The sequence below is a fragment of the Roseateles sp. P5_E8 genome, assembly GCF_054177665.1.
This window is the reverse complement of the sequence record NZ_JBGCUM010000020.1, coordinates 57,672-100,472: the sequence shown is the minus strand read 5'-3', so window position 1 is coordinate 100,472 and position 42,801 is coordinate 57,672. Positions and strand designations below refer to the sequence as shown.

Annotated in this window: 36 protein-coding genes, 1 tRNA gene and 1 pseudogene (1 of these 38 cut by a window edge); 12 read left to right on the top strand and 26 right to left on the bottom strand. The window is 66.9% G+C overall.

What is annotated here, in order from left to right:
* Together ACXRVZ_RS14060 and ACXRVZ_RS14055 are read left to right on the top strand one after the other, a co-directional pair.
* Positions 1 to 778: TIM-barrel domain-containing protein (locus ACXRVZ_RS14060; protein WP_458232493.1), on the top strand; the 778-nt coding region annotated here is incomplete at its 5' end.
* On the top strand, positions 775 to 2,115 hold the full coding sequence (locus ACXRVZ_RS14055; protein ID WP_457426522.1) for a hypothetical protein: 1,341 nt from the start codon (positions 775 to 777) through the stop codon (positions 2,113 to 2,115). The genes ACXRVZ_RS14060 and ACXRVZ_RS14055, both read left to right, overlap by 4 nt.
* An 18-nt stretch (positions 2,116 to 2,133) precedes the next feature.
* Here the strand turns inward: ACXRVZ_RS14055 and ACXRVZ_RS14050 are convergent, their stop codons facing one another.
* From ACXRVZ_RS14050 to ACXRVZ_RS14035, 4 genes are all read right to left on the bottom strand, one after another.
* Positions 2,134 to 2,643 carry a hypothetical protein gene (locus ACXRVZ_RS14050; RefSeq protein ID WP_457426520.1) on the bottom strand — a complete coding sequence of 170 codons (510 nt, stop codon included), beginning with the start codon at positions 2,641 to 2,643 and terminating at the stop codon, positions 2,134 to 2,136.
* 93 nt (positions 2,644 to 2,736) lie between these two features.
* Complete coding sequence (locus ACXRVZ_RS14045) at positions 2,737 to 4,272, bottom strand: alpha-N-arabinofuranosidase (RefSeq protein ID WP_457426518.1); 1,536 nt, start codon at positions 4,270 to 4,272, stop codon at positions 2,737 to 2,739.
* A 58-nt stretch (positions 4,273 to 4,330) separates the two neighbouring features.
* A complete protein-coding gene (locus ACXRVZ_RS14040; protein ID WP_458232492.1) occupies positions 4,331 to 5,938 on the bottom strand; it encodes a glycoside hydrolase family 43 protein in 1,608 nt (535 codons plus the stop codon).
* Between the two features lie 149 nt (positions 5,939 to 6,087).
* Complete coding sequence (locus ACXRVZ_RS14035; RefSeq protein ID WP_458232491.1) at positions 6,088 to 7,680, bottom strand: glycoside hydrolase family 43 protein; 1,593 nt, start codon at positions 7,678 to 7,680, stop codon at positions 6,088 to 6,090.
* Between the two features lie 373 nt (positions 7,681 to 8,053).
* Here ACXRVZ_RS14035 and ACXRVZ_RS14030 point away from each other — a divergent pair, with 373 nt between their 5' ends.
* Positions 8,054 to 10,030: a family 43 glycosylhydrolase gene (locus ACXRVZ_RS14030; RefSeq protein ID WP_458232490.1), complete on the top strand. Its 1,977-nt coding sequence runs from the start codon at positions 8,054 to 8,056 to the stop codon at positions 10,028 to 10,030.
* A gap of 58 nt (positions 10,031 to 10,088) precedes the next feature.
* On the opposite strand, the gene ACXRVZ_RS14025 is transcribed toward ACXRVZ_RS14030, so the two are convergent.
* From ACXRVZ_RS14025 to ACXRVZ_RS14010, 4 genes are all read right to left on the bottom strand, one after another.
* Entirely contained in the window at positions 10,089 to 11,738 is a 1,650-nt protein-coding gene (locus ACXRVZ_RS14025; RefSeq protein ID WP_458232489.1) for a methyl-accepting chemotaxis protein, read from the bottom strand.
* 445 nt (positions 11,739 to 12,183) lie between these two features.
* Complete coding sequence (locus ACXRVZ_RS14020) at positions 12,184 to 14,223, bottom strand: glycoside hydrolase family 2 TIM barrel-domain containing protein (protein WP_457426508.1); 2,040 nt, start codon at positions 14,221 to 14,223, stop codon at positions 12,184 to 12,186.
* Positions 14,223 to 17,057 (bottom strand): beta-galactosidase GalA, encoded by a 2,835-nt coding sequence (galA, locus tag ACXRVZ_RS14015; RefSeq protein WP_457426506.1) that lies wholly within the window; start codon positions 17,055 to 17,057, stop codon positions 14,223 to 14,225. The genes ACXRVZ_RS14020 and galA overlap by 1 nt, the downstream gene beginning before the upstream one ends.
* Before the next feature lie 168 nt (positions 17,058 to 17,225).
* The gene (locus ACXRVZ_RS14010; protein ID WP_458232488.1) at positions 17,226 to 17,993 is read right to left on the bottom strand and encodes a PEP-CTERM sorting domain-containing protein; all 768 of its coding nucleotides are present in this window, start codon (positions 17,991 to 17,993) and stop codon (positions 17,226 to 17,228) included.
* Positions 17,994 to 18,306: 313 nt separating this feature from the next.
* Here ACXRVZ_RS14010 and ACXRVZ_RS14005 point away from each other — a divergent pair, with 313 nt between their 5' ends.
* Both ACXRVZ_RS14005 and ACXRVZ_RS14000 read left to right on the top strand, forming a co-directional pair.
* Positions 18,307 to 19,380 (top strand): LacI family DNA-binding transcriptional regulator, encoded by a 1,074-nt coding sequence (locus ACXRVZ_RS14005; RefSeq protein WP_457426502.1) that lies wholly within the window; start codon positions 18,307 to 18,309, stop codon positions 19,378 to 19,380.
* 115 nt (positions 19,381 to 19,495) lie between these two features.
* Positions 19,496 to 20,875, top strand: a complete 1,380-nt coding sequence (locus ACXRVZ_RS14000) for a hypothetical protein (protein ID WP_457426500.1) — start codon at positions 19,496 to 19,498, stop codon at positions 20,873 to 20,875.
* A 188-nt stretch (positions 20,876 to 21,063) separates the two neighbouring features.
* On the opposite strand, the gene ACXRVZ_RS13995 is transcribed toward ACXRVZ_RS14000, so the two are convergent.
* The 12 genes from ACXRVZ_RS13995 to ACXRVZ_RS13940 form a co-directional block, all read right to left on the bottom strand.
* Positions 21,064 to 22,122 carry a YeiH family protein gene (locus ACXRVZ_RS13995; protein WP_457426498.1) on the bottom strand — a complete coding sequence of 353 codons (1,059 nt, stop codon included), beginning with the start codon at positions 22,120 to 22,122 and terminating at the stop codon, positions 21,064 to 21,066.
* Positions 22,123 to 22,896 carry a ferredoxin--NADP reductase gene (locus ACXRVZ_RS13990; RefSeq protein WP_458232487.1) on the bottom strand — a complete coding sequence of 258 codons (774 nt, stop codon included), beginning with the start codon at positions 22,894 to 22,896 and terminating at the stop codon, positions 22,123 to 22,125.
* Entirely contained in the window at positions 22,893 to 23,204 is a 312-nt protein-coding gene (locus tag ACXRVZ_RS13985) for a gamma-butyrobetaine hydroxylase-like domain-containing protein (protein ID WP_457426492.1), read from the bottom strand. Before ACXRVZ_RS13985 ends, ACXRVZ_RS13990 begins: the two co-directional genes overlap by 4 nt.
* Positions 23,205 to 23,212: 8 nt before the next feature.
* Positions 23,213 to 24,073, bottom strand: coding sequence for an ABC transporter ATP-binding protein (locus ACXRVZ_RS13980; protein WP_394477013.1), 861 nt, complete (start codon positions 24,071 to 24,073; stop codon positions 23,213 to 23,215).
* A gap of 5 nt (positions 24,074 to 24,078) precedes the next feature.
* The gene (locus ACXRVZ_RS13975) at positions 24,079 to 25,002 is read right to left on the bottom strand and encodes an ABC transporter permease (RefSeq protein WP_457426490.1); all 924 of its coding nucleotides are present in this window, start codon (positions 25,000 to 25,002) and stop codon (positions 24,079 to 24,081) included.
* Positions 25,003 to 25,007: 5 nt separating this feature from the next.
* A complete protein-coding gene (locus tag ACXRVZ_RS13970) occupies positions 25,008 to 26,468 on the bottom strand; it encodes an ABC transporter substrate-binding protein (RefSeq protein ID WP_457426488.1) in 1,461 nt (486 codons plus the stop codon).
* 71 nt (positions 26,469 to 26,539) lie between these two features.
* Positions 26,540 to 26,878, bottom strand: a complete 339-nt coding sequence (gene fdxA / locus ACXRVZ_RS13965; RefSeq protein WP_457426486.1) for a ferredoxin FdxA — start codon at positions 26,876 to 26,878, stop codon at positions 26,540 to 26,542.
* Positions 26,875 to 27,825 carry a HEAT repeat domain-containing protein gene (locus ACXRVZ_RS13960; protein ID WP_458232486.1) on the bottom strand — a complete coding sequence of 317 codons (951 nt, stop codon included), beginning with the start codon at positions 27,823 to 27,825 and terminating at the stop codon, positions 26,875 to 26,877. The genes fdxA and ACXRVZ_RS13960 overlap by 4 nt, the downstream gene beginning before the upstream one ends.
* 5 nt (positions 27,826 to 27,830) lie before the next feature.
* A complete protein-coding gene (locus ACXRVZ_RS13955) occupies positions 27,831 to 28,064 on the bottom strand; it encodes a 4Fe-4S dicluster domain-containing protein (protein WP_201804485.1) in 234 nt (77 codons plus the stop codon).
* Positions 28,065 to 28,078: 14 nt separating this feature from the next.
* Positions 28,079 to 29,806, bottom strand: a complete 1,728-nt coding sequence (locus ACXRVZ_RS13950) for a fumarate reductase/succinate dehydrogenase flavoprotein subunit (protein ID WP_457426482.1) — start codon at positions 29,804 to 29,806, stop codon at positions 28,079 to 28,081.
* A 13-nt stretch (positions 29,807 to 29,819) separates the two neighbouring features.
* Positions 29,820 to 30,641, bottom strand: a complete 822-nt coding sequence (locus tag ACXRVZ_RS13945) for a GntR family transcriptional regulator (protein WP_457426480.1) — start codon at positions 30,639 to 30,641, stop codon at positions 29,820 to 29,822.
* 447 nt (positions 30,642 to 31,088) lie between these two features.
* Positions 31,089 to 31,173, bottom strand: a tRNA-Leu gene (locus ACXRVZ_RS13940).
* A 93-nt stretch (positions 31,174 to 31,266) separates the two neighbouring features.
* On the opposite strand from ACXRVZ_RS13940, the gene cysM reads away from it, so the two are divergent.
* The 3 genes from cysM to ACXRVZ_RS13925 are packed head-to-tail and all read left to right on the top strand — an operon-like array spanning position 31,267 to position 32,925.
* Entirely contained in the window at positions 31,267 to 32,163 is an 897-nt protein-coding gene (gene cysM / locus ACXRVZ_RS13935) for a cysteine synthase CysM (RefSeq protein ID WP_458232485.1), read from the top strand.
* The gene (locus tag ACXRVZ_RS13930; RefSeq protein WP_457426476.1) at positions 32,160 to 32,693 is read left to right on the top strand and encodes an NUDIX domain-containing protein; all 534 of its coding nucleotides are present in this window, start codon (positions 32,160 to 32,162) and stop codon (positions 32,691 to 32,693) included. Before cysM ends, ACXRVZ_RS13930 begins: the two co-directional genes overlap by 4 nt.
* Positions 32,694 to 32,697: 4 nt before the next feature.
* Positions 32,698 to 32,925 carry a sulfurtransferase TusA family protein gene (locus tag ACXRVZ_RS13925; RefSeq protein WP_457426474.1) on the top strand — a complete coding sequence of 76 codons (228 nt, stop codon included), beginning with the start codon at positions 32,698 to 32,700 and terminating at the stop codon, positions 32,923 to 32,925.
* A gap of 29 nt (positions 32,926 to 32,954) precedes the next feature.
* On the opposite strand, the gene galU is transcribed toward ACXRVZ_RS13925, so the two are convergent.
* The gene (gene galU, locus ACXRVZ_RS13920) at positions 32,955 to 33,848 is read right to left on the bottom strand and encodes a UTP--glucose-1-phosphate uridylyltransferase GalU (RefSeq protein WP_457426472.1); all 894 of its coding nucleotides are present in this window, start codon (positions 33,846 to 33,848) and stop codon (positions 32,955 to 32,957) included.
* Between the two features lie 86 nt (positions 33,849 to 33,934).
* On the opposite strand from galU, the gene ACXRVZ_RS13915 reads away from it, so the two are divergent.
* A complete protein-coding gene (locus tag ACXRVZ_RS13915; protein ID WP_458232484.1) occupies positions 33,935 to 34,879 on the top strand; it encodes an NAD(P)-dependent oxidoreductase in 945 nt (314 codons plus the stop codon).
* Here the strand turns inward: ACXRVZ_RS13915 and ACXRVZ_RS13910 are convergent.
* Complete coding sequence (locus ACXRVZ_RS13910) at positions 34,873 to 37,689, bottom strand: valine--tRNA ligase (protein ID WP_457426468.1); 2,817 nt, start codon at positions 37,687 to 37,689, stop codon at positions 34,873 to 34,875. The two genes, ACXRVZ_RS13915 and ACXRVZ_RS13910, sit on opposite strands and share 7 nt — an antisense overlap.
* Positions 37,690 to 37,733: 44 nt before the next feature.
* The gene (locus tag ACXRVZ_RS13905; RefSeq protein ID WP_458232483.1) at positions 37,734 to 38,285 is read right to left on the bottom strand and encodes a hypothetical protein; all 552 of its coding nucleotides are present in this window, start codon (positions 38,283 to 38,285) and stop codon (positions 37,734 to 37,736) included.
* Between the two features lie 17 nt (positions 38,286 to 38,302).
* Here ACXRVZ_RS13905 and ACXRVZ_RS13900 point away from each other — a divergent pair, with 17 nt between their 5' ends.
* Genes ACXRVZ_RS13900 through ACXRVZ_RS13890 form a run of 3 tightly spaced genes read left to right on the top strand, consistent with a single transcriptional unit; the run spans position 38,303 to position 40,390 of the window.
* Positions 38,303 to 38,596, top strand: coding sequence for an ATP-binding protein (locus ACXRVZ_RS13900; protein ID WP_457426464.1), 294 nt, complete (start codon positions 38,303 to 38,305; stop codon positions 38,594 to 38,596).
* Positions 38,597 to 38,603: 7 nt separating this feature from the next.
* Positions 38,604 to 39,317, top strand: coding sequence for a response regulator transcription factor (locus ACXRVZ_RS13895; protein ID WP_458232482.1), 714 nt, complete (start codon positions 38,604 to 38,606; stop codon positions 39,315 to 39,317).
* Entirely contained in the window at positions 39,314 to 40,390 is a 1,077-nt protein-coding gene (locus ACXRVZ_RS13890) for an ATP-binding protein (protein WP_457426757.1), read from the top strand. The genes ACXRVZ_RS13895 and ACXRVZ_RS13890 overlap by 4 nt, the downstream gene beginning before the upstream one ends.
* 154 nt (positions 40,391 to 40,544) lie before the next feature.
* Here the strand turns inward: ACXRVZ_RS13890 and ACXRVZ_RS13885 are convergent, their stop codons facing one another.
* From ACXRVZ_RS13885 to ACXRVZ_RS13875, 3 genes and pseudogenes are all read right to left on the bottom strand, one after another.
* Positions 40,545 to 41,522 (bottom strand): GMP reductase, encoded by a 978-nt coding sequence (locus ACXRVZ_RS13885; RefSeq protein ID WP_457426755.1) that lies wholly within the window; start codon positions 41,520 to 41,522, stop codon positions 40,545 to 40,547.
* A 544-nt stretch (positions 41,523 to 42,066) separates the two neighbouring features.
* Positions 42,067 to 42,669 (bottom strand): annotated as a pseudogene (locus ACXRVZ_RS13880) (NUDIX domain-containing protein); the annotation flags it as partial.
* Between the two features lie 41 nt (positions 42,670 to 42,710).
* A protein-coding gene (locus ACXRVZ_RS13875; RefSeq protein WP_457426753.1) for a DUF3422 family protein crosses the window boundary here: on the bottom strand, positions 42,711 to 42,801 show its 3' end. It continues 1,220 nt past the right edge of the window; 91 of the gene's 1,311 nt are visible here — the last part of the coding sequence; its start codon lies beyond the right edge, outside the window; it ends in the stop codon at positions 42,711 to 42,713.

The following is a 42,801-nucleotide window of genomic DNA, read 5'->3' as shown; positions in this document are numbered from 1 at the left end:
CACCTCCTGCGGCTTCGCCTTCTGGAGCCACGACATCGGTGGCTTCGAGGGCAACCCGCCGCCGGCCGTCTACAAGCGCTGGATCCAGTTCGGCCTGATGTCCTCGCACAGCCGCCTGCACGGCAGCAGCTCGTACCGGGTGCCATGGCTCATCGACGAAGAGAGCTGCGACGTGCTGCGCGCCTTCACGCGGCTTAAAGCTAGGCTCATGCCCTATCTCTACGCCAAGGCTCACGAGGCGACCGAGACGGGCGTGCCGCTGATGCGCGCGATGCTGCTGGAGCATCCGCAGGACCCGGCCTGCGCGCCGCTGGACCGGCAGTACCAGTTGGGCGAGAGCCTGCTCGTCGCGCCCGTCTTCACGGAGAGCGGCGAGGTGGACTTCTACCTCCCCGAAGGGACGTGGACCCACCTGCTCAGCGGCGAGAAGAAGCAGGGCGGCCGCTGGCACCGCGAGACGCATGGCTTCCTCAGCATGCCGCTGTACGCGGCACCGGGCAGCGTCATCGCCTGGGGCGCAGAGACCGAGAAGCCGGACTACGACTACGCCAGCGGCACCGTGCTGCGCGTGTTCGAGTTGGCCGACGGCGCCAGTGCGGCCTTCACGGTCGTGGGCCTGGACGGCAACGTCGCGGCACGCGGCACGGTCAGCCGCAGCGGCGGGCAGTACGCGGCCAAGGTGACCGAAGGCGCGCTGCGCGACTGGGGCCTGGACGTGGACGGCCAACGCAGCCCCGTGCTGGCCGAAGGCAAAACCTTGAACTGGGAGCGTTCATGAAAGCATCACACGTTGGGCGTTGCGGTGACGTCGCGCTGGGTTCTGGGCGGCGGTTTTCTCTGCGGCTGGTTGCGCTGGCGGCGCTCCTGCATGCGCCGGCGGCGGTGCTGGCTCAGGGCACCTTTCCCGGCATGGCGCCCGGTCGCGTTGGCGGCGTGGCGGCCGAGGGCCAGTTCCCAGACAAGGCGGCTGCGGAGGCCAAGAACAAGCAGATGGCGCAGGAGCTGATCGACCAGCAGCGTGACGAAGCTGCGCGCATCCAGATGGTCGAACAGCGGGCACAGCTGCGTGCGCGCCTGGAGCGCGATGCGGGGCTGCTGCGCCAGCCGGTGGAATTGCTGGCGGGCATGTTCCAGCTGCCTGCCGACCTGAAGCTTTCTCCCGAGCACCGCAGCGTGGCCGAGGGCGTGCTGCGTCAACAACGTGAGCGCGCCCAGGCCGGCTGGGCGGCATGGCTGGCCGAGGAAACCACTCAGGGCAAGGGCGAGCTGCGCGCCGAAGTGGCGGCACAGCGCTTGAGCAATCGCGTGCTCAACGAAGTGGCGCTCTGGCAGGCCGATGCGACACCGCAGCCCAGCGACACGATCTGGATCGAAGCGCTCAAGACCCCTGCCATTTGCCAGCGGCTGGATCAGTCACGGCCTGCGGCGCAGATGGCGCAATTGATCGAGGCGCTGCCGGCTGCGCAGCGCAACACCGCCTGGCAGGGCGAGGCGGAGCGCCTGGCTCGATGGGGGCAGGTGCCGCGGCAGGTGCCGCCCTCGCCGGACCGCGCGCTCGAGGACGAGTTGGTCGCCACCTTGCCCAAGCCGCCGGGCGACACCTCCAGCCTTGCCCCCGAGGTGCGAACCGCGCTTCAGGCGGCGGGCTGGACCTATGCCGGCCAATCACCGGCATCGCGCTGCGAGCTGCTGCGCTGGTGGAGCCAGGAGCAGGTGCGCAGCCGAAGGATGACGGCGCCGCGCGCGCTGCAAGCCTGGCGCAGCGCGCTGGCCGTGCGTTCGCAGGCCTACCTGCTGCCCGATGTGCCGCGCAGCGGGCCGAGCGCGACCGACGCGAACGGCTTTCCGCTGTTCGCGCGCCGCGCCGAGCTTGCCGGCACGGTCGTCGTGGAACAAGACCTCGATGCCGCCGGCAAGATCGTGCGCAGCTTCGTGCAGCGCCGCGAGATCACGGCGGCCGGCGTGCGCGGTGTGCCGGCCCTGGCCCTGGAGCACGAGCTCGACGCAGTGAGCCTGGCACGCGCCGCTGCCACCCCCACCGCCGCTCCGGAGCCGGCGCAAATGCGCGACGGAACGGCCACGCGCCGCGTCGGCATCGAGTGGGTGTTGCCCTAACGTCTTTAACCTACGCCATCAGGGCGTGGGGGGTTCTTTTTGGAGCCCTTGTTGGAACACGTCGCGTTCCGGGTGACCCAGCACGTCAATATCACCTTTAGCCTCGCCGATCGCACGTGTTTGCAGGCAACGACTCGTCCTTAACGCCCCGCCGACCTCGCCGATTGCATACACCAGGTAGATTCGACCGACACTGAAGTCCACACCACACGCAGTGACCTGAGAATCAGTTCGGACGATCAATTCGTTCGCGGCGGCCCCCTTCCATGACTTGAACACCCGGAAGCGGACCGCGACCTCCGCTTGCTCGCAAAGAGCGACTCGGGCCTCGTCGCCGGAAATCAGGGTCCGGCAATCGCTTGGTCGATCGGCCGATGAGTCAATCCACTTCGTTTCGAGTGTGACGGCGGTGACCAGCCCCGTAAACACCGCAGCCGCTGCGTCCCGCTCGCGTTCCGGCGAGGGCTCGCGCCATATGCATCTGCACGCGGAGGAAGTATCGGGCTGAGCCATAAGCGCGACGACCATCAGACCTGTAGCGATTGAACCTCGCATCTTTTTCCTCAGTCTTTCTAGACAAGATGGCTTCTTGAGCCGAGGCGGCGGGCAGCTCGCCAGGCGTTACTCCTCCAACGCGACCACCATCACAGCCTTGGCAGGCACCTTGATCGAAAGCTTGCCGCCCATAGCGCGCGCGCTGAACGCAGCCGGCTTGATGACCTGCGGATCCTGGAAGGTGTTGTGCGCGTCCATCGCGGCCGAGGTCAGCACCTTGCCGGCCGCACCGTTGACCTTCGTGCCTGTGACGTTGACGGCGACATCGACCGCCTTGGACGGATCGGTGTTGACCAGCGACAGGTACACCTTGCCGTCCTTGGCACGTGCCGCCGAAGCGCTCACGCCCGGAATGGTCGTCGCGCCCAAGGTGTAGCTGGTGTTGTCCTTGATGGCCAGCTGCAGCGACTTGGCATCCTGGAAAGGCGCATACATCTGGAACGCGTAGTAGGTCGGGGTCAGGACCATCTTCTCCTTGTCCGTCAGGATCATCGCCTGCAGCACGTTGACCATCTGGGCGATGGTGGTCAGGGTGACCCGCTCCGCATGCTCATGGAAGATGTGGAAGTTGAGCGCTGCCACGAGCGCGTCGCGCAGGGAGTTCTGCTGGAACAGCCCGCCTCTGGCGTTCACTTCGTCATACCAGGTGCCCCACTCGTCGACCATCAGTCCGATCTTCTTCTCGGGGTCGTTCTTGTCCAGCACGGCCACGTGATCCTTGACGAGCTGGTCCATCTTCAAGGTATTGGCCAGGGTCGAGATCCACTCACCTTCCTTGAAGCCGAGGTCCTTGCCCTTGACCTCCCAGTTGCCCGTCGGCACGGTGTACTGGTGGACGGTGATGCCGATCGTGCGGCCCTTCAGTTCCTTGCTCAGGACCTGGGTCCACGCGGTGTCGAAGCCGCTGCCGCCACTGGCGATCATCTTCGGCCGCGACTTCTCGGGTGCCCACAGGAAATGCTCGTAATTGCTGTACAGGCTCGCGTAGTGGTCGGGCTTCATGTTGCCGCCGCAACCCCACAACTCATTGCCGATACCGAAGAAGGCGACCTTGAACGGCTTTTCGCGCCCGTTCAGGGCTCGCAGCCTGGCCAGCGGCGAGCCGCCTTCCGCAGTCATGTATTGGATCCAGTCGGCCATTTCCTGCACGCTGCCGGTACCGACGTTGCCATTTACGTAGGCGTCGGCGCCCATCATCTCGATCAGGTCGAAGAACTCGTGCGTACCGACGGCGTTGATCTCTTCGATGTGGCTGCCGTAGACGTTGCTCGGGCGCTTGTCCTGCGGGCCAATGCCGTCGCGCCAGTGGTAGGTGTCGGCGAAGCAGCCGCCCGGCCAACGCACCAGCGGCACATGCAGCTCCTTGAGCGCGCCGACGACGTCATTGCGCCAGCCCCGGGTGTTCGGGATGTTCGACTTCGTGCCGACCCACATGCCTTCGTAGACGCCGGTGCCGAGGTGTTCGGCGAACTGGCCGTACACGTACTTGCTGATGACCGGGCCGGGCTTGCCGGCGTCGATGTTGATGCTGACCTCGTTGGCGGCAAAGGCCGGGGCCGCGATCAGGCCGAGAACGGCGAGGCCGTGTTTGATGGCGTTCACAGGGGTTGTTTTTCGGGTGGGGCGGAACTGGAGGGATGGGGAATGCGGTCGGGCCGTGTCAGCCCCCATCTTTCGTCCCGTGCCCGATCCGGTAGAAATCAAAATCCACGCGGCCGCCGACGGTCTTCGTCGAATAGAAGAAGAGGCCAAAGCGATAACCCATGAAGTGCGGCGCGGTGTAGGCAAGGCGCGAGTCACGACCGATGGGAGTCCAGGATTTGCCGTCGAGGCTGTAGGAGAAGCGGGCGACCTCGGGCGCGGGCTGAAATTCGCAGTCGACCCTGAGGTGAACGGTCTTGCCAGTGAGCGGAATGGAGGCGATCTCTTCGGGCTTGTCGGCGTCGGCGCTCACCATGACGAGAGACTTGGCGCCATTGGTCATCTTGACCCCGACAAAACCATAGTTCTTCTGGAAAGCGCTCAGGCCAGCCCAGTCGCCGTCCTTCATGCCGCTCACGTCGATGCTCGTGGTGGCGAAACTGCTGGGGCCAAAGGTGCGCTGGGTGAGGGTGTTCGTGGCCTCCGGCAAGGTGGAAACGACCCGGCTGGTGACGAGGCTCAGGTAACCCGGGCGCTTGGTGAGCGACCAGTCATGAGGCTTGGGGTTGTGATTCCATTGCCAGGCGAGGGGCAGTGCGGCGTCGCCGGGGCGGCGGTCGAATTCGTCCGAGGCGACGACGCCGGAGACGCCGGAAACGCCCTGCGCGCCGGCAGGGATGTCCAGCGTCATGGCCACCTTGCCGTCTTGGCCAAGCACGGGCCAGCCGTCCTTCCAGGTCACGGGCACGAGGTAGGGGATGCGACCGACGGCGCCGTTGTCCTTGAAGAGATAGGCGTACCACTTGCCTTGCGGCGTGTCGATGAGGCCACCCTGGGCGATGCCGCGGTCGTCGAGCACGATGCGACTCTCGTAGGGGCCATCGATGCTGTCGGCGCGGCTGACGATGACGGTGCGCGCCCAGCGGCTGCCAGGCGAGGCGATGTTGAAGAGGTAGTAGCGGCCATCGACCTTGAGAAGCTGAGAGCCCTCGCCATTGAGCCCGCCCAGGTCGGTGCCGAAGACGGTGTTGACGTTCTCAATGAGAACCTTGTTCACGCCGCCGGGCTTGATGCCGGAGAGGTCCGGTTTCAGCTCGATGAGCGTKATGCGACCACCCCCGTGGATCATGTAGACACGACCGTCGTCGTCGAAGAACAGGCTGTGGTCATGCAGCGCGGGCTCGAAGCTCGTCTCCTTCCACGRGCCGCGCTCCGGATCGCGCGTGGTGTAGATGTGGGTGCGTCCGCTGGTGTAGGCAAAGGTCGAGGCGTAGAACACGCCGTTGTGGTGCCGCAGGCTGCTGGCCCAGGAGCCTGCACCGTAGGCGTTCTTGCCGTTTTCGAGGCGCATGGCGTCGTTGTCGGCAAGGGTTTCATAGGCGTACGACGCCATGCTCCAGTTGACCAGGTCCGTCGACTTCATGATTGGCAGGCCCGGGCTCATGTGCATCGTCGTGCTGCTCATGTAGTAGGTCTTGCCTACCCGGATAACGGCGATGTCCGGGACGTCGGCCCAGATGAGCGGATTGCGGGCAGGAGCCGCCTGTGCCGTCTTTGCCGCTGGTGCTGTCTGCGCTGCCTCTGCCGCGGGAACGGCCTGAGACGCGACGGAGAGGACGAGGGCCATTAGGAGGGACAAGCTCGGGCGGGTCGTCAGGCGGGCGCGAGGGCGGCTCAGGCCGTGAGAGTGTTGGTTCATGTTTGTCTCCGGAATAGTTATTGCGAGTCAGGGCGGCGGCCGCCACGCACAGGCGGTCTGCGGCCGTCCCAGCCCACTTATCGCGCGTATAGCGCGAACGCGAAGTCCGCGGGGCGGCCGCTCTCCCGATCCTTCAGCGGCCGGTCGTCCAGGCTGGCCTCGCCGTCGGCATAGAGGTTGCTGCGGCTGGCGCGCAGATTGATCGTCAGCGCGTCCTTCTCGCCTTGCAGCGCCAGCGCGTAGCGGCGGCCGGACTTCAGCACGATGGGCGCATGGGCGCTGAAGTCGAAGCTCAGCAGCCCGGCCCCTTGCGGCCGGTAGGCGATGGCCAGGCCTTCGCCGGTGCCGAGCAGTTCGGTGCCGGCTTCCACATCGCGCAGCGACAGGCGCAAGGCGTGCGTGGCGTCCGTGCCGTGGCCGTCGCCTGCGTACAGGCTGAGCCGGCCTAGTGCGAGGTCGGCGCGCGGCACGAAGGTCTGCACCAGGCGGCTGGCGCCGCCGCCGTCGCGGTGAAAGCCCACGGGTTCAGGGGCTTCATCGAAAGGCCGGGTGACCGAGGCCAGCGCCGGGCGGCCCGGCCAGGTTTCGGGATAGCCCTGGGCGAACTGCTGGACGGCCACGCGGGGGTCGGAGCGGCCGGGGTCCGGCAGCGCGGGCACCTTGCCTGTGGGCGGCTTGGGCGGCGTGCTGATGCCCGCCTCGGTCTGCGTGACGGGCCACATGCGGCCGTCGGCGTCGTAGTGGAGGTACTCCATCGTCACGGAGCGGCGGGCGCCGGCGCCGGTCTCCCCATCTGGCAGGGTCAGCGCGCCGTTGTGATAGACCAGGTAGGACTGGCCTTTGAAGTCGTCGATGATGCCCGCGTGGATGGTGAAGCTGTTTTTCGTCGGGCCGGTCAGCACGCCCTGGTAGGTCCAGGGACCGCGCGGGCTGGGAGCCGTGGCATAGGACAGGTGCTCCCAGACGTTCTGGTGCGCCATGGAGGCGTAGGTCATGTAGTACAGCCCCTTGCGCTTGGACAACCACGGCCCCTCGGTGTAGTTGGGCAGCGCGATCTTCTCGATGGGGCCGTCCAGCTCGGTCATGTTGGCTTTGAGCTTGGCCAGGTAGAGCACCGGGTTGCCCCAGGCCAGCCAGGCGGTGCCGTCGTCGTCGATGAAGACGGTGGGGTCGATGTCGTTCCAGCCGTATGGGGCCGGCGTCGTGGCATCGGTGACCAGCGCCGAGCCGCGCGCGTCCTTGAACGGGCCCAGCGGGTTGTCGGCCACCGCCACGCCGATGGCCTTGCCTGCGTGGGTGTTGTCGTGCTGCACGGTGGCGTAGAAGTAGAAGCGGCCGTTGCGCTGCACCACCTGCGCGGCCCAGGCGTCGCCCACCGCCCACTTGAAGTCGGTGGGCTTCATGAAGGCGCCGTGCGAAGTCCAGTGGCGCAGGTCCTTGGACGAATAGGCCAGCCACTCCTTCATAAGGAAGAAGTCGTTGCCCTTGGCCTCGTCATGGCCGACGTAGAGGTAGACCGTGTCGCCCACGATCAGCGGCGCGGGGTCGGCGGTGAAGCGGTCGCGCAGCACCGGATTGGCGCCGGGCGCCGGTTCGGCGGCGAAAGCGGCCCCGCAGGCGAGGGTGGCCCAGCAGAGGGCGATGGGGGGCAACAGGTTGACGAGGCGCATGGCTAGGTATGGAGCCTTGATGGTGGTTGCAGGCGTTCACCCGAAGGGGTTCGCGAATGGGACTCGCCAAGCCCGCCGTTAAGGCAAACGGAGCCCGGATGACGACACGCAAACTGCGCCTTAAACGGGACTGACCAGTTTATGCGCAAACACAAATTTGGTCATACCAATTCAACGACAATTCCCCGCTGCGCGTCCGCTGGCGTCAGTTCGAATGGGTCACTCTGAAAGGTCAAGCGTCATGCACCATGGGTCGAGATCGCCCGCAGTTTTCATATCCGGGCTTGTGTCATGCATCGCCTTGCTGCTGCCCTTCGCGGCGCCGGCATCTGGGCTGAAGCAAGCGGTGCCGGTGGCAAGCGCGTCGAAGGGCTTGTCAACGGCGACCTGGACCCCGGACAACGGCAACGGCACCTTCACCAACCCCTTGTTCTATGACGAGTTCTCGGATCCGGACCTGATCCACGTGGGCGAGTGGTTCTACCTGACGGGCACCACGATGCACACCATGCCGGGCCTGCCGATCCTGCGTTCGAAGGACCTCGTCAACTGGGAGTTCGTCGCCTACGCGATGGACAAGCTCGACCTCGGTCCGGCTTTCCGACTGGAGGGCGGCAGCCACATCTATGGCCAGGGGATCTGGGCGCCGTCCTTCCGCTACCACAAGGGCAAGTTCTACATCTTCACGAACGTCAACGGCCAGGCGACCCAGGTGTTCACGGCCACCGATCCGAAGGGGCCGTGGACGCGCACGCAGATGAAGCGCAGCTTTCACGACCTGTCCGTGCTGTTCGACGACGACGGCAAGGCCTATGTCGTCTGGGATCACCAGACGATGCGCCTGGCCCAACTGACGGACGACCTGACCGACATCGTGCCGGGCACCGAGCGCGTGCTGTTCACCAAAGACGCCGGCATGGGCGAGGGCGCGCACTTCTACAAGATCGACGGCAAGTACTACATCATCAGCGCCAACTACGCGGGCGGCTTTCGCATGCCGGCGGCGCGGGCGGATCATGTGCTGGGGCCCTACGAGGTCCATCAAGCGATCAGCCTGCACGAAGACTTCGGCATGGCGTCCAGCAAGCGCCTGGGCACGGCAAAGCCACCGTTTGAGACCTGGGGGCCTGACCCCGCCGCCAACCACAGCCTGGCCTTGCACCAGGGCGGCATCGTCCAGACACCTGCGGGCGAATGGTGGGGCTTTTCGATGATGGATTTCAATTCCGTCGGGCGCCTGCTCAGCCTGTCGCCGATCACCTGGAAGGACGGCTGGCCCTACTTCGGCCTGCCGGGCAACCTGACGCGCACGCCGCGAACCTGGGTGAAACCCAAGACCGCCACGCCGCAGCCGGTGCGTGTGCCCTTCCAGCGCAGCGATGATTTTTCTGCGCCGCAGCTCCAGCCCCTGTGGCAGTGGAACCATGTGCCCATCGACGACAAGTGGTCGTTGACGGAGCGCCCGGGTTTCCTGCGGCTTCACGCGCTGCCGGCGACTTCGTTCTACGACGCGCGCAACACGTTGACGCAGCGGGCCATCGGGCCGATGTCCACGCCGACTGTCCTGCTCGATGTGTCGAAGCTGAAGTCAGGCGACACGGYCGGGCTGGGCCTGCTCAATCTCCCCTATGCGACGTTGGGCGTTGAGAAACTCGCCGACGAGCTCGAGGTCGTCTTCTACGACCAGCGCCTGGACCAGCGRGCGCGGGTSAAGATGAYCGGGMCGCGCATCTGGCTTCGGGCCGACTGCGAYTTCCTCACCGAACGGGCGCGCTTCAGTCATTCGTTCGACGGCACCACCTTCACCCCCATCGGCAACGAGGTCGTGCTGCTCTACCAAACGTTCACTTTCCAGGGCGTGCGCTACGGCTTGTTCAACTACAACACCGCCGGCGCCGAGGGTGGGTTTGCCGATTTCGACAGCATYGACGTCTACCAGCCGCATACCCGCGGCCTGATGCGGCCCATTCCTTATGGCCGATCAATCCGCCTGGCGTCGTTTCACGCAACGACCGGGCTGGCGGCCAGCGAGGGGCGCCTGACGTCGGGTGTCCCGACGCGGTTCGAGATCGTCGACCGCAAGCTGGGCCGCGTCGCCCTGCGATCGGGCCAACGCTACGTCACGGTCGGCGACGACGGTGGGGTGACGCTGCTGGCCGGCAAACCCGGCAAACCCGGCCCGGCGCAAAGCTTCCAGTGGATTGAAACGCCGACGGGTGAGCTGGTGCTGATGTCCTTGGCCACGAATCGCTTCCTGCGCATCGATCCGAAGACCGGGGACATCCGCGCCGACAGTCCTGGCCCCATGCCGGACGACAGCGACGGTGCGCGCTTCATCTGGTCGGAATAGGGCGGCCGCTGCGACATGGCGCCTCAGGGGCGGTGATGGGGCCGGTCCCGACCCATCCTCATCCGGGTCGTCCGCTCAGCTTGAACTCTCCGACGAGTTCGGTCAGGCGTTGTGCCTGGTGGTTGAGGCTGCCTGCCGCCGCGGCAGATTCTTCGACGAGCGTGGCGTTCTGCTGGGTCACCTGATCCAGCTGACTCACCGCCTTGCTCACTTCGCCGAGGCCAAGGCTTTGCTGCTCGGTGGCCGTGCCAATCTCGGCAATCAACTGGGCCACCTGTTGAACCTGCTGCACCATCTCGTCCATGGTGCCGCCGGCGCCCTCGACAAGCCGGGAGCCGGTTTCGACGCGGCCCACGCTTTCGCCGATCAAGACCTTGATCTCCTTGGCCGCCGTTGCCGCACGCTGTGCGAGCGTGCGCACCTCGCCCGCGACGACGGCGAAGCCGCGATCCTGCTCGCCGGCGCGCGCGGCCTCCACGGCCGCGTTCAGCGCCAGGATGTTGGTCTGGAACGCGATGCCGTCGATGACGCCCGTGATGTCGGCAATCCGGCGTGAACTGGCGCTGATTTCCCTCATGGTGGAGACCACCTCGGCCACGACGGTGCCTCCCTTGGCAGCGACCACGCTGGCCGATGCCGCCAGTGCCGCGGCGCTGCGTGCGGAGTCGGCACTGCGCTGGACGGTAGTCGTCAGTTCCTCCATGGCCGAAGCGGTTTCCTCCAAGCTGGCCGCCTGCTCCTCGGTGCGCTGCGACAGGTCGGCGCCGCCGGTCGCGATCTCATTGGAGCCAGTGACGATGGAGTCGCTGCTCAGCCGGACCTGATTGACGATGCGGACCAGGCTGTCGTTCATGGATCCGAGCGCGGTCAGCAGTTGTCCCGTCTCGTCCCGGCTGCGCACTTCGATGGACGAGGTCAGGTCGCCGGCGGCCACGGTCTGCGCGATGCGAACGGCCTCGGCAATCGGCTGGGTGATGGAGCGCGTCAGCAGATAGGCGATCACGGTGGCGAGCAGCACGGCGATCAGTGAGAGCACCTCCATCAGCAACTTGGCGCCGCTGGCCAGCTCCGCCGCCTCCTTGCCGAAATCCTCCATGCCGTCGGCCTGGGACTTCGCGAACTCCTCGATGGCCGTCAGGTAGGCGGTCTGAAGCGGCACGATGTCGGAGACCAGTTGGGTCCGTGCCTCCTCGATCCGGCCGGCTTTCACGGAGGCAACCAGTTGCTGCTCTTTGTCCTTGAACCTGGCTCGGCTGTCGACCAGCTCCTTGAGCGTCGCCTTGCCGCGTTCGCTGTGCACGCTCGCCATCAGCTTCTCGATGGCACTCGACACGACGGGCAGCGAGGCCTCCAGCTTGGCCAGCTCCTTCTCCACCAGCGCATGATCGGACACGATGAGCCCCGTGCGCAGCGCGCGAAGCTGCTTGTTCACCTCGTTCTCGACAGTCTGAGCCAACTGCACCTTGACGAAGCGGTCATGCAGGATGACTTCCGTGTCGGCGCGGATGGCGCTGATCTTGGTCACGCCGATCACCGCCAGCATGATCAACAGCGCGATGAGCGCTGCAAAGCCTATGGCCAGGCGGACACCAATCTTCAGGTTGGCGATTGCGCTCATGAAGGTCTCCAGTGGTTCGAGTTGGGGTGCGAGGTCGTTGCCATCGACGGCCCGGGTGACCGGGCATCCGTGCGCTTCAAGATACGCCACAACTTCTGCTTGCGCGCTGTTCCTAAGCCGCCCAGACCGGCATCGTCCCTGCGGTCCCGTGGACTCAAGTTCAGGGCGCGTCAGGCGACCCGCCAATACAAGTTGTAGTAGCCGTGCGCAATGCTGTGGAACGGCAGCAGTTCGTACCCGTCCGTCAGACCCGCCCCGCTCAGATGGAACGCCAGCGCGCCGGTACCGCGTCGCACTGAACCATCGAGGCCAGCGCCACCCAGATGCGGCTCGGTGAACTTCTTGTTAGGACACGTTGTGCGCAACCAGGTCGGCACCGGGCGGCATGGCGGAGCCGTCGATGCGCGCGGCCAGCACCAGGGGTCCATGCATCATCCGCCGGAAGCTCCCCGTCCCAGCCGTCGCCGGTGGTCGATCGCGTGCGGGAGAACTTCCGAACTTTCCTATTCATATCGGATGGCACGTCGCGCTGGGGTCAAGGTTGAATGGTCCAGTCGATGCTGTCGGTGTTGCCATGCTCGTCGCGCACGCGCAGCGTCGCGCGGCCCGGTGACAGTGCTACGTGCGGCCAGACGGCGATGCGGTCGATGACCTGGGCGCGGCCTACCGGTCGGCCGTTGACCTCCAGGCTCAGTTCACGCGCATTGCTGTAGGCCTTGACGAGGGCCGGGCCGGCGCGTCGCACACTGGCGCGGCGGTTGGCCAGGTGCACCACGGGTTCGCGCTGCCACCAGGCGCGCCATAGGTGGAAGGCGTCCTTGCGGAAGCGCCGGTCATAGGTGACGAGACCCTTGTCGTTGATGCCGGGTGCGTCGCCCTCGTTGCGGCCGGCAGAGGCGTGGTCGAAGCCCAGCCAGATGAAATGCCCCCACAGGAACGGCCGCTGGTTGATCTGCCGCGCATAGGACTCGTGGAAGAGCGCCTGGTACTGCTCCGGGTGCCAGCGCGCGCCGGGCCCGGGGCGCGCCGGTGGGTCTTCCTGCTGCAGAACGCTGGCGCCGGCGCCGTACTCGCCGAGGCCGATGGGCCGCGTCGGCAGCTTGGCATGGAGGCCGTCCGCCCACGGGCCGATGTTCGTGAACTCACCGTCGTACCAGCCCCAGTAGCGGTTGTAGGAGGCCAGGTCGGTCTGCAGGGCCATCGGATGATCGTCGGGCGCGCAGCAGTGGGCATAGGTGGTCGGCCGCGATGGGTCCTCCTGCTTGGCGAGCCGGTGCAGGTCGCCCAGCAGCGTCGTGATGGCCTCGTCGGAGCGGTAGACCTCGTTGCCGACACCCCAGACGCCGACCGATGCGTGGTGGCGGTTCTGCCGCACCAGTTCGCGCAGCTGCTGGAACAAGTTGTCGCGGAAGGCCGGTGTCTCGCTGATCAACGCGTTCAGCGGGATCTCGGTCCACAGCACCAGGCCCAGCTCGTCAGCGCGCTCGTAGACATGCGGCGGGTGCTGGTAGTGCACCAGCCGCAGGCCGGTGACGCCGAGGTCCATCAGGATGCGCAGGTCCTCGTCGATGTCGGCATCGCCCACCGCCACGCCGCGGCCCGGCCGGCCGGCGTGGAAGTAATTGACGCCGTGCAGCGGATAGGGCTTGCCATTGAGCAGGAAGCCGCGCTGCGCGTCGACCTCGATCTTGCGCAGGCCGAGGGGCAGCTGCACCGCGTCGGCGATGCGCGTGCCGTCCAGCAATTCGACGCTGAGGCGGTACAGGTAGGGATCGTGCACACCCTGCCAGAGATGCGGCTTGGGCACGACGAGGCTGGCGCTGACGGTGCCTGCCGTCGTGGCCGCGAGCTGCGCCGGCTGGCGCTGCGCGGCGGCGACGTGGCCCTGGGCATCGCGCAGCGTCACGCGCAGCTCGCGGGCCGCTGCCGTCGCACCGTCGTTGCGCAACTGCACCCGCACGGCCAGTTGCGCGCGTTCGCTGGTCAGCGCCTCGGTGTCGATCTGTACGCCGGGCCCGCCGTGGTCCAGCAGTTCGATGTGCGCGGCGTCGGTGTCTATCAGGCGCACCGGCCGCACGAGGCCGCCGAAGACGGTGAAGTCGCCGCCCAGTGGCGCCGTCTGCGGCAGCGTGCCGTTGTCCACCCGCACGGCCAGCAGATTGCGGCCGGGCTGAAGCAGCGGCGTGATGTCCAGCCGGAAGCGCGCATAGCCGCCATCGTGGCGGCCGGCGAGGCGGCCGTTGACCCAGACGTCGGCGGCCATCGTCGCGCCGTCGAACTCCAGGAACTGGCGGCGGCCGGCGTCGGCGCTAGCGGGCCTAACGGGCCGGTCGATGGCGCGGCGGTACCAGGCCGCGCCGCGGTAGTAGGCGCCGCCGGCCTCGCCGTCCACACCGTTGTAGGAGTGGGGCAGGGCGACCGTCGCCCAGGCGGCGTCGTCGAAGCCGGGGGCTTCGGCCCCGGCCACGTCGGCGCGCTGGAAGCGCCAGGCGCCGTCAACAACGGTCGTCAGGCGGGCGGCCTGGACTTGTAGCGCGAGCAGGCTCAGCGCCAGCGCAAGCGCGGCGCGCAGCATCAGCGTGCGCCAGGTTCGAGGACGACGCGGCCCCACAGGCCGGAAGGCTGGCCGGCCGTGGCTTCCACCAGCACGGTCACCTCGCGGCGCGGGCCGCCCTGAGGCAGCGTCACCGCGACCGGCGCCGGCTCAGCACCGGCCTTCTCGCCGAGCTTGACGCCGTCCACCCAGACCTCGGCCTTGCCGGCGATGCTGCCGAAGACGAGTTGCGCACGGCCGTCGTTGCGGTCGGCGCGCACCGGCACGCTGCTGCGGTACAGGCGGAAGGCCTGGGCTTCCGCGCCGCGGCGGATCGGCGGCTCGTCCCAGCCCCAGGAGTTCATGTCGGTCTCGGCCAGCACGACGTTCGGATCGGGCCGGGTGGCATGGGCCGGCGAGACGCGCCAGCTCAGCAGCGGCGTCGTCGGCTCGGCCGTCGGCACGCTCGGTGGCGCGGCGGCAGGCTGCAGTTGCAACACGACTTCCGTGGGTTGCAGGCCGTCCGCCAAGGCGCGCAGCTTCAGCTCGCCCCGGCCGTCTCGCCGGCTCTGCACGATGAGTTGAGCCAGCCCATTGAACAGGCTGCGCTCGCTGGCCTTGTCCGGCTCGTGGGAGTTCGGGTCGCCGTTGCCGACGCCGATAAGGTTCGCCTGGCCATCGATCTCGAAGCGCACCCGGGCGTCCGCCGTCGGCACCGGTCGGCCCTGGGCGTCCACGACGCTGACCGTCACCGGCATCGCGTCAAGCCCGTCACCGGCCAGGGCAGGGCGGTCCGGCGTCAGCACGAGGCGGGCGGGCGCGCCGCTCGTCTCGACCACGTCGCGCGCGATCTCCTTGCCATCCTTGAGCGCCACGGCCTCGATGCGGCCCTGCGCATAGGCGACGTTGAAGTGCGCCATCTCGTAGGGGTCGACATCCTGTTCGCCAACGGCCGTGCCATTGAGCAGCAGCCGCACGCGCGGCGCGTTGCTGGCGACCATCACGTGGACAGCCTGGCCCTCTCGGCCGGCCCAGTTCCAGTGCGGCACCAGCTTGACGACCGGACGGTCCTTCACCCATTGCGCCTGGTGGATCCAGAACGCCGTCTTGGCAAAGCCGGCCAGGTCCATCGCGCCGAAGAAGGAGCTGACGCTGGGCCACTCGTAGGGCGTGGGTTCGCCGCGGTAGTCGATGCCGGTCCAGATGAAGCTGCCGGCGATGAAGGGCCGCTCGCCGATGGCGCGCCAGGCCTGTCGATGCGTGTTGCCCCAGGAGGATGGCTCGTCGTCATAGCTGCCGAACACCTGGCCGGCGCGGTCGCTCTTGAACTCGCCGCGCGTCATGTAGGCCGCCGTGTCCTCGGTGCTCGTCATCGGGCGCTTCGGGTGCTTCTTGTGATAGGCGTCGTAGGAGCCGATCTGGTAGTTCACGCCGACGACGTCGAGCGCATCGGCCGCATTCCGGTCGGTGAACAGGCCGCCGTGCATGGCGCCCGTGACGGGCCGGGTCGGGTCAAGCTTCCTGATCGCGGCGACCATGCGGCTCGCCATCTCGTAGCCCGGCTCGGTACTTTGCAGCGGCTCCTCGTTGAAGATGGACCACAGGATCACGCTCGCGTGATTGCGGTCGCGCCGCACCATCCAGGTCAACTGCTTCAGATAGTCGGGCGAAGGGTTGAAGTTGCGGTTCTCGTCCATGACGAGCAGGCCCAGCCGGTCGGCAATGTCCAGCACCTCGGCCGCAGGCGCGTTGTGCGAGAAGCGGATCGCGTTGGTGCCCATCTCCTTCAGGCGACGCAGGCGGAACTCCCAGATCGCCTCGGGCACGGCGACGCCCACACCCGCATGGTCCTGGTGGACGCAGACGCCCTGCAGCTTGACCGCCTGCTCGTTCAGGAAGAAGCCGCGGTCCGCGTCGAAGTGGATGGTGCGAAATCCCGTCTGCACCTCGGTGCGGTCGAGCTCCTTCGTGCCGTCGCGCAGCATCGCGCGCACGCGGTAGAGGTGGGGCTGGGCCAGCGACCACAGCTTGGGTTCGCGCACGTCGAGCTTCATGCGGGCGACGGCCGACTCAAGCCCGCTTACCCGCGCGCGCGTGCTGCCCTTGGCGACTTCGCGGCCGGAGGGATCGATGACGACCACATCGACAACCCCGCTGCGCTCGGACTTGGCGCTGCTCTGCAACGTCACTTCGACGGGAAGGGTCCAGCGCCCGTTCTGCTTGACCGGGTTGGCGTGCAGGCCGTCGGTGGCGATGTGCAGCGCGTCGCGCTTGACCAGCCAGGTGTGGCGGTAGATGCCGGCGCCTTCGTACCACCAGCCTTCCTGCGCTTCGGCGTCGACGCGCACGGCGATGGTGTTGGCATCGGCGCCGTAGCGGACATAGGGCGTGATGTCGATGCTGCGGCCGTTGTAGCCCGACCAGTTGCGGTCGACGACGATGCCGTTGACCCAGACCGTGCTGTGCGTGGCAATGGCATCGAACTGCAACTCGATGTGGCGGCCGCGGTCGGATTCAGGCAGCGGCAGATAGCGCCGGTACCAGCCGAAGCCACGCTGGCGATAGCCCTGCGACGCGTTCTCCTTGCGGTCGAACGGGTTCTCGACCGCCCAGTCATGCGGCAGGTCCACGCGCCGCCAACTGGAGTCATCGAAATCGGCGGCGGCCGCGCCCCAGGCGCCGTTGGCCTTGCCGTTGTGATAGCTCATGCCATGGCCCCTGACCACGGGCATCGGCACGTCACCGCGATGGAAGAGCCAGCCGCCGTCGAGTGAGAGACGCTCGCGGCCAGCGGCCTGTACAGGGCCGGTCGAGAGTGCCAGCAGGGCGAGGATCGTGGCAATCAGCCAATACTGGATGCAAGACGCGCGGGACATGACTCAGCTCTCTTTGGATCAGGTGCTCAAACTGAAAAAGCCCCGGCGCTGCGGCGGTCCGGGCGGGAGCTCAATCGAGGAAAGAAAAAATAGGTCGCGCGGCCCCTTTTGAAGACCGCGCGACAAAACCAGGTCAACGTGTGCCTGGCAGACCCAGAGAAGAGCCCGTTAATCGTTGCGCTGACGGCGCAGTGCACTGATGCCCACGCCTGCCAGGCCGAGCAGCCAGAGGCCCATGGTGGCCGGTTCCGGGACGGCGGACACGGAGTCGGCGGAGGCGGTCAGACCGATGCGCATCTTTGCCCAGAGGTTTTCGGTGGCCGAGGGATTGGTCCAGCTCGCGGTCAGGATCGACGAGCCCGTGTAGGCGGGCGAGGTAGCGTCCACAAAAGCTTCGGCGTAGTTCGCAGGCTCACAGGTGTCTGTGGTGAAGTCGGTGCTGCAGAGCTCGATATAGGCGTTGGCCTGGGCTTGGCTGCCGCTCGCCTGCAGGCTGTCCAGCGTGAAGCTGACCGTGACAGTCGTGCCCTTGCTGACCAAGATCTGGCCGTCGAAAACCTTGGCGAAGGCCCAGCCAGCCTGCCCTCCGGCCACGTCCACCTTGGCCGAAGCGGTCGCGCCGTTCATCTCGGAATTGGAGTTTGTCTTGGCGGTCAATTGCGCCTGGGCGCTATAGGCGCCATCCATGACGGTGCTGCCAACGGCCCTCCCATGCCAACCGACGGCTGCATCAGCGAAGCTGGGATTCAGCAGCGCTGACATCGCGCCGGCACTGGGAGGTACCCAATCCACGTCGATCGGGACGTACACCCACCAATCGCCTCCCGATGTCGAGAATGTCAGGTTCGAAATCCTCACCTCGGCCACGTCGGCGGCGGCCAGTTGTGACCCAGCGATCAGCGCGGCAGCAAGGATGGTTTTGGATCGGCTCAGCATTCGTGTCTCCAGTGTTGTCATGCGATTCGGTGCACCGCCTTTTGGTATTACCAGTTTCGCAAATTAAATTATTGGTAATACCAGTGCAAACACCTACGCCCCCGTAATGAGGGGGCGCCGCTGCAGGCCGGTCGCCACTGCGCGCTGGTGGCACGGGGCCGCGAGCCGTCGCTGACGCTCTGATCGCGCGCAAGCACTGCCTTGCGCCGTTCGCGGGCGAGCGCGGTGCTAGAGTGCCTCGCCCCGTCTGCCACCCGCCGTGTCCGCATCGACCCCCAAGCCTTCCAAGCCACCGAATAGCCGTCGTCACAAGTTGCCCACGCTCGCCGATGTCGCGCGAGAAGCGGGCGTTTCGGACGTGGCAGCGTCCTGCGCGCTGAACGGTGCAAAGGGTTCGACGCGGGTGTCGGTCGAGACGCGTGAACGGGTCCTCGCAGCAGCGGCGCGCTTGAGCTACCGGCCCAACGCGACCGCGCGTGCGCTGACATATCAGCGCACAAATTCAATTGGCTTCGTCGCCAACATCGCCAACGAGCCACCCAACCTCTACTTCCTGGAAGTGTTCAACGGCGTCGTGCGGGGCGCGACGCAGGCGCACCAGACCACGTGCATCTTTCCGCTCAGTGGCTGGGAAGAGGCGCCGAAGCGCATCCCGGCCTTGTGCGACGGACGCGTCGACGGGCTTGTCGTGCTGGCGCCCTACCTGGAAGATGACAGCACGACCTGGTTGCCGCCGCATACGCCCATGGTCACGATCCACGCCGGCAGGCTGTTGCGGGCGCAGGTGAATGTCGAGGCGGACGATGAAGCGGGCGGCTATGACATCGCGCGCCACATGCTCGGGCTGGGATACCGTCGGATCCTCTGCGTAGGCGGACCCGTGAACGCCAAGGGAGCAGACCGGCGTGTCGATGGCTTTCTGCGCGCCCATGCGGGAGCCGGGGTGGAAGTCGCCTCCGACCATGTGATCCGCACGTGGTTCACCGCCGAAGGGGGTAGGCAGGCCATGCAGGAATGGTTGCAACGCCACCGCGGTCAGCCGTTGCCCGAGGCCGTCTGTTGTGGCAGCGACGACATCGCCTTCGGCTGCATCGAGGCATTGGAGGGCGTCGGGCTGAGCGTTCCTCGGGACATCTCGATTGCAGGCTTCGATGACACCTTGCTCGCCCGCACACTGCGCATGGCGACGGTGCGCCAGCCCCTGCTTGAGATGGGGCGTCACGCGGTTGAAGTCCTGATGCAGTTGATCGAGGCGCAGCGCCGTGGGGAGGCCTACCAGGGCCCTCGCGACATTGTTCTGCCCGTCGAGATTGTTCGCGGCCGAACCTTGCCCGGACCTCGAAGTGCGCCGCTGACCATCCCTGAGCGATTGCTAGGTTTTCCCTAGTTAGTTCTATCCCCGACCGAATTACGATGGCTGCGCGGCGCTGCCGCATCTATTTTGTTCCATTGATTCGGCGCCGAATCAACGGCGCGAGTCTTCCGAACCGTCACATGTCACCATGCAGTCGAACACCTTCTTCTTTCCGGTGGACTCAATGCCGATGACTACGCTCTGGCCCCGCCTGGGCTACCCGCATGACCGACGCGACGCCTTGAACGCTGGCGCGAGCGGCGGGGCGGTCACTGCCGGGAACCGCGAGCCTGGCTCCGAACCGAACCCAATGCCGCCAATGGGCTGGATGAGCGACTGCCTTGGCGCCCGTGGGACTGAAGCCGGATATCTGGCGAATGGCAGCATCCTGGCCGAGCGTTTCTTGCCGGTTGGCTACGACATCGCCATGGTCGGCCCCCAGTGGTATGCGGCGGAGGCGGCAACTTCGGGCTGCCGACCGTTTGCACCGTTGGAACTGGATGCCCACGGCCGACCGCAGCCTGCGGCGGACCGGTTCCCGAGTGCCATGGACGGTTACGGCTTCGCTCCGCTCGCTGCTCAGGTCCACCGCCTCGGTTTGCGCTTCGGTGTGCACGTTGTGCGTGGCATCCCCCGCCAGGCGGTCGAGCGAACTCTGCCGATCGCAGGCAGCCGATGGCGTTGCGATGAGATCGCCAACTTGGCCTCGACCGGCGCCTCGGGCACCGACATGTGCAGCGTCAACCCCGACCACCCTGGCGCCTTTGATTGGTATCGCGCTTGGTTCGCTCAGCTCGCAGCATGCGGTGTAGATGCGGTCACGGTCGACGACATCGCCTCGCCGCAGGGCCACTCGGGAGAACTTGGCTTGATCCGCCGTGCGATCGATGCCACCGGCCGTCGCATCGCATTGAGCTTGTCGCCAAGCCCGACGTTGCTGCATCAGGGCGCACAGTTGGAGTCGCATGCCAGCGAGCGGCGCAGCGGCAATGAAGCTCCGGTCGCTTGTCCGGCACTGCGCGCCGACATCGTGAACCTGCTGGAGTGCGTGCCGCAGGCGCGGCCGGAGGTCTGGCCGGCTGCCAGCGTGTTGCACGTGGGCGAAGGCGGTCAGGACAAGGAGGACGGCGGGCGGGGCGAACGCCCCACTCCCGACGAACAGATGTTCAGGCTGACGGCCTGGGCTTGCGCTCGCCGCCCCTTACTTCTTGCTGGCGACCTGCGCCTCATGGACGACAGGTCATTGCGCCTGCTCACCAACCCCGAGGTGCTGGCCTTGCTACGCGCGCCTGGAAGGCGGGAGTGGCACGCCGCTGCACAAGGGCATCGGTTCATGTGCAGCGGCGCGTACAGCACCTGGGTGGGCTGGCTCAACACCGGCGACGAGCCTTGGAGCGTGTCGCTGCCCGAATGGTTGCCCGGTGACGGCCGCGACTGTTGGGCTCGTACCGACCTTCCGGTTGGCACTCGCGCACTGACTGTTCCCGCGCGCGGCGCCCGGCTGATTCGTCTTGGAGCCAAAGCTTAGTATTTTTGGAGTTGCGAGGAGCTCACGCTTCCCTCCCGAAGAGGGGATCGAAAGCGTCCCTGAAGGGTGCATGTTGCCGAGATCCTGCTTCGCAAGTAGCCAAGCTACTGCGTAAGTTGCTGGCAGGGGGACTTCGCCAAATGCTGTTTCGGTACTTCGATCAGACGGGCCGTCGCCATCTGCACCTCTTAGTCGGGCCGCAATCCCCATGCGGCCGCGAGCGAGATGGCGGCGAGCCATAGGCTCGTTGCCACCATCAGCAGGAGCGGTCGCCAGCCGGCGCTGGCGAGATGTGAGAACGACGTTTTCATGCCCAGCCCAGCCACCCCAAGCATGAGACAGGCGCGGGAGGTGAGATTGAACTGATCCTGCACCGGCCGCAGATAGCCCAGGGAATTGAGCGTCGCCAGCGCGACGAACAGCCACAGAAAGCCCGGCACCAGCCCACTGAGTCGCATCATCAGCGACCGCGGCTTGCTTGCCGGCTCAGGCGTTGCCGCGCGGCAGGCGATGGAGACGCCCAGTACAACGATGAAGAGAAGACTCACGCGCAGGAGCTTGACGATGGAGGCCGTGTCACCGGCCGCAGGCGAGATCGAATAGCCGGCCACCACCACCTGGGCCACGTCATGGATACTCGCGCCGATGAAGAGCCCGGCGCCGGCCGGTGAAAGCTGCAGGTGCCGAGCGATCAGCGGGTAAGCCACCATGGCTGCTGTCGACAACAGCGTGGCCATGACTGCCACGACGAGTGCGTGACGTTCGTTCGGCGTTTCTCCCTCGCGGGCTCGCGGCAGCACCGCGCCAATTGCCAGTGCCGCTGATGCCCCGCAGATGGCCGTGGCTCCACCCGCCAGCACGCCGACGGCCCAGGGAAGACGCAGGGCTTTGGCCAGCCAACGACCGCACAGAAGCGTGCTGGCGACTGCAGCCAACACGAAGAGCAAGGTCGGCCAACCGAGGCTGGCGACCTGCTCGCCGCTGATGCGCGCGCCCAGCAGACCCACGCCCAGGCGCAGCAGCGTGCGGCTGCAGAAGTCCACGCCAGCGACCGTGCGGTCCTCTGTGCTCTGGCTGTGCAGCGCGGCGCCGAACAGCAGGGCATACAACATCGGCGGCCCTTGGTACAGGGCGGCAACGAACGAGGCGGCAAGTGCGATCAGTACACAGGTCGCCCACCCAGGCCAGACCCTTCGCAGTGCCTGGCCATGCGCGTTGAGAAACGCGGCCCGTGCCAGCATGTCCATTCACTTCTCGACGAAGGCCCGCTCGATGACAAAGTGGCCGGGGTGGCTCATGTTGCCCTCGGTCATGCCCATGACGTCGAAGAGCGCGCGCGTGTCTCGCAGCATCTCCGGGCTGCCGCACAGCATGAAGCGGTCGTCTTCCTTGCACAGCGGCGGCAGGCCGATGTCCTGGGCAAGCTTGCCGCTGTGCATCAGCGTCGGGATGCGGCCCTGGTTGCGGAAAGGCTCGCGCGTCACCGTGGGGTAGTAGATGAGCTTGTCGCGCACCTGGTCGCCGAAGAACTCGTTGTCGGGCAGTTCGCGGGTGATGACCTGCTCATAGGCCAGCTCGGCCACCTGGCGGCAGCCGTGCACGAGGATGACCTTCTCGTACTGCTCGTAGACCTCGGGGTCACGCACCATGGCCATGAAGGGCGCCAGGCCCGTGCCGGTGGACAGCAGGTAGAGGTGGCGCCCGGGCAGCAGGTTCTGCGTCAGCAACGTGCCCGAGGCCTTGCGGCCGATCTGCACGGTGTCGCCAGCGCGAATGTGCTGCAGGCGCGAGGTCAGCGGGCCATCGGGCACCTTGATGCTGAGGAACTCAAGCTTTTCCTCCCAATGCGGGCTGACGACGCTGTAGGCGCGCAGCAGCGGCTTGCCGTCGACTATCAGGCCCAGCATCGTGAACTGGCCGCTCTGGAAGCGGAAGGCCGGGTCGCGGGTGCAGGTGAAGGAGAACTGCCGGTCGGTCCAGTGGCGGACGTCCAGCACCTCGGCGTCGAAGAGAACGCTCATGTGCAAGCCTCCAGGGCAAGTTGGTGGAGATAGGGCCAGGGATAGATGCCGCGGTCGTGGCCGTCGCTGAACACCAGCTGTAGGCCGGACTCGCCGATGGGGTTGATGCCCGTGAGCGCCGTGTCGGCAGGCGCGGCCAGCGGATTGCCGTCGCGGCGGCGCTTCTCGCAGGCGGAGCATTTGCAGGCCGAGCGCAGCTGCGGCGCCGAGAAGCTCACCTCGCGCCCATCGGCCCAGCCAAGTTCGAGCATGCCGCTGGCCTGGTGCCACACCACCTGGGTGGGCACCTTGTCGATGAAGGAAGGCATGGCGGCTCCTAGACCAGGTGGCCGACGCCCTGCGGGCCGACCTCGGTGCTCAGGCCCACGAGGCCGCCGTCGCTCAGCTCGCCACCCATCGCGGCGATGCTTTCCTCGCGGATCAGGCCCTTGATCTGCTTGACCATGGCGGCGAACTCGGGCTCGGAGGTCATTGCGGCCGTGCGTGGGCGGGGCAATGGCACGTCCAGCTCGGCCTTGATGCGCCCGGGCCTTGCCGTCATCACATAGATGCGGTCGGACAGGAACACCGCCTCCTCGATGTCGTGCGTGATGAACAGCACCGAGATGCGCAGGCGCTGCCACATATTGGTCAGGATCTCCTGCATCACCACGCGGGTCTGCGAGTCCAGCGCGCCGAAGGGCTCGTCCATCAGCAGCACCTGCGGGCTGGTGGCCAGCGCACGGACGATGCCCACGCGCTGCTTCATGCCGCCGGAGAGCTGGTCGGGGTAGTGGTTCTCGAAGGCCAGCAGGCCGGCAAGGCCCAGCAGCGTGCGCGCCTGCGCCTGGCGCTCGTTGGCGGACGCGCCCTTCATGCGCAGGCCGAACTCCACGTTCGCACGCACCGTCATCCACGGGAACAGCGAGTACTGCTGGAACACCACGCCGCGGTCCGAGCCCGGGCCGGTGATGCGCTGGCCGTCCAGCAGCACCTGCCCGCCGGTGGGCTTGAGGAAGCCGGCCACCGCGTTCAGCAGCGTCGATTTGCCGCAGCCGGAAGGGCCGATCAGCGAAACGAACTCGCCTGGCCGCACATGCACGTTGGCGGAGCGAACGGCCTCGAAGTCCTGGCCCTTGCTTTGGAAGCGGATGTGGAGGTCGCGCACGTCAACGCGGCCATGGGATGCAACGCTCATGTCCATCACGGTGCTCCGGTTGAGTGGGCTTGCCAGGGCATGGCCAGCTTGGCGAGCAGGCGGATGGCACCGCTGCACAACAGGCCCAGCACGCCGATGGTGATCATGCCCAGCGCGATCTCGGCATAGCTGATCAGCGAGTAGGCCTCCCAGGTGAAGTAGCCGATGCCGAACTGCCCTGAGATCATCTCGGCGGCGATCAGCGACACCCAGGCCACGCCCATGCCCACCGCCAGGCCCGTGAAGATGTGCGGCAGCGCGCCGGGCAGCACGACATGGCGCAGCAGGCTGGCCTCGCCCGCGCCCAATGTGCGCGCCGCGCGCAGCAGCACCGGGTCGATGGCCTCGACGCCGTGCACGGTGTTGAGCAGGATGGGGAAGAAGGCGCCGAGGAAGGTGATGAAGACGATGCTCACCTCGTTGTCGGGCCACAGCATGATGGACATCGGCACCCAGGCGATGGCCGGGATGGGGCGGAACACCTCCAGCGCCGGCATGGCCAGCGCCCGCGCCCAGCGGTAGCGGCCTATCACCACCCCCAGGCCCACCCCCAGCGCTGTGGCCACCAGGAAGCCCAGCAGGATGCGCCGCACGCTGATGCCGATGTTGGTGACGAACTTCGGGCTGCTGTTGACCTCGATCACCTTCTCCATCACCTGCGCTGGCGTCGGGATGTTGTTGAAGCGGATGTAGGCGTCCAGCTTGTAGTGCGTGGCCAGCTGCCAGAACAGCAGCACGCTGGCGATGGAGATCGCCCCCATCAGGGCCGTGGCGCCGCGGCCCTGCCAGAAGCGTTGCCACAGGCTGGGCGCAGTGGCTACCGGCAGCGGCAGGGGCAGTGGCGTGACGCCCTGGCCCACATGGATGGGCGGGACTGCCTTGGGCGCCGCCGGCGGCTTGAAGTTGTCGATGCGGGGCAGGGCGCTCATGGCGGTCACTTCGTGCTGGCGACGACGATGGCCGAGGCCTGGCCCAGCGCTTCCGCAAAGGTGGCGAGCTTGCCGTTGCTCTTGGCGGCGTAGGCCTCGGCGTCCTTCTTGAGCAGGAAAGGCACGGCCACCGGGGCCTTGGGGTTGCTGGTGTCGAGCGCGTAGAAGGCCTTGTCGGCCACCACCTTGATGCCCAGCGCCTTGTCGTAGAGGTAGGCCACGTTGACCTTCTTGCCGGCCGCCTCGTACTGCTTCACGCCGGCCAGCAGGCAGGCGGGCGAACTGACCGCGACGATGTCACCCGTGGCCAGCCAGATCTCACCGGCCTCCTTGGGCCGCGTGACCGGCACCTTGCAGATGGGGTCGGTGCCGGCGATGTCGTAGTTGGCGAGGGTCTGCTTCTGCGCTTCGTAGTCCTGGCCGCGCTGCTTGAAGGCTTCGCGCAGATAGCTCTCGTTGACCCAGGCCGCCGCATCGAACTCCTTCACGCGGCCCAGCTTGGACAGCACGCCGTGCGCGATCTTGATCGTCTCGACCCAGCGCGGCTTGATGCTCGGGTCCAGCGTGTGGATGCCACCCGGGCCGAGGAAGAGGTAGACCACCTCCTTCTCGATCTTGGTCCATTCCTGGATCTTGGCGGCGGCGAGCTTGGGGTCTTTGCGCACCCAGTCGTTGGCCTCCATCAAGGCCTTGATGTAGGCGACCACGGCCTCGGGATATTTGTCGGCGAACTCCTTGCGCACGACGACGCCATGGAAGGTCGGGATCTTGGTCTGCGCGCCGTCGAAGATCTTGCGGGCGAAGCCACGGTGCGGCAGCAGGTCGGCGAAGGGCACGAAGTCGCCATGCGCGTCGATCTTCTTTTCCTGCAGGTTGGTCGTGCCCACCTCGGGGCTCTGGCTGACGAGGTTCCAGTAGTCCGCCGGCCAGCCGCGCTCCTGCATGGCCTGCAGCATCATGCCGTGCGCCGCCGAGCCGAAAGGCACCGAGACTGTCTTGCCCTTGAGGTCGGCCAGCTCGTAGTAGGGGCTGTCCTTGTGCACCACCACGCCGTTGCCCGAGCCGAAGGCGTTGTAGGCGATGACGGCCACCAGCTGCGTCTCGTTGCCTTTGTTCTGCTGGCCGGTGGCGCCGTTCACCAGCAGCGGGTAGTCGCCCATCATGCCGATCTGCAACTTGCCAGCGACCATGCCATTGGTGATGGGCGGGCCGGACGTGAAGTTCTGCCAGTCGAGCTTCCACTCGATGTTGGCGTATTTGCCGGTCTTGGGCAGGTGCTTCTCCAGCAGCTTCATCTCCTTGAGCACGACGCCGCCGGTGACGGTGTTGGTGGTGGTGTTCTGCGTGCCGATGCCGATGGTCACCTCCTCCTTGGCGGCGTGGGCCTGCGGAGCCAGGAAGGCCGCGCAGAGCGCGAGGCACTTCGCGAGCGCGGAAGGGATTTGCGAGAGCTGGGGCAACTTCATCTCAATCTCCTGGCAGTCGGGTAGGTTCAAGAGCAGCGGCGCAAGATCGGTGCCTGCGCCGCGCCGGGGTCTCAGGCGGGCGCGGCGGTCTCCGTCAGCAGCGCGCGCTTGTGCGTCTGGCTGGCCCAGTGCTCGGCGTCGGGCAGCGGCTCCTGCGCGGCGGTGATGAGCGGCCATTGCGCGGCGAGGCGCCGGTTCAGCTCGACGTATTCGCGCTGTTCGGCGGGCAAGTCCTTCTCGTCGAAGATCGCCTCGACGGGGCACTCGGGCACGCAGACGCCGCAGTCGATGCAAGCTTCGGGATCGATGACGAGGAAGTCGGGGCCTTCGTGGAAACACTCCACCGGGCAGGCGGCGACGCAGTCGGTGTACTTGCAGCGGATGCAAGCCTCGGTCACAACAAAGCTCATGCCGCGCTCCCGTTCATCTGGATGGTGGTGAGGGCCAGTTTTGACAGCTTGCGCACGTCCGGGTCGGGGTCGCGCAGCGTGCGCTCCAACGGCGTGATGGCGCGCGGGTCGCCGATCTCGCCGAGCGCGATGACGGCTTCCTTGCGCAGGTTGCTGACCGGGTGGATCAGTGCCTCCACCAGTGCCATCACGCCGTCGCGCGCCTTCAGCTTGCCCAGGCTGCGCGCGGCCTTCACGCGCACCTGCCAGTACTCGTCGTCCATGGCGCGCACGAGGTTGGGCACGCCGAGCGCCGAGCCGGTCTTGGCGAAGGTCGTGGCGGCTTCCTCGCGCACCTGCCACACCGGGTCGTTGAGAGCCCGGCTGAGGGCGGGATGCACGCTGACCTCGGCATCGTTGGCAAAGCTGAGCGCGCCTACCGCGACGCGGCGCACCTCGGCGTCGTCGTCATGCGCGGCAACCTCGGTCAGCGCGGAGATGGCCTGCGGCTTCTTCAGATAGCCCAGCACGCTGACGGCGGCGCGGCGCACCCTGGCCTCGGCATGCGCGAGCGCCGCCAGGGCCGGGTCGAAGGCGGCGTCCACGCGCAGCGCCTTCACGGCCTGCAGCGCGGCGGCCTGCACTTCGGGGTCGGCGTCGCCCAGATAGGGCAGCAGAGCGGTGGCGGAGGCCGGGTCCTTCAGCTCGGCCAGCGTGTAGGCGACGGCGGCGCGCACATAGGCGTCCTCGTCCTTCAGCAGCGGCGCAATGGCCGCCAGCACCTCGGGCTCCTCAAAGCCTTCCAGCGCCTTGGCTGCTTCGAGCCGCACGGTGGCGTCGGCATCCGACAGCGCGGCGATCAGCAGCGGCGCAATGTCGTCTTCCTCGTCGGTGTAGGGCAGGTCGATGACGGCGATGCGGCGCACGCCTGCATCGCTGTTGCGGAGTCGGTCGTGGATGGTGGCCATCATGATCAGCGCACCAGGTAGGGGATGTCGACGCGCACCGCGCCGGTGGGGCAGTCCTTCTCGCAGGGCATGCAGTACCAGCATTCATCGAACTTCATGAACGCCTTGTTCTTGGTCAGGTCGATGGCCAGCACGTCGAGCGGGCAGACGTCCACGCAGACGGTGCAGCCCTTGTCGGCGATGCACTTGTCCTCGTCGATGACGACGGGCGCTTGGGTTCGGGTCAGGGCGATGGTCATGGCGATCTCCGGGTTCAGGCGGCAGCAGGCGTGGCGACGCGCAGGCGCTGGTAGGCGGACTTCTCTTCCTCGTTGAGCTCCACGACGTAGGGCTCCACCTCGCGCTTGCGGAACACGGCGTTGCCGTTGGCATCGCTGGTCACGTTGGTGTGGCAGAACCAGTCGACGTCGTTCTTTTCGGGGTGGTCCACGCGCAGGTGGTACAGGCCCCAGCGGCTCTCTGTGCGGTACAGCGAGGCGCGCGCCGCCAGCTCGGCGCAGTCGCGGATGGTGTGGGCCTCCATGGCCCGCATCAGCTCGTGCGGGTCGGCTGCGCCCATGTGCTGCAGGTCCTCGCGGATCTCGTCGAAGCGTTGCAGGCCGATCTCCATCTTGCGGGTGACCTTGGGCGGCTGCAGGTAGTCGTTGACGATGCGGCGCGTCTTGTATTCGACCTGGAAGGGCGTGAGGCCATCGACCTTGCCCAGCGGCGCGTAGACGCGCGCCTTCTCCTTCTCCACCTGGCCGGCGTCGAAGGCGAGCTGTGAAACGCCGCTGACGTAGTCCGCCGCGTTCTCGCCGCAGAACTTGCCGTAGACGAAGGCGCCCAGCATGTAGTTGTGCGGGATGCTGGCGCAGTCGCCGGCCGCATAGAGCCCCGGGATGGAGCACTCGCCGCGCTCGTTGGTCCAGATGCCCGAGGCACTGTGGCCGCTGCAGAAGCCGATCTCCGAGATGTGCATCTCGATCATCTGCTTGCGGTAGTCGGTGCCGCGCCCTTCGTGGAAGCGGCCGCGGCTGGGGCGCTCGTTGGTGTGCAGGATGTGCTCGATCTCGCTGATCGTTTCTTCAGCCAGGTGGTCGAGCTTCAGGAACACCGGGCCTTTGCCGCCTTCGAGTTCGTTGAAGAACTCCATCATCATCTGGCCGCTCCAGTAGTCGCATTCGATGAAGCGCTGGCCGGCGTTGTTGGAGGTGTAGCCGCCGAACGGGCCGGTCACGTAGGCGCAGGCGGGGCCGTTGTAGTCCTTGATCAGCGGGTTGATCTGGAAGCACTCGAGGTTGGTCAGCTCTGCGCCTGCGTGATAGGCCATCACATGGCCTTCGCCACAGTTGGTGGGGTTCTCGTAGGTGCCGAACAGATAGCCGCTGGCGGGCAGGCCCAGCCGCCCGGCCGCGCCCGTGCAAATGACTACTGCCTTGGCCTTGATGACGTGAAAGTCGGCCGTGCGGCAGTCAAAGCCCATGACGCCGGCGATCTCGCCGTCAGGCCCGGTCAGCAGCCGGGTCGCGACGACGCGATTGGTGATCTCCACCCGCGCCCGCTTGAGCTGCCGGTACAGCACCCGCTTCATGTGGTGGCCCTCGGGCATGGGCAACACATAACTACCCAAGTGATGGACCTTGCGCACCGAGTAGTCGCCGGTCTCGTCCTTCTCGAACTTGATGCCCCAGCGGTCCAGCTCCTCGATCATCGGGAAGCTGTTGGCCGCGTAGGCATAGACACCCTTCTGGTCGACGATGCCGTCGTTGGCGACGGTGATTTCCTTGGTGTACTGCTCGGGTGTGGCGTGGCCGGGGATGACGGCGTTGTTCAGGCCGTCCATGCCCATGCTGATGGCACCGCTGCGCTTGACGTTGGCCTTATCCAGCAGCAACACGCGCAGCTTAGGGTTCTTCTCCTTGGCCTTGACTGCGGCCATCGGGCCGCCGGTACCGCCGCCAACGATGACGATGTCGTACTCGGTTTCGATCGTGTTCATGTGCAGGCTCTCCTCAAGAGGCTCGTTCTGAAACAGGCACGCGATCGACGCGTACCTTGTACTGGAAGGCGTCACCGCGGTAATAGAGGTGTTCGTAGTCGATGGGCGCGCCGTCGGCCGTGTGCGTGGTGCGCTCGATGAACAGCACCGGCGAGCCCGCCTCGACCTTGAGCTGCGCGGCCAGCGTCTCGTCGGCCAGCGTCGAGCCGATCTGCAGCTCGGCGTGGCCGAGGGCCAGGCCGTAGTCGTTCTCGAGGATGACGAAGATGTCGCGCGCGGCCAGGTCTTCCTTGGCCAGGCGCTGGCCGATGGCTGCGGGCACCCAGGTCACGTCCAGCGAGATGGGCTCGCGGTTCAGGAAGCGCAGGCGCTGCAGCTCCGTGACCTTGGCGCGCTTGGGCAACTGCAGCTTCTCGGCGACCTGGGGCGACGGCACCACCGTCTTGATGGACAGCACACGGGCGAAGGTCTCGTAGCCCATCTGCCGCATCGCTTCGCCGAAGCCCTGCAGCCGCCCGAGATCCTGGAAGGCCTTGGGCTTGGAAACGAAGCTGCCCTTGCCGTGGATGCGGAAGATCAGGCCTTCGTTCTGGAGGTCGTTGAGCGCCTGCCGCACCGTGATGCGGCTGACTGCGAACGCGGCCATCATCTCGCTCTCCGACGGCATCTGCTGATGCGGCTGGTAGCTGCCATCGAGGATGCGTGCACGCAGGATCTCCTTGATCTGCGTGTACAGCGGCTGTGGTGACGACAGCTTGATCCGATGCGCGCCGTCCGCCTCGGGTGCGGTGACCAGCGTCAGGGGTTTCCTAGCTGCAAGAGCGCCTTTGCTCATGGCCGTCCAACTCGTTATGACAAGTCAGTACGAGCATGAGCCGTGCCAGCTTTTTCGAGGTGGATTTGCACGCGTTCAGTGCTCTCGGCGGACGTTAGGCGAACGCTTGGTTTCGGCACCTGACGCCAGGAGCAATGACTTCAAGAGAGCTTCATCGAGCAGCTAGCCGTCGTTTGCTGCACATCGTTGGACGATGCACCGAAGCGGGTCAATGCCCCATCCGTAGGCGCGTTACGCGCTCGCTTCCAGTGCCGCGCCGAGGCGGCGAACCGCTGGACGTTTGTCGCTACGGCCGCTTTATCGGACCCCAGAAGATCAAGGCGACAACAGACCGCGTAGGCCTGGACACGGGGTTCTTGCGTTTCGACGCCTACACGCGGCAGCAAGCAGCGGAACAAATGCGGAACGCTTCCCGCGTCCGCCGTTAAAAACACAGCCGTTTACCTATGGTGCCCGGGGCCGGACTCGAACCGGCACACCTTGCGGCGGGGGATTTTGAGTCCCCTGCGTCTACCGATTTCGCCACCCGGGCCCGTCGGAAACAACTGCTCGCATGACTGCGAGAGGGGCGGATTATGCACTCGCAAAGCCTCGGGTCATCGACCCGCTGCCACAATCGCCGGCCATGAACTATCCGACCCTCGAAGACGTCATTGGCGCCACGCCGCTGGTGCGCCTGCAACGCCTGCCCGGGCGCGATGCGCGCGGCAATGTGATCCTGGCCAAGCTGGAGGGCAACAACCCGGCCGGCTCGGTGAAGGACCGCCCGGCCATCAGCATGATCAAGCGCGCCGAGGAGCGCGGCGAGATCAAGCCGGGCGACACGCTGATCGAGGCGACTTCGGGGAACACCGGCATCGCACTGGCCATGGCCGCCGCCATCCGCGGCTACCGCATGGTGCTGATCATGCCGGAGGACTTGTCCATCGAACGCGCGCAGACGATGAAGGCCTTCGGTGCCGAACTCGTGCTGACGCCCAAGACCGGCGGCATGGAATACGCCCGCGACCTGGCCGAGCAGATGGCCGGCGAGGGCAAGGGCCGGGTGCTGGACCAGTTCGCCAATGCCGACAACCCACGTGCCCACTACGAGACCACCGGCCCCGAGCTGTGGAAGGACACCGGCGGGCAGATCACGCACTTCGTCAGCGCCATGGRCACGACCGGCACCATCACCGGCGTGTCGCGCTTCCTGAAGGAGCAGAACCCGGCCGTGCGCATCGTCGGCGCCCAGCCGGCCGAGGGCTCGCGCATCCCCGGCATCCGCAAATGGCCCGAGGCTTACATGCCGAAGATCTACGACCCCAGCGGCATCGACGAGCTCGTGCTGGTGAGCCAGAGCGACGCCGAGGACATGGCGCGGCGGCTGGCGGCCGAGGAGGGCCTGTTCGCCGGCATCTCGGCGGCGGGCGCCTGCTGGGTGGCGCTGCAGATCGCGCGCCAGGTCGAGAACGCGACCATCGCCTTCATCGTCTGCGACCGCGGTGACCGCTACCTGTCGACCGGCGTGTTCCCTGCATGAAGCCTTATCGCTTCTGCCCGGACTGCGCCAGCGAGCTGGCGCTGATCACGCAAGCCGAGGACGGCGGCGACAAGGAGCGCCTGCGCTGCGCTGCCTGCGGCTTCACGCACTGGAACAACCCGACGCCGGTGCTGGCGGCGGTCATCGAATGCACGGACCGCGAAGGCCAGGTGCTGCTGGCGCGCAACGCCGCCTGGCCGGGGCGCTTCTTCGGGCTGATCACGGGCTTTCTGGAAGCCGGCGAGTCGCCCGAGGGCGGCATCCGCCGCGAGATTGCTGAGGAGACGTCGCTGGAGGTTCAGTCCCTGAGCCTGCTCGGCGTCTGGGATTTCCAGCGCATGAACCAGATCATCATTGCCTATCACGCGGCGGCGAGCGGCGAGATCAAGCTGTCGCCGGAACTGGCCGAGTACAAGCTGATCCCGCCCGAGAAGGTGCAATGCTGGCCGCAGGGCACGGGCCAGGCTTTGGCGACCTGGCTGCGGTCCAAGGGCATTGAGCCCAAATGGCTCGACCTGAAGCGAGAATGATTCGATGGACGTCCAACGCGAGATCGACACCCGGGGGCTGAACTGCCCCTTGCCCATCCTCAAGGCCAAGAAGGCGCTGGCCGACATGCTCAGCGGCGACCTGCTGCGCGTGGTCGCGACCGACCCTAGCTCAATGCGCGACTTCCAGGCCTTTGCGCGTCAGACGGGCAACGAGCTGGTTCAGCAGGAAATCGCAGGCACGGAATTCATCCACGTCCTGCGGCGGCGCTGATCAGACCTTGGTCTGTTGGGGACAGGCTCCTAGAGATTCAGGCCCTGCAGGAATTCTTTGAAGCCCGGGCCCAGTTGCGGGTGGCTCAGGGCCAGCTCGACGTTGGCCTGCAGGAAACCTTCCTTGCTGCCGCAGTCGTAGCGCTTGCCTTCGTAGCGGTAGGCGAACACCTTTTCGCGGCGCAGCAGGCCGGCGATGCCGTCGGTGAGCTGGATCTCGCCGCCCACGCCGCGCGGCTGGTTGGCGATCTCGTGGAAGACGCCCGGCGTCAGGATGTAGCGGCCGGCCACGCCCAGGCGCGACGGTGCGTCCTCGGGGGCGGGCTTCTCGACGATGCGGTTCACATCCATCAGGTTGTCGTTGACCTGCGTGCCGGCGACGATGCCGTAGCGGCGCGTGTGCTCGGCCGGCACTTCCTGCACGGCCAGGATGGAGGCCCGCCAGTCGGCGTACTGCTCGACCATCTGCTTCAGGATGCCGCGGCCGGGCGCGGGGCCGACCATCAAGTCATCGGCCAGCAGCACGGCGAAGGCCTCGTTGCCCACCAGGCGCTGGCCGCACAGCACGGCGTGACCGAGGCCCAGGGCCTGCGCCTGGCGCACATAGATGCACTGCATGTCGTCGGGCTTGACGCTGCGCACCACGTCCAGCAGGTCCTGCTTGCCGGAGTTCTCCAGCGCGACTTCCAGCTCGAAGGTCATGTCGAAATGGTCTTCGATGGGGCGCTTGTGGCGGCCTGTCACGAAAATCATCTCGCGCACGCCGGCCTCATAGGCTTCTTCGACCGCGTACTGGATCAGCGGCTTGTCGACGACAGGCAGCATTTCCTTGGGCTGGGCCTTGGTGGCCGGCAGGAAACGCGTGCCGAGACCGGCGACCGGGAAGATGGCTTTGGTGATCGGCGATTTGGTCGAAGAGGCCATGGGTACACTGGTTGAGAACAAGGGCGCGGCGATTGTGTCACGCGGGTTGTGACGGTTTTGACCCTTGAGTTGGCCACAAAGAGCGCATGTCCGTCCTGATACTGGAACCGTTGGAAGCCGATGTCGTGCAATGGCTTGCCGAGCGGCATGACGCACGTTTCGCGCCAGAACTGGTGGGCGATTTCCAGGGCCTGGTCGAGGCCTTGCAGGACGCCCGCGCGCTGGTCGCGCCGCCGGAAGTGCGCATCGATGCCCAACTGGTGCGCAGCGCACCGATGCTGCGTGCCATCGGCCGGGCCAGTGGCGGCATGGAAAACATCGATGTCGAGGCCTGCCGCAAGGCCGGCGTGGAGGTGGTGCGCTCGCAGGCGTCGACCGCCAGCGCCGAGGCTGAGTTCGCCGTCGGCGCGCTGCTCAGCCTGCTCCGGCGTGTGCCCGTGGCGGGCAGCGACGGCCTCAAGGTCGGGCGCGAGCTGGGTTGCTCGACCATCGGCGTGCTGGGCCTGACGCCCGCCGCCCAGGTGCTGACGCAACTCCTGCATGCCTTCGGCGCGCGCGTCATCGGCTACGACCCCGCCGTGCACCCGAGCGACGCGACCTGGGCGCGCTGGGGCATAGAGGCGGTGAGCCTGAGCCTGCTGATGGAGCAGAGCGACGGCCTGGCGCTGCTGCTGCCCTACTACGACCGCTACCGCGGCATCGTCGGCGAGCGGCAGCTGGAGGTCGCACGGCCGGGTCAGGTCGTCGTGGGACTGAGCCAATCGGGCCTGGTGCATGAAGTGGCGCTAGCGCAGGCGCTGCGCAGCGGCCGGCTGCGGGCGGCGTGGTTCGACAGCCTGGAGCCTGGTTGGCTGGAGTCGGGCCGGCCGCTGTACGGCATGGCCAACCTGCAGGTCACGCCGAGGCTGGCCGGCACGACGCGCGAGTCCCGCGTGCGCGCGGCCTGGGCCGTGGCGCGCGGCATCGACGTGCTGCTCAGCCCGCCGGCGGGTGGCGCCAAGGCCCCCGCCAAGGCGGTCGACTACTACTGAGCGGGCAGGCGAGCCAGCTGCTCGCGCAGCCGAACCACCGTCTCCTTGAAGCCCGCCACGCGGGCGCGCTCCTGCTCGACGACAGCGGCCGGCGCGCGGGCGACGAAGCTCTCGTTGCCCAGCTTGGCCTCGGCCTTGACGACCTCGCCCTCCAGGCGCGTGGCTTCCTTGGTCAGCCGGGCGCGCTCGGCCTCGACGTCGATTTCGACCTTCAGCGCCAGCTTGGCCGCGCCGTACAGGAGTACCGGTGACGTGGCGCTCTGCTTGGCGAACTCCGCCTCGTCGGCAATCAGCTCGACGGCGCTGAGCTTGGCCAGCACCTTCAGCACGGCAGCTGCTTCAGACAGGAAGGAAAGGTCGCCGCCCACCAGCAGCGGCACGCGGTCGCTCGGGCTGAGGTTCATCTCGCTGCGCAGGCTGCGCGTGACGCCGACGACTTCCTTGAGCTGGGCCATCCAGGCGTCGGCATTGGCGTCGATGCGCTCGGGCTGGGCGATGGGATAGCCGGCCTGGCCGATGAAGTCGGTCGTCTTGCGGCCGGCCACGGGCGCCACCGTCTGCCACAGCTCCTCGGTGATGAAAGGTGCGACCGGGTGCAGCAGGCGTAATGTGGTCTCCAGCACGCGGATCAGCGTGCGGCGGGTGGCGCGCTGCTGGCTCTCGTCGCCAGTCTGGATCTGCACCTTGGCGATTTCCAGGTACCAGTCGCAGTACTCGTCCCAGACGAAGCTGTAGACGGCGTTGGCGACGTTGTCGAGGCGGTACTCGGCAAAGCCTTGGGCCACGGCGGCTTCGACGCGCTGCAGCTCGCTGCTGATCCAGCGGTCCGCCTGGCTGAACTTGTTGTAGCCCGGGGGGCAGGCACCCTGGTCGTGCGCGAGGCCGCAGTCCTGGCCTTCGGTGTTCATCAGCACGAAGCGCGTCGCGTTCCAGAGCTTGTTGCAGAAGTTGCGATAGCCCTCGCAGCGCTTGGTGTCGAAGTTGATGTTGCGGCCGAGGCTGGCGTAGGACGCCATCGTGAAGCGCAGCGCGTCCGCGCCATAGGCCGGCATGCCTTCGGGGAACTCCTTCTTCACGCGCGCGGCCACCTTGGGCGCCGTCTCGGGCTTGCGCAGGCCCTGGGTGGACTTCTGGATCAGCGTGTCGAGGTCGACACCCTGGATCAGGTCCACCGGGTCCAGCACGTTGCCCTCGCTCTTGCTCATCTTCTGGCCCTGCGAGTCGCGCACCAGGCCATGGATGTAGACGTCCTTGAAGGGCACCTTGCCGGTGAAGTGCGTCGTCATCATGATCATCCGGGCGACCCAGAAGAAGATGATGTCGTAGCCGGTCACGAGCACGGAGGAGGGCAGGAACAGCTCCTGCTCCAGGGTCTTCTCGGGCCAGCCCAGCGTGGAGAAGGGCACCAGCGCCGACGAGTACCAGGTGTCCAGCACGTCGGGGTCGCGGGTCAGCTCGCCCAGGTAGCCGGCCGCCTTGGCGCGGGCCTGCGCTTCGTCCTCGCTGCGCGCGACGAAGAGTTCGCCGCCGGTGCCGTACCAGGCCGGGATCTGGTGGCCCCACCACAGCTGGCGCGAGATGCACCAGTCCTGCAGATTGCCCATCCAGTGGTTGTAGGTGTTGACCCACTGCTCGGGGTGGAACTTGACGGCGCCGGTCTCGACGGCCTCGATGGCCTTGGTGGCGATGCTCTTGCCGTCCGCGCCGGGCTTGGTGGTGGCGACGAACCACTGGTCCGTCAGCATCGGCTCGATGACCTGGCCGGTGCGCTCGCAGCGCGGCACCTGCAGCTTGTGCTTCTTGACCTCGACGAGCAGGCCCTGCGCCTCCAGGTCGGCGACGACGCGCTTGCGGGCGACGAAGCGGTCCAGGCCGCGGTAGGTCTCGGGGGCGTTGTCGTTGATGCGGGCCTGCAGGTCCAGCACCGCGATCATGGGCAGGCTGTGGCGCTGGCCGACGGCATAGTCGTTGGTGTCGTGCGCGGGCGTGACCTTGACGACGCCGGTGCCGAACTCGCGGTCCACGTAGTCGTCGGCGATGACCGGGATCTCGCGATCAGTCAGCGGCAGTTTGACCAGCTTGCCGATCAGTGCGGCGTAGCGCTCGTCCTCGGGGTGGACCATGACGGCGACGTCGCCCAGCATGGTCTCGGGCCGCGTGGTGGCCACGACGACCGAGCCGGAACCGTCCGCCAGGGGATAGCGGATATGCCACAGCGAGCCGTCTTCCTCTTCAGACGAAACCTCCAGGTCCGACACGGCGGACTGCAGCACCGGGTCCCAGCTCACCAGGCGCTTGCCGCGGTAGATCAGGCCTTCCTCGAACAGGCGCACAAAGGTTTCGACGACGACTTTCGAGAGCTTCTCGTCCATCGTGAAGTACTCATGGCCCCAGCTCACCGAGTCGCCCAGCCGGCGCATCTGGCTGGTGATGGTGTTGCCGGACTCCTGCTTCCAGTCCCACACGCGGGCGACGAAGTTCTTGCGGCCCAGGTCATGGCGGCTCTGGCCGGCGGCCTGCAGCTGGCGCTCGACGACGATCTGCGTGGCGATGCCGGCGTGGTCCGTGCCCGGCACCCACAGCGTGTTGTCGCCCTTCATGCGGTGGTAGCGCGTCAGCGAGTCCATCACCGTCTGGTTGAACGCGTGGCCCATGTGCAGCGTGCCGGTCACATTCGGCGGCGGCAGCTGGATGCTGAAGGACGGCTTGGCCGGGTCCAGCGTCGGCTCGTACAGGCCGGCGGCCTCCCACTTCGGACCCCAATGGGCTTCCAGGGCGGCGGGTTCGAAGGACTTGGCGAGTTCGGTCACGGGGCTTGTCTCGGCTGGGCGGGCAGTGGGCTGGGCCGGCGATTTTATGGGCGAGGGTCGATACAAAACGAAACCCGGCGATACCGCGCCGAGATGCTCTGCGCAGGCGTGCCCGGAATGATGAACGCCATCCCCACCACCGGGCCTGACGCCCACGGAGCACCGCCATGAACTTTTTTCGTCGCTGGCACGCCCACCACGAATTTCGCCATCACTTTGGCCACGGCCACCATGGCCATCATCTCGGCCGTCATGCTGATGGCTTCGCCCATCTCCTCCTGGCCCGAGTCGGCGCCAAGCTGGATCTGGACGACGGCCAGCAGCGCCGCTTCGCCACCTGGCTCGACCAACTCCAGCAGCAGCGCGACGCGCTGAAGAGTCTCGTCGGCGGGCCGGAGCTGGCCAGCCTCTTCGCTGAAGAGCAGTTCGGCCGCGGCCCTGCCCAGCAGATGTTCGACGCCAAGCTCGACACGCTGCGCGCCGCCGGCCCGGGCCTCGTCACCGCCTTTGCCGACTTCTTCGACTCGCTGGACGCCGAGCAACGCCAGGTGCTGCGTTTCATGATGCGGCGCCTGAGCCGCCATCAGCGCGATCATCAACGAGACAGCGCGTGATGGACGCGCACTGTGGCACGCAGCCTCGCGGCCGCTTCATGCCGCACATCGACCGCAACCGTTGCGAAGGCAAGGGCGAGTGCCTGGCGGTCTGCCCGTTCAACGTGTTCAGCATCGCCAAGCTGCCGCTCGAGGATCGCCAAGGCCTGAGCTTGTTTGGCAGGCTGCGCGGCATGGCGCATGGCTGGGAGCAGGCCTTCACGCCCAACGCGGCGGCCTGCGAGGCCTGTGGTCATTGCGTCATCGCCTGCCCGGAGCACGCGATCACCCTGGTTCGCGTCATGCCGAAATAATCGCGACATGCACCGACTGCTGTTGATCGACGACGACGAGGCCCTGGCCGGGCCGCTGACGCAATACCTCGCGCGCTTTGACTTCCAGCTCGAAGCCGTCACGCGGCCCAGTGCCGCCGTGGCGCGGCTGGCCATCGAGCGCTTTGACGCGCTGATCCTCGACGGCATGCTGCCCGAGATGGACGGCTTCGAGTTCTGCAAGCGGCTGCGCGCCGGGGCCGACCCCTGGCGCGACATCCCCGTACTGATGCTGACCGCGCGCGGCGACCTGACCGACCGCGTCGTCGGCCTGGAGCTGGGTGCCGACGACTACCTGCCCAAGCCTTTCGAGCCGCGCGAGCTGGCGGCGCGGCTGCAGACCATCCTGCGCCGCACACGGCTGGCACCCGCCGCATCGCCTGCTGTGGCGCAACCGGCGAGCAAGCTTTGCTTTGAGGGCCTGGAAATCGACACCGCGCGCCGCGAGGTGCGCTGCGCGAACGGCTTCATCGAGCTGACCGGCACCGAGTACGAACTGCTGTTGTTGCTGGCCCGCGAGCCCGGCCGCGTGTTCTCGCGCGACGACATCCTGAACCGGCTGCGCGGCCAGGAGGCCGAGCTGTTCACGCGTGCCGTCGACATCCTGGTGAGCCGCCTGCGCCGCAAGCTGGAGCCGCTTGAGGCCTTGAAGACGCTGCGCAATGCAGGCTACTGCTTTGCCCTCCCGGAACGGTCGTCATGAGGCGCCACCCCTACGACCACCAATGGCGCGAGCGCTGCGAGCGCCAGCAGAAGAAGCGCGCCCATCGGTTCAGCCGCGACCGCGAGTGGCGCTGGCGGGCGCGGCATCGCTGGCATCAACGCTGGCACCGGCATCACCGGCAGTTCAATCACTCGCTCGGCGCGCGGCTGATCGCCGTCTTCTTCCTGCTGGCCCTGGCCAGCAGCGCCATCCTCTGGGGCTCGGAGGGCAGCGCCTATGGCCTGCTGTGGGCCGTGCCGGCGCTGCTGATCGTGACGGGTCTGGCCTTCGGCATGATTCGTCACATGGTGTGGCCCTTGCACGCGCTGGCCATCGGCGCCGAGGCCTTTGGCCGCGGCCAGTTCTCGCACCGCGTGCCGGTCATCCACCGCGATGAGATCGGCGACCTGGCGCTGCGCTTCAACCAGATGGCCACCGACATCCAGGCCATGCTGGACGGCAAGCGTGCCCTGCTGCTGGCCATCAGCCACGAGCTGCGCAGCCCGCTGACGCGTGCCCGCCTGCACGCCGAGATGGTGGGCGAGGGCGAGTCTCGCGATGCGCTGCTGGACGAGCTGGCGCAGATGCGCGACCTCATCAGCGCGCTGCTGGAGAGCGAGCGCCTGGGCAGCGGGCATAGCGCACTGCAGCTGTCGGACTGCGATGTCGCCGAGCTGGCGCGCGAGCAGGCGCAGCCGGGCGTTGAACTGCACATCGAGCCGGGCCTGCCCGTGCTGAAGCTGGATAGGCTGCGCGCGCAGCTGTGCCTGCGCAACCTGGTGCAGAACGCGTTGCGCCACAACGATGCCGCGCGTGGCGCCGTGCAGGTCACGCTGGCACGACAGGGCAACGGCGTGCGCCTGAGCGTGCGTGACTTCGGTCCCGGCGTGCCGCCCGATGCGCTGCCGCAACTGGGCCAGCCCTTCTATCGGCCCGACGAGGCCCGCACACGCCATGGCGGCGGCGTGGGCCTGGGGCTTTGCCTGTGCCGGCTGGTGGCCGAGGCCCACGGCGGCCGGTTGGAACTGCGCAACGCCGAGCCGGGCTTTGAGGCGGCGGTGACGTTGCGCTGAGTCACCCGCGTTCTGACGGTGCCCTCACGGGCTCGCCGAAACGCCGGCCGCCGTTGGGTTGCTACATGAACAAATGTTCCCCCGCGTTCTGGCTGCGCCCTGGCGGGCTTGCCGGAACGCGGGAATCGCGCTTCGCGCTCGGTGCCCCTGCGGGTCACATGAACAAATGTTCACCCGCGTTCTCCCCACCCAGCACCACGTAGTTCACCTTCTTCAGGTCCGTCAGCTGCGTGCCGCCCGAGTAGGAGATCGAACTCTGCAGGTCTTCCTCCATCTCCCGCAGCGTGTCCACGAGCTTGCCCTTGACGGGTTCCAGGATGCGCTTGCCCTCGACGTGCCGGTATTCGCCCTTGTTGAAATCCGAGGCTGAGCCGTAGTACTCCTTGAAGCGCTTGCCGTCGACCTCGACCGTCGTGCCGGGCGATTCCTCGTGGCCGGCGAACAGCGAGCCGATCATGACCATGGACGCGCCGAAGCGCACGCTCTTGGCAATGTCGCCGTGGTGGCGGATGCCGCCGTCGGCCACGATGGGCTTGGTGGCCACGCGGGCGCACCACTTCAGCGCCGAGAGCTGCCAGCCGCCAGTGCCAAAGCCGGTCTTGAGCCGCGTGATGCAGACCTTGCCCGGGCCGACGCCGACCTTGGTCGCGTCCGCGCCCCAGTTCTCCAGGTCGATGACGCCCTCGGGCGTGCCGACGTTGCCGGCGATGACGAAGGCCTCGGGGAGCTGCTGCTTGATGTGGCCGATCATGCGCTGCACGCTCTCGGCATGGCCGTGGGCGATGTCGATGGTCAGGTAGTCGGCGCCCACGCCCTCGGCCGCGAGGCGGTCGACGAGGTCGAAATCAGCCGGCTTCACGCCCACGCTCAGGGACACGAGCAGGCCCTTGTCGCGCATGGACTTGGCGTAGGCCAGGCTGTCCAGGTCGAAGCGGTGCATCACGTAGAAGTAGCCCTCGCGGGCCAGCAACTCGGTGATGGGCTCGTCCACCACGGTCTTCATGTTGGCGGGCACCACCGGCAGGCGGAAGCGGTGCGGGCCGAACTGCACCGAGGTGTCGCAGTCCGAGCGGCTCTCCACGCGGCATTTGCGCGGCAGCAGCAGGATGTTGTCGTAGTCGAAGATTTCCATGGTTCAAGTTCGCAAGTACGGCGTGCGTTGATGCAGTGCGYGCCTGGCTGCGAGCGCTTGACTTGGCTCTGCCGGCTGTTGTTCGTCCGCTTTTCGAGCGGGCAAAAAAAAACCGGACGCCAAAATTTGGGCCCGGTGATTGATTCTACGCAACTGGCGTGGCGGTCAGGGACTTGAGGCTTTCAAGGCCGTGGTGCACAGCCAACCCTCGAGCCAAAGCAGCCTTGACCATCGCATCCGCGCCGGCCGACTCGCCACCAATGCGCAACAACACGTCGCAGCGCTCCAGCACCGCCTGGGCGTGCGGGTGGAAGAAGCGGTCCCAGACGGCATCGCCGCGCTGGCCACCCGCGGCTTCGATCAGCGGCAGCGTGACCCATTCCCCCAGCAGCGGCACATGGCCCAGCTCAGCCACATGCACGGCGGCGTCCTGCATGGCCTTGACGTTGGCGGCGAAGGCGTCCTCGCGGTCGCCGGTGCCGCTGCGATAGGGCCCAGCGATGAAGACGAGCAGCGGCCCCTGCCTCAGCGGCAGGCCGAAGACATGCCGCTCGGCCCAGCGCAGCAGCATGATCGTCTTCGCATCGACGATCTCGCCGGCCTCGACCTGGCGCATGGCCTCGTCAAAGCACAGCTCGAAGCGGGCGATGTCCTCGCCCTCGTCGATCAGGCCGCCACCGTCGCTGACGAGATCGGTGTCCTCGTACTCGGCGGCGAAGAAGTGCAGCTTCTCGGTCACTGAGCCAGGGCTCATATAGGCCTCGAACAGCGGCTGCGGTTCGCGCACCTGCACGCCGGCTTCCTGCTCGGCCTCAGCGCGGATGCAGCTGACCGGGTCGGCCTCGTCCAGCAGCCCGGCCACGGCTTCCACCATCAACTGCTGCCAGCCGTTCACGAACACGGGGTAGCGGAACTGCCGCGTCAGCRGCACGCGGCGGCGCGCGCGCTGGTAGAGCAGGATGCAGGCGCCATTGCCGCGGTCATAGGTTTCGCGGTCCTGCGTCTGCCACTGGCCGTCGCTGCGCAGGAAGTCGAAGCGGGTGGTCTTCAGCGTGTACCAGTTGTCTGACAGCAGCTTCACCTGCCGCACGCGCACGCGTTCGGGAAGGGGGAGGTCGGTGATGCGGGATTCGGGCGAGGTGGGCATGGGCGGTCCGGGTTTTGAATCAATGATCCCGCAGGCGCCCATCAGGGGTGATTGAAGAACTTGCGGTGGATGCGCCGCGTCGTCTGCCAGACGGTCAGCAGCACGACCGGAATGGCCGCGCCGGCCGCCAGC

Excerpts from the sequence above, each read along its gene's own strand:
- ACXRVZ_RS13905 (WP_458232483.1), bottom strand. The coding sequence starts at position 38,285 with ATGATCGCGCTGATGGCGGCTCAGGCGCCGCATCATGAAACGCAGCAC.
- ACXRVZ_RS13925 (WP_457426474.1), top strand. The coding sequence starts at position 32,698 with ATGGACGTCCAACGCGAGATCGACACCCGGGGGCTGAACTGCCCCTTG.
- ACXRVZ_RS14050 (WP_457426520.1), bottom strand. The coding sequence starts at position 2,643 with ATGGTCGTCGCGCTTATGGCTCAGCCCGATACTTCCTCCGCGTGCAGA.
- ACXRVZ_RS13995 (WP_457426498.1), bottom strand. The coding sequence starts at position 22,122 with ATGGACATGCTGGCACGGGCCGCGTTTCTCAACGCGCATGGCCAGGCA.
- ACXRVZ_RS13895 (WP_458232482.1), top strand. The coding sequence starts at position 38,604 with ATGCACCGACTGCTGTTGATCGACGACGACGAGGCCCTGGCCGGGCCG.
- ACXRVZ_RS14035 (WP_458232491.1), bottom strand. The coding sequence starts at position 7,680 with ATGCGCCTCGTCAACCTGTTGCCCCCCATCGCCCTCTGCTGGGCCACC.
- ACXRVZ_RS13980 (WP_394477013.1), bottom strand. The coding sequence starts at position 24,073 with ATGAGCGTTGCATCCCATGGCCGCGTTGACGTGCGCGACCTCCACATC.
- ACXRVZ_RS13950 (WP_457426482.1), bottom strand. The coding sequence starts at position 29,806 with ATGAACACGATCGAAACCGAGTACGACATCGTCATCGTTGGCGGCGGT.
- ACXRVZ_RS13975 (WP_457426490.1), bottom strand. The coding sequence starts at position 25,002 with ATGAGCGCCCTGCCCCGCATCGACAACTTCAAGCCGCCGGCGGCGCCC.
- ACXRVZ_RS13930 (WP_457426476.1), top strand. The coding sequence starts at position 32,160 with ATGAAGCCTTATCGCTTCTGCCCGGACTGCGCCAGCGAGCTGGCGCTG.
- ACXRVZ_RS13890 (WP_457426757.1), top strand. The coding sequence starts at position 39,314 with ATGAGGCGCCACCCCTACGACCACCAATGGCGCGAGCGCTGCGAGCGC.
- ACXRVZ_RS13985 (WP_457426492.1), bottom strand. The coding sequence starts at position 23,204 with ATGCCTTCCTTCATCGACAAGGTGCCCACCCAGGTGGTGTGGCACCAG.
- galA (WP_457426506.1), bottom strand. The coding sequence starts at position 17,057 with ATGTCCCGCGCGTCTTGCATCCAGTATTGGCTGATTGCCACGATCCTC.
- ACXRVZ_RS14055 (WP_457426522.1), top strand. The coding sequence starts at position 775 with ATGAAAGCATCACACGTTGGGCGTTGCGGTGACGTCGCGCTGGGTTCT.
- ACXRVZ_RS13960 (WP_458232486.1), bottom strand. The coding sequence starts at position 27,825 with ATGGCCACCATCCACGACCGACTCCGCAACAGCGATGCAGGCGTGCGC.
- ACXRVZ_RS13885 (WP_457426755.1), bottom strand. The coding sequence starts at position 41,522 with ATGGAAATCTTCGACTACGACAACATCCTGCTGCTGCCGCGCAAATGC.
- ACXRVZ_RS13945 (WP_457426480.1), bottom strand. The coding sequence starts at position 30,641 with ATGAGCAAAGGCGCTCTTGCAGCTAGGAAACCCCTGACGCTGGTCACC.
- ACXRVZ_RS14000 (WP_457426500.1), top strand. The coding sequence starts at position 19,496 with ATGCAGTCGAACACCTTCTTCTTTCCGGTGGACTCAATGCCGATGACT.
- ACXRVZ_RS13915 (WP_458232484.1), top strand. The coding sequence starts at position 33,935 with ATGTCCGTCCTGATACTGGAACCGTTGGAAGCCGATGTCGTGCAATGG.
- ACXRVZ_RS13970 (WP_457426488.1), bottom strand. The coding sequence starts at position 26,468 with ATGAAGTTGCCCCAGCTCTCGCAAATCCCTTCCGCGCTCGCGAAGTGC.
- ACXRVZ_RS13990 (WP_458232487.1), bottom strand. The coding sequence starts at position 22,896 with ATGAGCGTTCTCTTCGACGCCGAGGTGCTGGACGTCCGCCACTGGACC.
- ACXRVZ_RS14020 (WP_457426508.1), bottom strand. The coding sequence starts at position 14,223 with ATGCTGCGCGCCGCGCTTGCGCTGGCGCTGAGCCTGCTCGCGCTACAA.
- galU (WP_457426472.1), bottom strand. The coding sequence starts at position 33,848 with ATGGCCTCTTCGACCAAATCGCCGATCACCAAAGCCATCTTCCCGGTC.
- ACXRVZ_RS13955 (WP_201804485.1), bottom strand. The coding sequence starts at position 28,064 with ATGACCATCGCCCTGACCCGAACCCAAGCGCCCGTCGTCATCGACGAG.
- ACXRVZ_RS14010 (WP_458232488.1), bottom strand. The coding sequence starts at position 17,993 with ATGCTGAGCCGATCCAAAACCATCCTTGCTGCCGCGCTGATCGCTGGG.
- ACXRVZ_RS13900 (WP_457426464.1), top strand. The coding sequence starts at position 38,303 with ATGGACGCGCACTGTGGCACGCAGCCTCGCGGCCGCTTCATGCCGCAC.
- fdxA (WP_457426486.1), bottom strand. The coding sequence starts at position 26,878 with ATGAGCTTTGTTGTGACCGAGGCTTGCATCCGCTGCAAGTACACCGAC.